Origin of the sequence: Phenylobacterium sp., from assembly GCF_037189685.1 — a bacterium.
Lineage (GTDB): Bacteria > Pseudomonadota > Alphaproteobacteria > Caulobacterales > Caulobacteraceae > Phenylobacterium.
Window position 1 is genome coordinate 1 of record NZ_JBBCIT010000039.1, and the last position, 53,137, is coordinate 53,137.

Here is a 53,137-nt window from a genome sequence, read left to right on the forward strand (position 1 = left end):
GAAGGCGGCCGGACGGTGGGTTCGGGCGTGGTGACGAAGATCATCAAGTAGGCCCTGCGCCAGCCTGACATCCAACGTCGGACATCCAACGTCCGACATCCCAAGCGAAGGGCCGCCGGAAACACCCGGCGGCCCTTTTGCTTACCCCGCCTCGCTCCGCATAGGGTCGCTCGTGACAAAGGGGTCATGACGGCGATTTAAGCTGTCCGGAGCCGGGCAGGGGCCTAGGTTCCCCTCGAAACATCCGGGGAACGCCATGACCATCCGCCTCGCCGCCCTGCTGAGCGCATCCGCCGCCGTCCTCGCCGCCGTTTCGGCCCCCGCTTTGGCCGAGGCTGCGTCGGTGGAGATCAAGGACGCCGTCGCGCGGGTCACGGTCATCCCCGAGGATCGCCGCGACGTGCGCGTCGAGATCGCCAGGCCCAGCTCCAGCCTGCCGCTCAGCGTCCGGACCCTGGGCGGCCAGACCGTCGTCGACGGCGACCTCGGCCGCCGGATCCGCGGATGCCGCGGGTCGGGCCAATCCTCGCAGGTGAACGTCCAGGGTGTCGGCGCCGTGCGCTGGTCCCAGATTCCCGAGGTCGTCATCCGCACCCCGCGCCACGTGGACGTGACCGCCAGCGGCGCCGTCTACGGCGCCGTCGGCCGCTCGGCGGGATTGAAGCTGGCCAATGCCGGCTGTGGCGACTGGACGGTGGCCAATGTCGAAGGCGACGCCGCGATCAGCCAGGCCGGCTCGGGCGGCGCCCGGATGGGATCCAGCGGGACGCTGAAGGTGCGCGTCGCCGGCTCAGGCGACCTGGCGGCGGCCGACGTGCGCGGGGGGCTCGACGTGACCATCGCCGGCTCGGGCTCGGCCGCCGTGCGCTCGGTCTCGGGTCCTCTTGACGTCAACATCGCCGGCTCGGGCGACGTCGACATCGGCGGCGGCCGCGTCACCGCCATGAAGGTGTCGATCGCCGGGTCGGGCGATGTGGCCTTCGACGGCAGCGCCGAGACGCTGCGCGCCCGCATAGCCGGCTCGGGCGACGTATTCGCCGCCGAAGTGAAGGGCGAGGTGACGAAGACCGTCCTGGGCTCCGGCTCGGTCCGCGTGGGACGGTGAGGTCCGCCCAGGAACCCCCCGTGACCCTTGACGCCATCGAGTCGCACGGGTATTAGCGCGCCTCCTGTTGGACCGGCTGTGTGCTTCGGAGCGATCCCAAGCGCAGACGCGGCCCGCGGAACGACCCGGGAATGCTTCTACCAAAGCGCCTCGGGATGAGGCCCTCGCGGGTTTTCGCGCGGGCCTGAATCGTTTGTGCGGACTTTCGCGTACGGGCTCACCTCAAGTGGGTTCGGGCTGGTCTTTGAAATGGTCGAGATCACGCGGGCGCCCGCCGTCTGTAGGGAAACGTAAGAGCGATATGGCTCAAAACATTCGCATCAGGCTCAAAGCCTTCGATCACCGCGTGCTGGACCATTCCACCCGCGAGATCGTGAATACGGCCAAGAGGACCGGAGCCGCCGTGCGCGGGCCCATCCCGCTGCCGACGCGCATCGAGAAGTTCACCGTCAACCGTTCGCCGCACATCGACAAGAAGTCGCGCGAGCAGTTCGAAATCCGCACGCACAAGCGCGTGCTCGACATCGTCGACCCCACCCCGCAGACCGTGGACGCGCTCATGAAGCTCGACCTGTCCGCCGGCGTGGACGTCGAGATCAAGCTCTAAGGGGATCGGTCCGATGCGAACCGGCGTGATCGCCAAGAAGCTGGGCATGGCGCGTTTCTTCGACGACGCGGGCGCCCACGTACCCGTGACGGTCCTGAGCCTTGAAGGCTGCCAGGTCGTCGCTCACCGTACGACCGAGAAGGACGGCTACGTGGCCCTCCAGCTCGGCGCGGGTAGGAAGAAGGCCAAGAACACCACCAAGGCCCTGCGCGGTCACTTCGCCAAGGGCGAGGTCGAGCCCAAGGCCAGGGTCGTCGAGTTCCGGGTGTCCGAGGACAACCTCATCGACGTGGGCGCGGAGATCACCGCCGACCACTTCGTCCCGGGCCAGAAGATCGACGTGACCGGCTCCACGGTGGGCAAGGGCTTCGCCGGCGCCATGAAGCGCTGGAACTTCGGCGGCCTGCGCGCGACGCACGGCGTGTCGGTGTCGCACCGTTCCCACGGTTCGACCGGCAACCGCCAGGACCCGGGCCGGACTTTCCCGGGCAAGAAGATGGCCGGCCACCTCGGCCAGGAAACCGTCACCACCCTGAACCTGACCGTCTGGCGCGTGGACGCCGAGCGCGGCCTGATCCTGGTCAAGGGCGCCGTCCCGGGCTCGGAAGGTTCGTTCGTCAAGATCCGCGATGCGGTGAAGTCGGCCCTGCCGGCCGATGCGCCGAAGCCGGGTGCGTTCAGGACCGCCGGTCAGCCCGCCGCCGCCGAAGAGCCGGCGGTGACGGAAGCGCCGGCCGAAGAGGCCGCGGCCGCCGAAGCTGGGGACCAAGCGTAATGAAACTCGACGTCATCAAGCTCGACGGCGGGAAGGGCGGCTCGATCGAGCTGGCCGACGACATCTTCGGCATCGAAGAGATCCGCGGCGACATCCTCCAGCGCGTCGTGACCTGGCAACTGGCCAAGCGCCGCGCCGGGACCCACAAGATCCAGGTCCGCAACGAGGTCTCCCGCACCTCGAAGAAGATGTACAAGCAGAAGGGCACCGGCGGCGCCCGCCACGGCTCGCGCCGGGCGGCCCAGTTCGTCGGCGGCGCCAAGGCGCACGGCCCCGTGGTCCGCAGTCATGCGTTCGACCTTCCCAAGAAGGTCCGCGCCCTGGCGCTGAAGCACGCCCTGTCGTCGAAGGCCAAGGACGGCGCGCTCGTGGTCCTGGACTCGGTGTCGCTGAAGGAAGCCAAGACGGCGGCCCTGCGCGACCAGCTCGGCAAGCTGGGCGTCACCAACGCCCTGGTCATCGCCGGCGCCGAGGTGGACGGCAACTTCAAGCTCGCCGCCCGCAACATCCCGAACGTGGATGTGCTGCCGAACGCCGGCCTGAACGTCTACGACGTGCTGCGCCGCAAGACCCTGGTCCTGACCAAGGACGCGGTCGATGCGATCCAGGCGCGCTTCCAGCCTGAGGAGGCCGCGTGATGGCCGTCGAGCCCACCGTTCGTCATTACGACACCATCCTGTCGCCGGTGATCACCGAGAAGGCCACCCTGCTCAGCGAGCAGAACAAGGTGGTGTTCCGGGTCGCCGAAGACGCCACGAAGGACGAGATCGCCGCCGCGGTCGAGGCGCTGTTCAAGGTCAACGTCACGAAGGTCAACACGATCAACGTGAAGGGCAAGACCAAGCGGTTCCGCGGCATCATGGGCCGGCGCTCGGACGTCAAGAAAGCGATCGTGACCCTGGCCGACGGCCAGTCGATCGACATCACCACGGGGCTTTGATCCGATGGCTCTGAAGCAGTTCAACCCGACGTCGCCGGGCCGTCGCCAGCTGGTGCTGGTGGACAAGTCCGAGCTCCACAAGGGTCGCCCCGAGAAGTCGCTCGTCGAAGGCCTGACCAAGTCGGGCGGTCGTGGCGGCAACGGCCGCGTCGCCGTCCGCTTCCGTGGCGGCGGGGCCAAGCGCCTGTACCGCATCGTGGACTTCAAGCGCCGCAAGTTCGACGTGCCCGGCACGGTCGAGCGCCTGGAGTACGATCCGAACCGTTCGGCCTTCATCGCCCTGGTGAAGTACGCCGACGGCGAGCTGGCCTACATCCTGGCCCCGCAGCGCCTCAAGGCCGGCGACACCGTGATCGCCGCCGAGAAGGCCGACGTGAAGCCGGGCAACGCCATGCCGCTGCGCGGCATGCCGATCGGCACCATCATCCACAATGTGGAGATGAAGCCCCTGAAGGGTGGCCAGATCGCCCGTTCGGCCGGCGCCTACGCCCAGCTCGTCGGCCGTGACTCGGGCTACGCCCAGATCCGCCTGAACTCGGGCGAACTGCGCATGGTGCCGGACGGCTGCATCGCCACCGTCGGCGCGGTGTCGAACCCGGACCACATGAACGAGAACCTCGGCAAGGCCGGGCGTTCGCGTCACAAGGGCCGCCGGCCGCACGTCCGCGGCGTCGCCATGAACCCGATCGACCACCCGCACGGCGGCGGTGAAGGCCGCACCTCGGGCGGCCGTCACCCGGTCACCCCGTGGGGCCAGCCCACCAAGGGCCGCAAGACCCGCAAGAACAAGGCGACGGACAAGTTCATCATCCGCTCGCGTCATGCTCGGAAGGCTCGCTAAGCCATGACCCGCTCCGTCTGGAAAGGCCCGTTCGTCGACGGGTACCTGCTCAAGAAGGCCGAAGTCGCCGCCGGCTCCGGCCGCAAGGACGTGATCAAGACCTGGTCGCGCCGCTCCACGATCATGCCGCAGTTCGTCGGCCTGACCTTCGGCGTGCATAACGGCCAGAAGCACGTCCCCGTGCTGATCTCGGAAGACATGGTCGGGATGAAGCTGGGTGAGTTCGCGCCCACCCGCTACTTCCCCGGTCACGCGGCCGACAAGAAGGCCAAGAGGAAGTAAGATGAGCAAGCAAGCCAAGGCTCGCCGTTACACGGACGCCGAAGCGGTGGCGAAGGTGCGCACGCTGCGCATCAGCCCCCGCAAGCTCAACCTCGTGGCCCAGTCGATCCGCGGCCTGAAGGTCCAGCGGGCGCTGAACGAGCTGGAGTTCAGCTCCAGGCGCATCGCCATCGACGTGCGCAAGGCGCTCTACTCGGCGATCTCGAACGCCGAGAACAACCACAACCTCGACATCGACTCGCTGGTCGTGGCCGAGGCCTATGTGGGCAAGAACCTGGTCATGAAGCGTTTCCACGCCCGCGCCCGCGGCCGTGCGTCGCGGATCGAAAAGCCGTTCAGCGAGATCACGATCGTGGTCCGCGAAGTGGGTGAGGCCGCCTGATGGGTCAGAAAATCAATCCGGTCGGGCTGCGCCTCGGCATCAACCGCACCTGGGACAGCCGCTGGTTCGCCGACGGCCCCGAGTACGGCCGGCTGCTGCACGAAGACATCAAGGTCCGTCGCGCGCTGAAGAAGCGCCTGTACCAGGCCGGCGTGTCCCGCATCATCATCGAGCGTCCGCACAAGAAGTGCCGCATCACCATCTATGCCGCGCGCCCGGGCGTGATCATCGGCAAGAAGGGCGCGGACATCGAAAAGCTGCGCAAGGACGTCGCCGCCATGACGGACGGCGAGGTTCACCTGAACATCGTCGAGATCCGCAAGCCGGAGACCGACGCCCAGCTGGTGGCCGAGAACATCGCCCAGCAGCTCGAGCGCCGCGTGGCCTTCCGCCGCGCCATGAAGCGTTCGATGCAGTCGGCGATGCGCCTGGGCGCCAAGGGCGTCCGGATCAACGTGTCGGGCCGCCTGGGCGGCGCGGAAATCGCCCGGATGGAGTGGTATCGCGAAGGCCGCGTGCCGCTGCACACCCTGCGCGCCGACGTGGACTACGGCTTCACCGAGGCCAAGACGACCTACGGCATCATCGGCGTGAAGGTCTGGGTCTTCAAGGGCGAGGTCCTCGACCACGACCCGATGGCTCTCGACAAGCGCCTGGCCAGCGAGAGCGGGCCGGCCGGCGAGGGTGGCGGTCGCGACCGTGACCGTCCGGACCGTGGCCCCCGTCGCGATCGCCGCGAACCGGCGAACGCCTAAGGATCCGAAGAGATGCTGTCTCCGAAGAGAACCAAGTACCGCAAGCAGTTCAAGGGCCGCATCCACGGCCTGGCGAAGGGCGGCTTCACCCTCAACTTCGGCTCCTACGGCCTGAAGTCGGTCGAACCCGAGCGCATCACGGCGCGTCAGATCGAGGCGGCCCGCCGCGCGATCACCCGCCAGATGAAGCGTCAGGGCCGCGTCTGGATCCGCATCTACCCCGACGTGCCGGTCACCGGTAAGCCGGCGGAAGTGCGGATGGGCAAGGGCAAGGGCTCGGTCGAGTTCTGGGCCGCCCGGGTCCATCCCGGCCGGATCATGTTCGAGATCGACGGCGTGCCGGACGACATCGCCCGCGAGGCGCTGCGCCTCGGCGCGGCGAAGCTGCCGGTGAAGACGCGCATCGTCACTCGTATCGACGCTGGCGTGGAGCACGCGTGATGAAGATCGAAGACGTCCGGGGCCTCACCCCCGACCAGCTCGCCGAGCAGCTCGTGAGCCTGAAGAAGGAGCAGTTCAACCTGCGCTTCCAGAAGGCGACCGGCCAGCTCGAGAAGACCCACCGCGTGGACGAGGTGCGCAAGGACATCGCGCGCATCAAGACCGTCCTGCGCGGCAAGCAGGCTCAGGCCTGAGGAGATAGGACGAATGCCGAAGCGAATTCTCGAAGGCGTTGTCGTCTCCGACAAGGGCGACAAGACGGTGGTGGTGAAGGTCGAGCGGACCTTCCTGCATCCGGTGCTCAAGAAGACCGTCCGCCGGTCGAAGAAGTACCACGCCCATGACGAGGCGAACGCCTGCAAGGCCGGCGAGATCGTGCGCATCATCGAGTGCGCGCCCAAGTCGAAGACCAAAACCTGGGAAGTGCTGCCTGCCGGCGGCGCGGCCCAGGCCTGACCGTAAGGATCTAAGACCATGATCCAGATGCAGACTAACCTGGACGTCGCCGACAACTCCGGCGCCCGCCGGGTCATGTGCATCAAGGTGCTGGGTGGCGCGAAGCGGCGCTACGCCGGCGTCGGCGACCGCATCGTCGTCTCCGTGAAGGAGGCGATCCCGCGCGGCCGCGTGAAGAAGGGCGACGTCCTTCAGGCGATCGTCGTGCGCACGAGCCAGGGCATCAAGCGCAAGGACGGTTCGGTCATCCGGTTCGACAAGAACGCGGCCGTGATCGTCAACAAGCAAGGCGAGCCGATCGGCACGCGGATCTTCGGACCGGTTCCGCGCGAGCTGCGCGCCAAGAACCACATGAAGGTCATTTCTCTCGCGCCCGAGGTGCTGTGATGGCTGCGAAGATCAGGAAGGGGGACCGCGTCGTGGTCCTCGCCGGCAAGGACAAGGGCCGCCAGGGCGCGGTCCTGAAGGTGCTGCCGAAGGAAGAGCGTGTGGTCGTGGAAGGCCTGAACATGGTTCAGCGCCATACGCGCCCCACCCAGTTCGATCCCCAGGGCGGGATCAAGCACAAGGAAGCGTCGCTCCACCTGTCGAACGTGGCCATCGTCGACTCGAACGGCAAGCCGACCCGCGTCGGTTTCAAGGTCGAGGGCGACAAGAAGGTCCGTATCGCCAAGACGACCGGCGAGGTGATCAATGGCTGATCAGGCTTACGAACCGCGGCTCAAGAGCGAGTACCGCAACCGCATCCGCGGGCAGCTGAAGGAAAAGTTCGGCTACACCAACGAGATGCAGATCCCGAAGCTGGACAAGATCGTGATCAACATGGGCGTGGGCGAAGCTGTCGCCGACTCCAAGAAGATCCAGTCCGCGATGGCCGATCTGGCGCGGATCGCCGGCCAGAAGCCGGTGGCCACCAAGGCCCGGACGTCGATCGCCGGCTTCAAGCTGCGCGAAGGCATGACGGTGGGCTGCAAGGTCACCCTGCGCAAGGATCAGATGTACGAGTTCCTCGACCGTCTGATCACGATCGCCCTGCCGCGCGTGAAGGACTTCCGTGGCCTGAAGCCGACGTCGTTCGACGGCCGCGGCAACTACGCCATGGGCCTCAAGGAGCACATCGTGTTCCCCGAGATCAACTATGACCAGATCGACCAGATCTGGGGCATGGACATCATCGTCACGACCACTGCGAAGACCGACGACGAAGCGCGCGAGCTTCTTCGGGAATTCCAGTTCCCGTTCGTGCAGGCGCAAGCGTAAGCGGCGGGAAGGAACAGGCACATGGCCAAGAAAAGCGCTGTCAACCGCAACGAACGCGTGAAGAAGCTCGTGAAGCAGTACGCTGCCAGGCGCGAGGCTCTGAAGGCGGTCGCCAATGACGAGAGCCTGCCGCTGGAGGAGCGCTTCGATGCGCGCCTCAGGCTGGCTGAACTGCCCCGCAACTCGTCCCAGACCCGCATCCGCAACCGGTGCGAGGTCACGGGCCGTCCGCGCGGCTACTACCGCAAGCTGAAGATGAGCCGGGTCTCCCTGCGCGAACTGGGTTCGCACGGGCTGATCCCCGGCCTCGTCAAGTCGAGCTGGTAAGGGGAGGGTCGAATGGTCAATGACCCCATCGGCGATCTGATCGCCCGCATCAAGAACGCCGCCCTGCGCGGCCGCAACAAGCTCTCGACGCCGGCTTCGAAGATGCGCGCCCGCGTCCTCGACGTGCTGCTCGACGAAGGCTACATCCGGGGCTACCACCTGGTGGAGAAGCCCGGCGCCTTCCCCGAGTTCGAGATCGAGCTGAAGTATTTCGACGGCGCCCCGGTGATCGTCGAGATCAGCCGCGTCTCGAAGCCCGGCCGTCGCGTCTATTCGTCGATCAAGGACCTGAAGCCGGTGAAGAACGGCCTGGGGATCTCGATCCTGTCGACGCCCAAGGGCGTCATGTCGGACGCTGCGGCCCGTGAGGCCAACGTGGGCGGCGAAGTCCTCTGCCGGGTCTACTAAAGATGTCTCGTATCGGAAAGAAGGCGGTCGCCGTCCCGAGCGGCGTCACGGTCACCATCGACGGCCAGACGGTCACGGTGAAAGGCCCCAAGGGGCAACTCGCCTGGACGGTCGCCGAAGAGATCGAGGTGAAGCAGGACGGCGGCGAACTCGTGCTCTCCAAGCGCGAGGACACCACCCGCGCCCAGGCGATGTGGGGGCTGTCGCGCACCCTGGTCAACAACATGGTCGTGGGCGTGACCCAGGGCTACGAGGAGACCCTCGAGCTGGTCGGCGTGGGTTATCGCGCCGCCATGAAGGGCCAGGCGCTCTCGATGCAGCTCGGCTTCAGCCACGACGTCGACATCCCGCCCCCGGCGGGCATCACCTTCGCGACGCCCAAGCAGACCGAGATCAAGATCTCGGGCATCGACAAGCAAGTGGTCGGCGAAACCGCCGCCCGGATCCGCCGCATCCGTCCGCCGGAGCCCTACAAGGGCAAGGGCGTGCGCTATGCGGGCGAGAAGGTCCGGCGCAAGGAAGGCAAGAAGAAGTAAGCCATGGCTCTTACTCCCCGCGAATCCACCCAGCGCCGCGCGCAACGTGTCCGCACCCGTCTCCGGACGGTGGCGAACGGTCGCCCGCGCCTGTCGGTCTTCCGCTCGGCGAAGAACATCTACGCCCAGGTCATCGATGATGAGCGCGGCGTGACCGTGGCCGCCGCCTCGTCGCTGGAAGGCGACAAGAAGGGCAAGGGCTCGGACAAGGACGCCGCCGCCAAGGTGGGCGCCCTCGTGGCCCAGCGCGCGATCGAGAAGGGCGTCACGAACGTCGTCTTCGACCGCGGCGGCTACCTCTACCACGGCCGGGTCAAGGCCCTGGCGGACGCCGCGCGCGAAGCCGGCCTGAACTTCTAAGGATCGATCATGGCTCGCAGAGACGAACAGCGTGGCGATCGCCGCAACCGGGCTCCCGAAGAAGAGCGCGACAGCGAAATCGTCGAGAAGCTGGTCCACATCAACCGCGTCGCCGCCACCGTGAAGGGTGGCCGCCGGTTCTCGTTCGCCGCCCTGATGGTGGTGGGCGACCAGAAGGGCCGCGTGGGCTTCGGTCACGGCAAGGCGCGCGAAGTGCCGGAAGCCATCCGCAAGGCGACCGAAGAAGCCAAGAAGTCGATGGTCCGCGTGCCGCTGCGCGAGAGCCGCACCCTGCACCACGACGGCAATGGCCGCTGGGGCGCGGGCAAGGTGATGGTCCGCGCGGCGCCTCCCGGCACCGGCGTCATCGCCGGCGGCCCGATGCGCGCGGTGCTGGAAACCCTGGGCGTCCAGGACGTGGTCGGCAAGTCGGTCGGCTCGTCCAACCCCTACAACATGGTGCGCGCGACGTTCGAAGCGCTGAAGGCCCAGTCCTCGCCCCGCCAGGTCGCGGCCAAGCGCGGCAAGAAGGTCTCGGACGTGATCGGCCGCCGCGCCGACGGCGCCTCGGCCCAGGTCTCGCAAGAGGCCGCGGCCGCCGACGCGGAAGGTTAAGCTCATGGCCAAAGTCAAAGTTCGCCAGACCGGCAGCCCGATCCGCCGGACCAGTGACCAGCGCGCCACCCTGGTGGGCCTGGGCCTGAACCGCGTGGGCCGCGTCTCCGAGCTCGAGGACACCCCCTCGGTGCGCGGGATGATCGCCAAGGTCGCCCACCTCGTCGAGGTGGTGGAATAGCCAGCCGGTTCGTGCCATAGGCACGCACCGGAACGGGCGGGGCGAGAGCCTCGCCCATCGGCGTTTCTGACGCCGGACACATCTTCAACGCCGAGTCGGAGCCCGCCTCCGGCGCCGTATCTCCGAGGAGAGGCACCAGATGACCAAGCTGAACGAACTCAGCCCCCGTGAAGGTTCGACCAAGGACCGCATGCGCGTCGGCCGCGGCCCGGGCTCGGGCAAGGGCAAGACCGCCGGCCGCGGCGTGAAGGGCCAGAAGGCCCGGAGCGGCGTGTCGATCCACGGTTTCGAAGGCGGCCAGATGCCGCTGCACATGCGCATGCCCAAGCGCGGCTTCAACTCGCGCAACCGCAAGGACTTCGCCGAGGTGAACCTGTGGCGGATCGAGCAGGCGATCGCCGCCGGCAAGCTCGACGCCAAGGCCGCCATCGACGCCGACGCCCTGCTGAAGGCCGGCGTCATCCGTCGCGTGAAGGACGGCGTGAAGCTGCTGGGCGAGGGCGAGCTGAAGTCGAAGCTGAACCTCACCGTCTATTCCGCCACCACCTCGGCCCGCGCGGCCGTGGAGAAGGCCGGCGGCTCGCTCACGACCACCAAGGTCGAAGCCAAGGCCGACGAAGCCTAGGTCGCTGTGACACTCCGGCCCTCGCTAAGCGGGCCGGGGCGCCCTATCTCCCAGCGGCATTACCGAGTCAGGGGATCTGCTGAATGGCTTCGGCCGCCGAACAGCTCGCCGCCAATCTGAACTTCGACGCCTTCCGCAAGGCGACGGAGCTTCACAAGCGCATCTGGTTCACGCTCTGGGCGCTGATCGTCTATCGCCTGGGCACCTACATCCCGATCCCCGGCATCGACCCGGTCGCCTTCCAGCAGGCGTTCCAGGGCCAGGCCCAGGGTATCCTGGGCATGTTCAACATGTTCTCGGGCGGCGCCGTCGAGCGGATGGCCATCTTCGCCCTGAACGTGATGCCCTACATCTCGGCGTCGATCATCGTGCAGCTCCTGGGGGCGGTCTATCCGCCGTGGGAGAAGCTCCGGAAGGAAGGCGGCGAGGCGGGGCGCAAGACGCTCAACCAGTACACCCGCTACCTCACCGTGGTGCTGGCCGTGTTCCAGTCGTTCGGGATCGCCGTCGGCCTGTCCCAGAGCCCGGGACTGGTCGAGAATCCCGGCCTGTTCTTCATCGTCTCCACCGTCGTGACGCTGACGGGCGGCACCATGTTCCTGATGTGGCTGGGCGAGCAGATCACCAGCCGCGGGGTCGGCAACGGCATCTCGCTGCTGATCTTCGCCGGGATCGTGGCCGTGCTGCCGCAGTATCTGTTCCAGGCGTTCGAACTGACGCGCACCGGCTCGATGAGCGCTGGCGCCCTGATCTTCATGATCCTGCTGGTCGTGGCGATCACGGTCGGGATCGTCTTCATGGAGCGCTCGCAGCGCCGTCTGCTCGTGCAGTATCCCAAGCGGCAGGTGGGCAACCGCATGTTCGGCGGCGACACCTCGTTCCTGCCGCTGAAGATCAACGCCTCGGGGGTGATCCCGCCGATCTTCGCCTCGTCGCTGCTTCTGCTGCCGGCGACCGTGATGGGCTTCGCCGCGACCGCCAACCTGCCGCCGTGGCTCGACTGGCTGCCGCTCGCGGTGGGCCAGCTCCAGCACGGCCAGCCGCTGTTCATGCTGCTCTACGGCGCCCTGATCGTCTTCTTCTGTTTCTTCTACACCTCGATCGTCATGAACCCCGAGGACACGGCGGAGAACCTGCGCAAGTACGGCGGCTTCCTCCCCGGCATCCGGCCGGGCAAGCGGACGGCCGAGTACATCGACTTCGTGATGACGCGGCTGACGGTGATCGGCGCGGCCTACATCACCCTTGTCTGCCTCGTGCCCGAGGCTCTGATGAGCTTCTCCGGGACCCAGTTCTACATGGGCGGCACGTCGCTGCTGATCGTGGTGAGCGTGACGATGGACACGGTGGCCCAGATCCAGTCGCACCTGCTGGCGCACCAGTACGAAGGCCTGATCAAGAAGTCGAAGCTGCGGGGCGGCGGTCGGCGCTAGGCCGGCCCGCCTTGGGTGACGTTGCGGGACGGCGCCATCAAGAGCGCCGTTGAGGGGACCTACGATGAACCTGATCCTGTTCGGACCGCCGGCGGCGGGGAAGGGCACACAGGCCAAGCGCCTGGTCGAGACCCGCCAGATGGTCCAGCTGTCCACCGGCGACATGCTGCGCGCCGCCATCGCCTCGGGTTCGGATCTGGGCAAGCGCGTCGAAGGCATCATGCAGCGCGGCGACCTGGTGTCGGACGAGATCGTCATCGAGCTGATCGAAAGCCGTCTGCCCGAGGCCGAGGCGGCGGGCGGGGCCATCTTCGACGGCTTCCCGCGGACCCTGGCCCAGGCCGAGGCGCTGGACGTCATGCTGAAGGGCCGCGGCCGCCAGATCGACCTGGTGATCCGCCTCAAGGTGGACGACGAGGCGCTGAAGCAGCGCATCGCCGGCCGCTTCGCCGAGTCGGGCCGCCCCGACGACAACCCCGAGAGCTTCGGCGTGCGCCTGGGCGCCTACAACGCCCAGACCGCGCCGCTGCTGCCGTACTACCGAGGCCAGGGCAAGCTGGTGGAGGTCGACGGCATGGGCGCCATCGACGCCGTCGCCGCCGGCATCGACGCGGCGATGGACGCCGCGCGCTAACGCCGCCCGCCACCTCCGGCCTCCACCTCCGGCTTGGCCTGCGGCGTGCAGGGCAGGGGGAGGGCTCAGGTGATCCGCGCCCCCCCTGGCCGAAGCCGTGGAGCCGAAGCCGCGAGGTCAGAACAGGTCCAGCGGCGGCCGGGCGATCATCAGCCAGATGATCGCCATCACCGCGGCGAACGCGGGAAAGCCGCACGCGAACCAGAGCCGGAACAGCCGATGATAGCTCGGGGGCAGGGGCTCACCCGCCTCGGCGGCCACCAGGGCGATGCGCCGCATGCGCGTCTGCATCCAGACCACGGGCAGCCACCAGGCGCCGGTCCACAGGTAGAGCGCGATCGACACGACGATCCAGCCGCTGGTCAGCGGGTGGCCGGCTTCCAGCGCCAGCAGCACGCCGGTCACGGGCTGGGCGATGACGGCCGTGGCGGTGAACAGGACGTCGGCGATCACCACGATGCGCGCGACGGCGGCGACGGTGCGCGCATCCCCCGTCCGGTGCGCCATCAGCATGAAGAAGGCGATGCCGGCGCCTGTGCCCAGCAGGACGGCGGCGCCGATCACGTGCAGGAACTTCAGGAGGAAGAACGCGCTCATCGGTCCTCCAGGACGGCCAGCGCCAGGACGGTCAGCATCATGATCGGGACGATCTTCGTGAGCGGGCCCAGCGGCTCGGCCCAGAGATGGGGCGCCAGCGCCGTACCGGCGGCCAGATAGGCGGCCGACAGCGCCAGCGCCGACCAGAGCGCCGGACGCGAGGTCGCGCGGACGGCGATGCCCAGGCCGATCAGGATGTCGGCGAGTCCCCCGCCCAGGGCGAGGGGGGCGGCGAAGGCGCCCGCACCCGCCTCCTGGAGCTGTGTGACGCCGCGGGTCCAGGCCGGTCCCAGCGTGATCAGGCCGGTGACGATCCAGAACAGCGCCAGGATGACGACCGTCGCCGCCTTCGCGAGGTAGAGGTTGGCGAACCAGCGCTCCTGCACCGAGGCGGGCTCGGATTCCAGCGCGTCCGCAAGACTCGTGGGCCGGATGCCGGTGGCGGCGGTCCAGGCGTCGATCCGGGCGGTGGAGCCGGCGCCCAGTTCCCGCAACGCCGTCGTCCGCACGGGCGGACGCCAGCCCAGCCAGCCCGCGAGGTCGCCCAGGCGGAACAGGGCCGGCAGCCACGGCCCGGCCGGAATCTTCGCGGCGGGCGGAAAGCCCAGCCAGCGGCGGTAGGCGTCGATCACCGTATCGAACGCCAGAGCTTCCGGCCCCGCCACGTCCAGGACGATGCGGCTGGGCGCGCCGGGGCGCAGAAGGACCGCCACCGTTCGCGCCAGGTCGTCGAGCTGGACGATCTGCAGCCGGCCCGCCCCGGCCACCCGCGGCCGGACGGGAAGGGCGGCGAGGGCTCTGAACAGCGCGCTGCCGCCATAGGCTGGCCGGCCGACCACGACCGAGGGGCGCAGGACGATCCAGTCCAGATCGCGCGCCATCAGGTCGGCGTCGCCTTCGCCCTTGGTGCGCTGGAAGGCGGTGGCGGCGTCGGGCGCCGCGCCCAGCGCCGAGACCTGGATCACGCGGCGCACGCCTGCGGCCTCGCAGGCGGCGAACAGGGCGGCAGGACCTTGCCGGTGGACCGCCGTGGTCGAGTCCGAGCCGCCGTCCTGCAGCACGCCGGCGCAGTTGACGACCGCGTCCACGCCCCCGAGGTGCGGCCGCCAGTCTTCGGGCCGCACGGCGCGGCCGATGTCGAGGGCGATCCAGTCCGACGCCGGCGCCCGCCGCGCCGCTGCGCCCGGCCGGCGCGTGACCCCGACCACCTGATGGCCTTCGGCCCGCAGGCGCGCCGCGACCGCCGACCCGATGAACCCTGCCGCGCCGGTGAGCAGCACGCGCATCGCACTCTCCCGCCCTGACAGGTCCCTGACCGGTCCCTGACCGCTTTCGGGCGCCCCGGGGCAGCCTCGGGACGCGTGATCGTCCCTTGCGTTGCGCGATTCGGCCTCCCGTGCTTTGCTTGAGCTGCGCCGGAGAACGGCTCCGGCGATCGACGGAGGCTTTGCGCGGGTGAGGGACGCCCTTCTCGCGCGTAGGTTTCTGTTCACTTTTACGCGTTTCCGCCATTGACGGCGATGCGCCGATCCATATAACGAAGCGCTTCCGCGAAAGAGCGCGAGGGACGCGCCGGCCTATGCCTATGGCAGAGAGGGGCCGGGGCGCCGTTTGCGCTTCTGTCGTGAGATCCAGGAGATTACCTCACGTGGCCCGTATCGCTGGCGTCAACATTCCTACGAACAAGCGCGTCGTCATCGCGCTGCAGTACATTCACGGCATCGGTCAGGCGAAAGCCCGGGAGATCGTGCAGAAGGTCGGCATCGAGGACGCCCGGCGCGTCAACCAGCTCACCGACCAGGAAGTCCTGCAGATCCGCGAGGCGATCGACCGCGACTATCTGGTCGAGGGCGACCTGCGCCGCGAGACGGCGGTCAACATCAAGCGTCTGATGGACCTCGCCTGCTATCGGGGGCTGCGCCACCGCAAGGGCCTGCCGGTCCGCGGCCAGCGCACGCACACCAACGCCCGCACCCGCAAGGGCCCGGCCAAGCCGATCGCCGGCAAGAAGAAGTAAGAGAGCTGATCGATGGCCAAGGAACCGGCGCGCGTCAAACGTCGCGAGCGCAAGAACATCACCTCGGGCGTGGCGCACGTGAACGCCTCGTTCAACAACACCATGGTCACCATCACCGACGCCCAGGGGAACACCATCTCCTGGTCCAGCGCCGGCCTGATGGGTTTCAAGGGTTCGCGTAAGTCGACGCCCTACGCCGCACAGATGGCGGCCGAGGACGCCGGCCGGAAAGCCGCCGAACACGGCGTGCGCACGCTGGAAGTCAACGTCTCGGGCCCCGGTTCGGGCCGCGAGTCCGCGCTCCGCGCCCTGCAGGCGGTGGGCATGACGATCACCACCATCCGGGATGTGACACCCATCCCGCACAACGGTTGCCGCCCGCCCAAGCGCCGGCGCGTCTAGCCGTTCGAGCTGTTATTCCCTTACGCCGGCCGTGGATTTGCGGCCGGCGATCCTGCGTTTTCGAGGGACACCCGTGATCGAAAGAAACTGGAACGAGCTTATCCGTCCCGAGAAGCCGCAAATCGAGACCGGCGCCGACGCCGCCCGCAAGGCGCGTCTGGTGGCCGAGCCCCTCGAGCGCGGGTTCGGCGTGACGCTGGGCAACAGCCTGCGCCGCGTTCTTCTCTCCTCCCTGCAAGGCGCGGCGGTGACCGCGGTGCAGATCGACGGCGTCGTCCACGAGTTCTCGTCCCTGGAAGGGGTGCGTGAGGACGTCGTCGACATCGTCCTCAACATCAAGCAGCTCGCGCTGCGGATGCACGCCGAAGGGCCGAAGCGCATGACGCTCCGCGCCACCGGCCCTGGCGCGGTGACCGCCGGCCAGATCGAGGCCCCGTCCGACATCGAGATCCTGAACCCCGACCACGTGCTCTGCACGCTGGACGACGGCGCCACGGTGCGCATGGAGTTCACGGTCAACACCGGCAAGGGCTATGTCGCCGCCGAGATGAACCGTCCCGAGGACGCGCCGATCGGCCTGATCGCCGTCGACGCCCTCTATTCGCCGGTCAAGCGCGTCGCCTTCCGCGTCGAGCCCACCCGCCAGGGCCAGTCGCTCGACTACGACAAGCTCGTGATGGAAGTGGAGACGAACGGCGCCGTGAGCCCGGTCGACGCCGTGGCCTACGCCGCGCGCATCCTCCAGGACCAGCTCCAGATCTTCATCACCTTCGAAGAGCCGAAGAAGAAGGTCGAGGGCGAGGCCAAGCCGGAGCTTCCGTTCAACCCGGCGCTGCTGAAGAAGGTGGACGAGCTGGAGCTTTCCGTCCGTTCGGCCAACTGCCTGAAGAACGACAACATCGTCTACATCGGCGACCTGATCCAGAAGACCGAGGCGGAGATGCTCCGCACCCCGAACTTCGGACGCAAGTCGCTGAACGAGATCAAGGAAGTTCTCGCCGGGATGGGCCTCCACCTCGGCATGGACGTGCCGAACTGGCCGCCGGAGAACATCGAAGAACTGGCGAAGAAGTTCGAAGACCAGATGTAAGAGCCTTCGCGCCGACTCCGGCCGTCCCTCCATCCTGGGGAGACGGTTCGGGCCCGATGAAGCCGCAACAGCGGCGGAGGGCCCCGGCGCTTCGTGTTGACCCGGGCGGGAGCAGGCCGGGACTTGGTTTAGGCGACGCCCAGGCGATCGGGTGTCCGGCGGGCCGATGAGCCCAGGAGATCGAAGAGATGCGTCACGGCAAAGCCCACCGCAAACTGGGTCGTACGACCGCCCACCGCACCGCCATGTTCGCCAACATGTCGGCCAGCCTGATCAAGCACGAGCAGATCGTGACCACCCTGCCGAAGGCCAAGGAACTCCGCCCCTTCGTCGAGAAGCTGGTGACGCTGGCCAAGCGTGGTGACCTGCATGCGCGCCGCCAGGCGATCAGCCAGGTCCGCGACGTGGAGCAGGTCGGCAAGCTGTTCGGCGTGCTGGGTCCCCGCTACGCCGAGCGCAACGGCGGCTACATCCGCGTGCTCAAGGCCGGCTTCCGCCACGGCGACAATGCGCCGATGGCCGTGATCGAGTTCGTCGACCGCGACCCGGCCGAGAAGGGCAAGGACTCCGGCCCCACCGCCGACCAGGGCTTCGCCGCGGACGAGTAGCCCGCGCCTCCGCCGATAGATTTCCGGCAAGGCCCTGGACGTTCCGCGTCCGGGGCCTTTCGCGTTTGTGCGCCTGTCGTATCCCCGAGCTATGCTGCAGGAATGCTCCGCCGGCTCGTCCTCGCAATCGCCTTCCTGTCGCTCGCGGCCTGCGCCACGACGCCCCCGCCGTCCGTCGACCGGCCGCCGCCCGCCCCACTGCCGGTGATCCTGGTCTCCATCGACGGTTTCCGGCCGGATTATCTGGACCGCGGGGTCACGCCCCACCTGTCGCGGCTGGCGGCCGAGGGCGTACGGGGCGTGATCCGCCCGGCGTTCCCGTCGAAGACGTTCCCCAACCACTACACCCTGGTCACCGGCCTGCGGCCCGACCGGCACGGGATCGTGGAGAACACCTTCGAGGATCCGGAGATCCCCGGCGAAACCTTCCGGATGTCGAACCGCAAGGCCGTGGGCGACCGCAAGTGGTGGGACCAGGGCGCGCCGATCTGGGTGACGGCCGAACGCGCGGGCGTCGTCACCGCCCCTGTCTACTGGCCCGGTTCCGAGGCCGAGATCCGGGGTGTGCGCCCCACGCACTGGCGCGCCTTCCAGATGTCGCGGCCGAACGACGCCCGGGTCGACGACCTTCTGGCCCTGCTCGACCTGCCGCCCGCCCGGCGACCCCGGTTCCTCACCCTCTACTTCGACACGGTGGACACTGCGGGCCACCGCTTCGGGCCGGCCGCGCCGGAAACCGTAGCCGCCGTGGCCGAGATCGATACGCAGGTCGGCCGGCTGGCCGCGGGCCTGAAGGCGAGGGGGCTCGCCGCCAACCTCGTCGTCGTCTCCGACCACGGCATGGCGCCGCTCGCGGAAGACCGCCGGATCTTCATGGACGACATCCTGCCGCGGTCGGCATGGCGCACCCTGGCGGCCGGCGCCTTCATGACGATCTATCCCGCCGAAGGACGGACGGCGGAGGTGGAGGCCGCGCTGCTGAAGCCTCACACCCACATGGCCTGCTGGCGCAAGGCGGAGATCCCCGCGCGCTTCCGCTACGGCCGCAATCCCCGCGTCGCGCCGATCTTCTGCCTGCCCGAGACGGGCTGGTCGCTGACGACGCGGGACTACAGGCCGAGCTGGTCGGAAAGGGGAAACCACGGGTTCGACCCGGAAAGCCCCGAGATGGCGGCGGTCTTCGTGGCCGGGGGGCCGGCGTTCCGCCGCGGCGTGGTCCTGCCGGCGTTCGACAATGTCAGCGTCTATCCGCTCCTGGCCCGGCTGCTGGGCGTGACGCCGGAGCCCAACGAGGGGGATATCCGGGACGTGGCGGCCGCCTTGACGAGATGATTTCCATATGAGTTAAATATTGTCGATAAACGCAAGGAGATCGACATGCCCCAGCGCCCTGCCGCCGTCCCGTGCGTCTTCTACCGCGACCCGGTGGCGGCCATGCGATGGCTGGAGGCGGCCTTCGGTTTCGAGACCACGGCCCTGGTCACCGACGCCGACGGCAAGGTGGGGCACGCCGAGATGGAGGCCCTGGGCTCGCCCATCGGCATCGGCGGAGAGTGGGCGGGGCCACAGCTCGGCGGGGCGGCGATGAAATCGCCTGCCAGCCTGGACGGAGCCGGCACCCAGTTCATCCGCATCACGCTGCCGGACGGGCTGGAGGCCCATTGCGAGCGCGCCCGCGCCGCCGGCGCGCGCATCACCGACCCGCCCGCCGACCAGTTCTACGGCGCGCGGACCTATCGGGCGATGGACCCCGAAGGCCACATCTGGAACTTCAGCCAGGAACTGCGCGTCGTCTCCACGGACGAGATGGAGCGGGCCAGCGGCCTGACCTTCCAGACCTCGCTGCCCGAGGAGACGCCCCATGGCTGACTGGCGCCCCGCCCTGATCTCGGCGGTTGTCTACCGCGACCCCAAGGCGGCCCTGACGTTCCTGGAGGCCGCGTTCGGCTTCGAGCTGTTCATGCTGATCGAGGACGGGCAGGGGAACGTGGCCCACTCCGAGATGCGCTATGGCGATGCGGCGATCATGATCGGCTCGGAGTGGAGCGACGACCACAAGAGCCCGGCCTCGATCGGCGGCAAGGTCACCCAGTCGGTCCACATCAAGGCCGACACCGACATCCACGCCCACTGCGCGCGCGCCCGCGCGGCGGGCATGGAGATCCTGGCCGAGCCCGAGATGCAGTTCTACGGCGATGCCACCTACCGCTGCCGCGATCCGGAGGGGCACATCTGGACCGTCTCCCAGGCGGTCCGCGCAGTGAGCCGCGAAGAGGCCGAGGCCGCCAGCGGCCTCAAGATCACGGGCTGGCTCTGATGCCCCGGCTGGATCTGGAGGACACCTATCTCAGCCTGGACGGCCAGGGCCGCCTCCATCGGCACCCCGTCGAGGGGTTCTGGGAGACGGTGGACGACAATCCAGACCTGCTGAGCACCCTGGTCTCGGCCTATGTCAGCGAGGCCGACTGGCCGCAGTGGGAGATGCATCCCGGCGGCGACGAGGTGCTGGTCCTGATCGAGGGGCGCATGACGATGCTCCTCGACGAAGCCGGCGGCGAGCGCCGGGTGGAGATGACCCCCGGCGCGACCTGCATCGTGCCGAAAGGCGTCTGGCATCGCGCCCTCGTGCCCGAGGCGAGCCGATTCATCGGCATCACCTATGGCGCCGGCACGATGCATCGCTCCGCGTGAGCGCGCCCGCTCTCGCACCCGCCGGCGTCGAGCTGGACCGGACTCTGGCCGCCCTGGCCGATCCGCACCGCCGCCGCGTCGTGGACCTCCTGGCCGAGCGGCCGCGCGCGGCGGGCGAGCTGGCGCGCGCGCTGGAGCTGTCGCCGCCGGCCATGAGCCGCCATCTGCGCACCCTGCGCCGGAGCGGCCTGGTGGAGGAGACCCATCCCGAGTTCGATGCGCGCGTGCGCATCTACGCCCTGAGGCCCGAACCCATGGTCCATCTGCTGCGCTGGCTGGAGGAGAGCGAGCGGCTCTGGAGCGCCCAGCTCGCCGCGTTCAAAGCCCACATCGAGGCCTCCGGGGAATCCGGGGAATGACCTCCAAGGTCTATGTCGCCCTGCGCGTGAAGGCGTCTCCGTCCAGGGCCTTCCAGGTGTTCGTGGAGGAGATCGGCGCGTGGTGGCGGCCGAACGGCCTTTTCCAGACCACGCCGCGCGACCCCGGTGTGCTGGCCTTCGAGCCGGGGGAGGGTGGGCGGCTGACCGAGACGCTGGCGAACGGCAGGGTGTTCGAGATCGGCCGTATCCGGGCCTGGGAGCCGCCGGACCGACTGGTCTTCTCCTGGCGCCAGGCCAGCTTCCCGCCCGACCTTCACACCGAGGTCGAGGTGCGCTTCGAGGCGGTGGGCGACGAAACCCGCGTCAGCGTCGAGCACCGCGGCTTCCATCAGGTCCCGGCCGGCAGCGCCGCGCGTCACGGCTTTCCGGACCACGCGCTTCTGGCGCGCCTCGGGGAATGGTGGCAGGGACTGCTGGCGTCCTATCGTGGGCGTACGGCCGGCCCGTGAGGCGACCCGCCGGGAAGATCGGCCAATGAAACGACGCCGAACGGCGCGTGGAGGAGGGGACAGCGTGACCAGTCCGGAGTCCGGCGGGCCGTCTGCCGCGGTCCGAAAGGCCAGTTTCGGCTTCATCTTCGCCCTGGCGCTGATGAATTCGATCTCGTTCGGCATCATGATCCCGGTGCTGCCCAACCTGATCAAGGAATTCACGGGCGGCGACACGGCCGCGGCCTCGGAGTGGAACCTGGTCTTCGCCTCGACCTGGGGCCTGTTGCAGTTCGTCTGCGGACCGATCCTGGGCCTGATGTCCGACCGTTTCGGCCGCCGGCCGGTCCTGCTGATCTCGCTCTTCGGGCTGGCCGTCGACTTCGTCTTCATGGCGCTGGCCCCCGGTCTATGGTGGCTCTACCTGGGCCGGATCCTCAACGGCATGACGGCGGCCAGCTTCTCGACCGCCAACGCCTACCTGGCCGACGTCACCGCTCCGGACCAGCGCGCCAAGGTGTTCGGCTGGATGGGGTCGGCCTTCAGCTTCGGCTTCATCTTCGGCCCGTTCATCGGCGGTCAGCTCGGCGAGATCGACCTGCGCCTGCCGTTCGTGGCCGCGGCCGGCCTGACCTTCGTCAACTGGCTGTACGGCCTGTTCGTCCTGCCCGAGAGCCTGGCGCCCGAGCGGCGGACGAAATCCTTCGACTGGAAGAAGGCCAATCCGGTGGGCTCCCTGGTTCTGCTGCGTTCGCGGCCCGGCCTGCTGCGCCTGGCCAGCGTCGGCTTCCTGTTCCAGCTCGCCCATGTGGTCCTGCCGACGATCTTCGTGCTCTACATGGGCTACCGCTACGATTGGGGCCTCGCGGTCCTCGGCTGGACGTTCCTGGCCACGGGCGTTTCGGGCGTCGTGGTGCAGGTCTTCCTGGTGGGGCCGATCGTGAAGCGGTTCGGGGAGAAGACCGCGGTCATCCTGGGGGCGACCGCGGGGTGCTTGGGCTTCGCCTGGTACGCCTGGGCGCCGACCGGAGCGCTGTATCTGCTGGCCGTGCCCGTCTTCGCCTTCACCAGCCTGATGATGCCCGGTCTCCAGGGCCTGATGACCCGCAAGGTCGAGCCCAGCGAGCAGGGCCAGCTCCAGGGCGCCAATCAGGCGCTGATGGGCCTGTCGTCCATCTTCGGACCCGTGATCTTCGGGGAGGCGTTCGCCTGGTCTATCCGCCACGAAGGATTCCATCTGCCGGGCCTGGCGATCTATCTGGCGGCGGCGATGATGGGCCTGGCGCTCCTGCTCATCCTGGGCGCCGCACGGCCGCCGCCCCGCGAACCGGACGCCTGACCTCGGGCCTCCCGATCCCGCGTGGCTTCATCCCGGGCGACCTGATACCGAGTGGGCCTCACCCGCACAGGGCTTGACGCCCCGGCGTCCGGCTTCGCCATGATTGCGCCGAAATGGGGCGTAGCGTTCCGCCGACCTCTTCTGCCTGGAGACTCCATGCGCGCGTCCCGCGTTCCCGTCCTCGCCCTGGTCCTGCTGCTGGGCGCCTGCTCTCCCCGTGACGGCCAGGCCCAGCCCAATCCATCTGGAGCAAGTGGGTCTGCGGCCAACCTGCCCGCGGCGAACCGCGCGCCGCCGGCCAACGCCGCGACGATGAAGGTGTCGTTCGCGCCCGTCGTGCAGCGCGCGGCGCCGGCGGTGGTCAACATCTCCGCGCGCCGGCTGGTGCGCCAGCAGACCGACCCCTTCTGGTCCCTCTTCGGCCTGGGTGTGCCCCAGGCGCGGCTGGCCGCCTCCCTGGGTTCGGGCGTGATCGTCCGCGAGGACGGCATCGTGGTGACCAACAACCACGTGGTCGAGAACGGCCAGGAGATCACCATCGGCCTCAACGACCGGCGCGAGTTCCCCGCGCGCATCCTGCTGGCCGATCCGAGGACCGACCTGGCGGTGCTGAAGGTCGAGCTGCCGGCGGGCGAGCGCCTGCCCGTGCTGGCCATCGACGATTCCGCTGACACCCAGGTGGGCGACCTGGTGCTGGCCATCGGCAACCCCTTCGGCGTCGGCCAGACGGTGACCAACGGCATCGTCTCGGCGCTCAACCGCGCCACCGACCCCACGGGCGAGGCGGGCGCGGCCTACATCCAGACCGACGCGGCCATCAATCCCGGCAACTCCGGCGGCGCCCTGGTCGACATGGACGGCGACCTGATCGGCGTGAACAGCTTCATCCTCTCGCGGTCGGGCACGTCGTCGGGCGTGGGCTTCGCCGTGCCGGCCGAGGTGGTGCGCCGGGTGGTCGAGACCGCCGTGGGTGGCGGCCGGGCCGTGGTGCGGCCCTGGCTGGGCGCGCGGACCCAGAGCGTCAACGCCGACCTGGCCCGCAGCCTCGACCTGCCGACGCCTCAGGGCGCCCTGATCGCCGACATCTATCCGGGTGGCCCCGCCGCGCGCGCGGGCTTGCGGACCGGCGACGTGGTGTTGCAGGCCGAGGGGCGGTCGATCGTGGACGCGTCCAGCCTCAACTATGTGGTGCGCAACGCCCGGCCGGGCGAGACCATTCCGCTCACCGTCCGTCGCGCCGACGGACGCGACCAGCAGCTCACCCTGCGCGCCGACCCGCCGCCGGCGACCCCGGCGCGCGACGAGCGCACCCTGGCGGGCCGGCATCCCTTCGACGGGGCCACGGTGGTGAACCTGTCGCCGGCGGTGGCCGACGAGCTGGGCCTGGACCCGTTCGTGGGCCAGGGTGTGCTGGTGGCCCGTGTCGAGCGGGGTGTCGCCATGAACATCGGCCTGCGCCGCGGCGACATCATCCGCGAGGTCAACGGCGCCAAGATCGCTTCGGTGCGCGATCTGGCGGCGGCGGTGGGCCAGCCGGCGCGCACCTGGCGCCTGGCCATCGAGCGCGACGGGCGGATCGTCACCGCCACCTTCTCGGGCTGATCCGGCGCGCTATGGTGGCCGGCGCCGCGACCACGGCGGCCGGATCCTGGCCGGTTTTGGGGGAGTTCGAGCTTGAGTGACGAGACCACGGGCGCGGCCCCGCAGCGGACGCGCGGCTTCCTGGGCGCGGTGGAGCGGCTGGGCAACCTGTTGCCCGACCCCATCATGATCTTCGTCTGGCTGATCGCGGCGCTGATGGTGCTGTCCGCGATCGGTGCGGCCCTGGGCTGGTCCGCCTCGCTGGCCTATGCCGGCTCGGAGGCCCCCCAGTACGGCACGCTGGCGAACGGGAGGCTGACCTTCACGGCGACGTCGCTGTTCTCGGAGGAGAACATCGGCAGGCTTCTGACCGAGATGGGGCGCACGCTCACGGGCTTCGCGCCGCTGGGCCAGGTCCTGGTCATCATCTTCGGCGCCGCGGTGGCCGAGCGCGTCGGCCTGCTCAGCGCCCTGATCCGGGCCAGCCTGCGCAATGCGCCGAGGGTCATCCTGACGCCGGTGGTGGCGATCATCGGGATGGTCTCGCATCACGCCTCGGACGCGGCCTATGTGGTCTTCATCCCGCTGGCGGCGCTGCTCTACGCCGCCGTGGGCCGCCATCCGCTGGCGGGCCTGGCCGCGGCGTTCGCGGCCGTTTCGGGCGGATTCGCCGGCAACGTCACGCCGGGCCAGCTCGACGTGCTGCTGTTCGGCTTCACCCAGGAGGCGGCGCGCATCATCGACCCGGCCTGGACCATGAACCCTCTGGGCAACTGGTGGTTCATCCTGGCCATCGTCGTCGTCTTCACGCCGATCGTCTGGTTCGTGACCGATCGGATCATCGAGCCGCGGCTCGGCCCCTGGGGCGGCGAGGCCGACGACGAGCTGAAGGCCGACCTGGCCAAGTCGGAGCTGACGCCGGCCGAATGGCGCGGCCTGAAGTTCGCGGGGCTGGCCGCCCTGCTGGTGGTGGTGGTGTTCGCCGCGCTCTCGCTATGGCCGGGCTATACGCCCCTGATCGACGAGAGCCGCGAGGGGCCGTCCCGGCTGCAACCGTTCTACAGCGCCCTCATCGCTGGTTTCATGCTGCTGTTCCTGCTGGGCGGCATCGCCTTCGGGATCGGGACCGGCGTCGTCAAGGGCGCGTCCGACGTGCTGGAGAAGATGATCGACGGGGTGCGGATGATGGCGCCCTACATCACCTTCGTCTTCTTCGCGGCGCACTTCGTGGCGATGTTCAACTGGTCGCGCCTGGGACCCATCGCGGCGATCCGGGGCGCCGAGCTGCTCCAGGAGCTCAGCCTGCCGGCGCCGTTCCTGCTGGTGAGCGTGCTGGCCTTCTCCTCGGTGCTGGACCTGTTCATCGGCTCGGCCTCGGCCAAGTGGAGCGCGCTGGCCCCCGTCGTGGTGCCGATGTTCATGCTGCTGGGCATCTCGCCCGAGATGACGACGGCCGCCTACCGGATGGGCGACAGCTACACCAACATCATGACGCCCCTGATGTCGTACTTCCCGCTGGTCCTGGCGTTCTGCCGGCGATGGGACACGAGCATCGGCGTGGGTTCGCTGCTGGCGATGATGCTGCCCTATGCGCTGGCGTTCATGGGCGCGGGGGTGCTCATGACGGTGGCCTGGGTCTTCTTCGACCTGCCGCTGGGGCCGGGCGCGACGGTTCACTACGCCCTGCCGGGCGCGTCCTGATGGCGTCGACGGCGGCGCGGGGCGTGCTAAACCCCTGCGCATGGCCGACCTCTTCGAAGCCGCGGGCCTGACGCCGGCCCAGCCCACGCCGCTGGCCGACCGGCTGCGCCCCCAGTCGCTGGACGAGGTGGTGGGCCAGGACCACCTGCTGGGGCCCGAGGGGCCGATCGGGCGCATGGCCGCGGCGCGGCGGCTGTCGTCCATGATCCTGTGGGGGCCGCCCGGCACCGGCAAGACCACCATCGCCCGCCTGCTGGCCAAGGCGGCGGGCTACGAGTTCCAGCAGCTCTCGGCCGTCTTCTCGGGCGTCGCCGACCTGAAGAAGGCGTTCGAGGCGGCGCGCACGCGGCGGCGGGCCGGCCAGGCCACCCTGCTGTTCGTGGACGAGATCCACCGATTCAACCGCGCCCAGCAGGACGGCTTCCTGCCGTTCGTGGAGGAGGGGATCGTCACCCTCGTGGGCGCCACCACCGAGAACCCGTCGTTCGAACTGAACGGCGCGCTGCTTTCGCGCTGCCAGGTCTATGTGCTGAAGCGCCTGGACGACGCGGCGCTGGAGGGCCTGCTGGCCAAGGCCGAGGCGCACGAGGATCGCTCGCTCCCCCTGGAGGCCGACGCGCGCCAGGCGCTGGTCAACATGGCCGACGGGGACGGCCGCTACCTGCTGACGCTGGCCGAGACCCTGTTCAACATCGCGTCGGCGAAGCCGCTCACCATCGCCGAACTGGGCCAGGTGCTCCAGAAGCGCAGCCCCGCCTACGACAAGGACCGGGAGGAGCACTACAATCTCATCTCGGCGCTGCATAAGTCGATCCGCGGCTCCGATCCCGACGCGGCGCTCTACTGGCTGGCGCGGATGCTGGCGGGGGGCGAAGACCCGATGTTCGTCGCGCGCCGGCTGATCCGGGCGGCGGCCGAGGACATCGGCGCGGCCGACCCCATGAGCCTGATCCTCGCCAACGCCGCCAAGGAGACCTACGATTTCCTGGGCAGTCCCGAGGGCGAGATCGCCCTGGCCCAGGTGGTGGTGCATCTGGCCGCCGCGCCCAAGTCGAACGCGGTCTACAAGGCGTTCGGCGCGGCCATGAAGGCGGCGAAGGAGACCGGCTCGCTGATGCCGCCCGCCCACATCCGCAACGCGCCGACGCGGCTGATGAAGGACCTGGGCTACGGCAAGGGCTACGCCTACGACCACGATACGGCCGAGGGCTTCTCGGGCCAGAACTACTTCCCCGACGAGATGCCGCGCCGGACGTTCTACCAGCCCCGCGGCGAAGGCGCCGAGGCCCGCATCAAGGAACGCCTCGACCGATGGGCCGCGCTCCGGCGCGAGAAGGGCGGGTAGCTCAGGTCACAAGGCGACCAGGGCTGCGCCGAACAGGATCGCGAAGCTGAGGCTTCCGTACGAGACATGGAGCTGGCGGCCCGCCCGACCGGGGAGGATGCGCGCGAGCAGGCCCAGGCCGACCGCCAGGACGAGCGGGTTGACCAAGGCCAGGAGGCGCAGCGGCGGCGTCACCGCTGCGATCCAGATCAGGACGCCCGAGCACAGCAGGAGCGAAGCGAAGGATATCCGCCGGAGGAGCGCCAGCGGCCGGAGCAGGGGGGAGGCGTCGCCGCCCGCGCCGGCAGGCGGCAAGCCGAGACCGCCCAGCAGGGCGTGGAACACCGCGCTGACGGCGATCGTGTAGATCAGGAGGGCTGTCGCCACGCCGGAGAGAACCGCAGGCGCCGCCGCCAGCCGGGCCGCCAAGCCGACCGCGCCGGCGATGCACAGGGGGAACGCCACCGCGCCCAGCCACAGGCCGAGGGAGGTTCGCCCCGGCCCCGCCGCCTGCATGGCGGCGATCGCATCGTAGCGGCGTGCAGAGCCCGCGGCGCCCAGCATGATGAGGTCGGAAACCGCCGTCGCCAAGGCGGCGGCGACGCCGACGCTCAGGAGGGCGGTGACCAGCGTATCGGACATGCGGCTTCCCACGGATTGATAATGCGAATTGATCGCAAATTTGCAGGCGCGGCAAGGGCGCCGCGATCCGGCCGACACAGGCGCTGGCGCCCGCGCGAAGACGCGGGAGAACATTGTTTTCCTACGCCATCGCGCCTAGCCTCGCCCCGGGGCGCGGGAGGAACTTCTCATGACCGAGGCGACGGACACCCCGCGCGGGGTCGCCCCCTGGCATCTGTGGCTGGTGGGGGCCGTGGCGGTGCTGTGGAACGGCTATGGCGCGTTCGGCTATCTGATGACCCACTTCCGGGGCGAGGCCTTCATGCGCAGCGCCGGCATGACCGAGGCGCAGGTCGCCTTCGCCGCTGGCGCGCCCGCCTGGATGACGGCGGCCTGGGCCATCGGCGTCTGGGCCGCGCTGGCCGGGTCGCTCCTCCTGCTCCTCCGCTCGAAGTGGGCGCTGCACGCCTTTGTCGTGTCGATCGCGGGGTTCCTGGCAAGCATGGCCTACACGCACCTGCTGTCCGACGGCGGCGTGGTGATGGGGGCCTCGGGCCTCGCCATCAATGTGGCCGTCGGCGTGAGCCTGGCCCTCTTCGCCGTGTACGCCTGGCGGATGACGAAGCGGGGCGTTCTCCGCTAAGCCCGGCGGGTGAAGCCTGATCCGAAACCCGTTCTCCTGAGTCCCGAAGAGATCGCCTTCGTCCGCGGCCTGGTGCTGTACGAGGACGCCGAGATCTTGGCGCTGGACAAGCCGGCGGGCCTGTCCAGCCAGGGCGGGCGGGGGCAGGTCCATACGCTGGACGAGCTGCTCTGGGCCTTCGCGAAGCCGGGCAAGGCGCGGCCGCGCCTGATCCACCGCCTGGACCGTGACACCTCGGGCGTGATCCTGACCGCGAAGACCAAGCCCGCGGCCGGCTTCCTGGGCAAGGCGCTGATGGCGCGCAAGGTGGCCAAGCAATACCTCGCCATCGTGACGCCCGGCGCGCCCGAGCCGCGGTCCGGGATCATCGACCAGCCCCTGCGCCGCGACGAGCAGGGCCGCGAGGCGTTCATGCGGCCCTGCGACGCCGGCCATCCCGACGCCGAGCAGGCGCGTTCCCGCTATCGCACCCGCGCGGCCGGCGACGGGGCGGCCCTCCTTGAGCTGTCGCCCGAGACGGGGCGGATGCACCAGCTCCGGGTCCACCTGGCCTCCATCGGCCGGCCCATCGCGGGCGACGCGCGTTATGGCGGCGCGCTGGTGGTCGGCGGCCATCCGGTCCCGCGCCTGATGCTGCACGCGACGGCGCTGGACGTTCCGCACCCGGCCGGCGGGCGCAGGCGGCTGGAGGCGCCGCCCCCCGCCGATATGACGGCCCTCGTGTCCGCCCTCGGACTCGCCTGACGCCCGTGTCCGGGGCGGCCGTGTCCGGGGCGGCCGTGCGGAACAGCCGCGCCAGATGCGCCGTTTCGGTCTAGAAGGGCTGCGAGGGACGCCTGCCACGCTTGGATCGCCATATGCTTCGCCCCATCCTCGTTCTCCTCGCGGCGCTGAGCCTCGCCGCCTGCGCCACGGCGCCGACGCTCTACCAGCCGGCCGCCGGGCCGGACGCCGTGGGCTACCGCGAGTACCGCATCGAACCGGGCCGCTACCGTGTCACGTTCCGGGGCGGCCCCGGGGCGCCTCCGGCCCAGGTGCAGGACTACGCCCTGCTGCGGGCCGCCGACCTGGCGATCGCCGAAGGCTACGACTGGTTCCGCGTCGCCGACCGCTTCATGGAGGGCCGCCCCGACAACAGCCCGCGGGTCGGCGTCGGCGTGGGCGGCGGAAACTACGGCTGGCGCAGTGGCGTCGGCGTCGGGGTCGGCACGAGCTTCAACCTGGGCGGCGGCCCGGCCGTCGCGTCGACCGTCGAGGTCGTCATGGGCCGCGGCGCGCCGCCGCGCGACGCCGACGTCTATGACGCCCGCGCGCTCCGCGGCACGCTGGGCGCGCGTATCTGAAGAGAGAAGGCCGGGGCCCTTACGCCCCCTCCGTCCCCCGGATCAAGTCCGGGGGCCACCTCCCCCGAAGTGTGCCCTTCGGGGGAGGAGCGGATGCGTCTCGCTCCTCCCCCGCCTCAGCGGGGGAGGTGGCAGCGAAGCTGACGGAGGGAGGCGCTGAGTCTAGGCCACGTCGCGCCGGGTGACCGTGTTGGGTGCGGCGCGGATCGCCGCGTGGGTGAAGCCGGCGTCGTCGGCCATCTCGAAATGGAGGCGTTCGGCCAGGCCCTGGGCGATCAGGGCGGGCGCCTTCCCACGCATCTGGAGCGCCATCGCCCGCATGAAGGCCTCCAGCTGCGGGTCCGGCAGGCCCAGGTCGGCGAAGTCGGCGACGAGGCCGTTGAAGCGCGCGCCGCTGACGGGGCCCAGCGCCTCGCGGTTGGGCTGAAGGCGGGCCAGGACGCCCCGGGTGATCCCGCCCACCAGGCTGACCACCTCGACCAGGCGGCCCGAGGGCGTGCCCCGCTCGACGTCGATGAACTCCAGCATCGCCCCCTGGCGCACCTGTTCGTTCGATGCGCCGGGCACATTCAGCAGAAGGTGCCGACCCTTGCGCCCGCCCATGGTCCGGAACGAGACGGGCAGGATGACGGGCGGCTGCTTGCGCGCGTCCTCGGGCAGGAACAGCCCGCCGAAGGCCACGGTGGCGCGGTCGATGGCCAGCATGTCCTCGTCGGCCAGCCGGCCGAACTTGCGGACGGGGATCACCTCGCCGGTGTCGCGGAAGGTGACGGTGGGTTCGATCCTCAGCACCGCCGTGACGCCGTGGCGCAGGCTGACCACGTGCTCCAGCGAAAAGTCGATCTGGATCGCCTGGCCATTGAAGGCCACGAACGAGACGGGGTTCCTCTCGCGCTCGCGCTCGGCGCTGACCCGGTTCCGGTAGGGCGAGAACGCCGGCGCGGATTCGGTCGGTCCGGGGGTGGCCCGGGCGGTGGCTCGGGCGGTGGCGATCGCATCCGGGTCGACGTCGGCGCAACTCAGGTAGTCGCCGTCGATCTTCGTCACCGCCTTGATGCGGATGTCGCGGCGGTCGACCGATCCCAGGAAGAACTCCAGCACCTCTTCCAGCACCCGCATGCCCACGGCCTGGGCGGCGACGCCGTCCTCGGTGGTCATGGCGACCAGGACGTCGGTGTCGCTCAGTTGCTGATGGATGTCCTGGTAGGACAGGTACTCGTTCAGCTTTCGGGCCGTGTAGCCCCAGACGTCGTCCCGCTTCCTGTCCCAGCGGTCGCCCGAGCGTTCGCGGATGGCCTCGACGCTGATCACGAACACGCCGCCCCGTTCCAGGCGGTCGGAACCGGCCAGCCGCTCCAGCACCGTGGAGGCGGTCTTGGCGCTGATGCGCGTGATCGGCGTGTCGAAGGGGGGACTCGACATGGGGCCACCTTCGCCGACGTTGGCAAAGGAACTGTTGCCGCGCATAACCGCGGGCGAATGCAGACTCTCCTTCTCGTGGCCGCCGGCGGCGCGGTGGGGTCGGCGGCGCGGTACCTCGTGGGGGTGCAGGCGCTGCGGGCCCTCGGGCCGGGCTGGCCCTACGGCACCTTGGCCGTCAACGTCGTCGGCGGCTTCCTGATGGGCGTCCTGGTGGGCGTCCTGGCGCTCCGCGGCGGCGCCGACCAGGAGAAGTGGCGGGTCCTGCTGGGCGTCGGCGTGCTGGGCGGCTTCACCACCTTCTCGGCCTTCTCGCTGGAGGTGGCGCTGATGATCGAGCGGCGCGCCTGGGGCGCGGCCTTCGCCTACAGCCTGATGTCGGTGGTGCTCTCGGTGGCGGCGCTGTTCGCCGGCCTCATCCTCATGCGCCGGTGGCTGGCGTGAGGGAGGTCCGCACCCTCTATGTCGACAAGGGCGAGGAGGGCGTTCGCCTGGACCGCTGGTTCAAGCGCCGCTGGCCGCACCTGAACCACATCCAGATCCAGAAGCTGACCCGCTCGGGCCAGATCCGCGTGGACGGCGCCCGCGCCAGGCCCGACACGCGGCTCTCGGCCGGAAGCCAGGTCCGCGTGCCGCCGCTGCCCGACACGCCGCCGCCGCAGGAGAAGGGCCGGCTTCCCGACCGGGACATCGCCTTCGCCCGCAGCCTGGTGATCTACGAGGACGAGGAGGTCCTGGCCCTGAACAAGCCCTCGGGCCTGGCGGTGCAGGGCGGCACCAAGACCAGCCGGCATGTCGACCGCCTGCTGTCGGCCTGGGGCGAGGGCCTGGAGCGGCCCCGGCTGGTCCACCGGCTGGACCGCGACACCTCGGGCGTGCTGGTCCTGGGCAAGACCCCGGCCGCGGCGGCGAAGCTGGCCGGCGCCTTCGCGCGGCGGCGGGCGCAGAAGGTCTACTGGGCCATCGTCGCGGGCTTTCCCAAGCCGGGCGAGGGCGTCCTCGACCTGCCGCTGGCCAAGCGCGGCGTGGGCGACCGCGAGATGATGGTCCCGGCCGATCCCCGGGACGAGCGCGCCGAGACGGCCGAGACCGAGTTCGTCACCCTGGCCCGCGCCGGCCCGCGCGCCGCCTGGATGGCGCTCTGGCCGCACACCGGGCGCACGCACCAGCTCCGCGCCCACATGCTGGCCCTGGGCCATCCGATCCTGGGCGACCCGAAATACAACGACGAGGCCTCGGTCGCGCTGTCCGAGGGGCTCAGGCTCCAGCTCCACGCCCGGCGCCTGGTCCTGCCGCACCCGTCCCGCGGGACCCTGATGCTGGAGGCCCCGATCAGCCCCGAGCTGAAGGCCGGCTTCGAACGCTTCGGCTTCGACGAGCACGAGGCCGACCCCGAGCCGTTCGGCCGGCGGCGGTAGCGCCAGTTTCTCCAACCGCGAACGAACGCGAAGAGACGCGCCGCAGGCGCGGTAAGATGACCGCCAAGACGCCAAGAGCGCCAAGGCGACCGGCGCCGGTTCGCGGGCCTCTTGGCGGCCTTGGCGTCTTGGCGGTTGAATAGGGCGCTGGCGCGCCCGGACGCCAGTATCCCCGCGCGCTACGCCGTTCCCTTTCGCGTTCGTTCGCGGTTCCTTCGCGTCGCCGCTTGCCGGCCGCGCGTTTCCTCGCCATTTCAGCGCGCGATCCCGGGCAGTCGAAAGGACAGGCATGGACCTGCGCAAAGGCTTCCATGAGCCGGTCGAGAAGCCCCGGCGCTTTTATGAGGCCGTGAGCCTCGTCGACGCCGAGGGCGGGGTCCAGGTGCTGCTGGACGGCCGCAACCTGCGCACGCCCAGGGCGATGCGGATGATCCTGCCGACCCGCGCCGTCGCCGAGCAGGTGGCCGAGGAGTGGGCGGGGCAGGGCGAGACGATCGAGATGGCCGCCATGCCGGCCACCAGGCTCGCCAACACGGCCATCGAGTCGATCCCCGCCGCCCGCGAAGGCGTCGCCGACCAGGTGGCGCAATATGCGGGCTCGGACCTCGTCTGCTACTTCGCCGAGGCGCCCGAGGCGCTGGTGGCGCGCCAGCGGGCCGGTTGGGAGCCGGTGCTGGCCCGGGCGGAATCCGAGGCCGGCCTGCGTTTCGAGCGTTGTGCGGGGATCGTCCACCGCGACCAGCCGCCGGAGACCCTGGCCGAGGTGCGTCGCCTGGCCCTGACCCTGGGCGATTTCGAACTGGCCGGGCTGGCCTTCGGCACGCCGCTGTTCGGCTCGGCGGTCTTGGCGCTGGCGCTTCACCGCGGCTGGCTGTCGCCGGACGAGGCGTTCGATCTTTCCCGGGTGGACGAGGCCTTTCAGGAAGAGAAATGGGGTGTCGACGACGAGGCCGCCGAGCGCGCCCGGCGCCTGCGCGCGGAGGCGCGGATGCTCGGACGCTGGTTCCGGAGCCTCGCTGGGTGACGTTCGGGCGAAGGCGAACCGCCGTCCGGCCGGCGCACGAATCCGTCGGGCGGCTCGCGCCAGCGCCCGCGAGCCCCTAAATGGGCGGCATGGTCCCGCTCTCCGTCCTCGATCTGTCCCCCATCGTCCAGGGCGGCGGCCCCGGCCAGTCGCTGCGGGCGAGCCGCGAACTGGCGCATGCGGCCGAGCGCCTGGGTTACCGGCGCTACTGGCTGGCCGAGCACCACAACATGACCGGCATCGCCAGCGCCGCGACGGCCGTGGCCCTGGCCTATGCGGGCGAGGGCACGTCCACGATCCGCCTGGGTGCGGGCGGGGTGATGCTGCCCAACCATGCGCCGCTGGTCATCGCCGAGCAGTTCGGGACGCTGGAGGCCATATTCCCCGGGCGGGTCGACCTGGGCGTGGGCCGGGCGCCGGGCACCGACCAGCTCACCGCGCGGGCGTTGCGCCGGACGCTGGTCGGCGGCGTCGACCGTTTTCCCGAGGACGTGCTGGAGCTGATGGCCTTCCTGGCCGACCCGCAGCCGAACCAGGCCATCCGCGCGGTGCCGGGCGCGGGCTCGAACGTCCCGGTGTGGATCCTGGGCTCCAGCCTGTTCGGCGCCCAGCTCGCCGCGGCGCTGGGGTTGCCCTTCGCCTTCGCTTCCCACTTCGCGCCGCAGATGCTGGACGAGGCGGTGGAGATCTATCGCCGCGAGTTCACGCCCTCGTCCGAGGGGGCGAAGCCGCACCTGATGCTGGGCCTGAACGTGGTGGCGGGCGAGACCGACGCCGAGGCGCGGTTCCTGTTCACCTCGATACAGCAGGCGTTCCTCAACCTGCACCGCGGCCAGCCCGGGCCCCTGCCGCCGCCGCGGGAGGATCCGGACGGCCTGTTGGCGGGCGCCACCCTCCAGCCGGGCTCGCCGCTCTCCAAGGCGGTGGTCGGGGGACCGGACACGGTGCGCCAGGGCCTGCGGGCCTTCATCGAACGCCATCGCCCGGACGAGATCATCGTGACCGCCCAGATCTTCGACCAGGCCCGGCGTATCCGCTCGCTGGAGCTGGTCGCCCAGGCCCGCGACGCGCTCGCGCCGGCGGCCTGATCGGGCAGGGGCGCGAAGGTCGCTTCCGGTCGATCTCCGACAAGCTCCGGCAAGCTCCAATGTGTCACCGCGGCCGCAGGCCCGCGGGCCGTCCGGGAGGACATGGAAAGGGAACTCGAAGTCACTCGCCGCCCGGCTGGCGTGGCCGTTAGGGCTTGACTTTCCCGTCGATCTATGTTCTTGTTTTGTTCTAATGTCGCCGACCCCGGACCCCCACGACGCCGATCCTGCCGAGGCCATGCTCGCCCAACTGGCCGGCCTCGACCTGTCCCTCGCCCGGCACGTCCATGCCTGCGCCCTGGCGACCGAGGAGCCCAAGGAGGTCGCCGACCTGGCCAGGGCTTATCAGCGCATCGCCCGCTCCATGCGCCAGAGCCTGGCCTTGCTTGCCAGGCTCAAGCGCGACCGCGAGGCCGCCGAGCGCGCCAATCCCCCGCCGCCGCCCCGGCTCGACCGGGTCCGCGCCGCCCGGCGCAGGGCCGAGGTCCAGCATGCCGTCTGCCGCGTCATCTGGGACGAGACCGAGAGCGAAAGCGAAGACGAGGAGGCCCTGCTGGCCGTCCTCGACAATTGCCTGAACATCCGCGCCCGCGACCCCGGGTTCTACGAGACCGGCCTCGACCACCAGGTCCTCGACGCCTGCGCCACCCTGGGCCTGCCCCTCGACAAGGCCGACCGCTGGCGCGACCTCCCCGACCTCTCGCACCAGCGCAACAGCGACCACGATCCGTTCGGCTTCGACGCCTTCGACGACGAGGGCGACGAGGAGCTCGACCCCGAGCCCGCCCTCCACAGCTCCGCCTGAGCCTCTCCCGGCGAAGCCGCAGCGGCGCGAAGCGCCCCTCGTTCGAACCCCGAAAGACACGAAAAGGCACGAAAGCGCCCCGGGTCCCCCGACGGGCGGCGCCTCCACATGCCTTTTCGTGCCCTTTCGTGCTTTTCGTGGTTCCTGATCTTCAAGACCGTGGAGCCCGCAGAGATACGCAGAGGCGCCCCTCCGCGCCCCTCCGCGATCTCTGCGGTTTCCCGGCATCCGCGCCTGCGGCGCGCCGCAGGCGGCTCCCCCGGCGTGAACTTGCCTCGGCGGTTGTGCGGCTCTACGCCTGCGCTGCCGTGAAGGAAGAGCGCCCGTGAAGCATATCCTGGAAGAACTCGAGAAGCGCCGCGCCGAGGCCCGCCTGGGGGGCGGCGAGAAGCGCATCGCCAGCCAGCACGCCAAGGGCAAGCTGACGGCGCGCGAGCGCATCGACCTGCTGCTCGACGAAGGGTCGTTCGAGGAGTTCGACATGTTCGTCGAGCACCGCGTGGCCGAGTTCGGCATGGAGAAACAGCGCATCCCCGGCGACGGCGTCGTCACCGGCTGGGGCCGCATCAACGGTCGGGTGGTGTTCGTCTTCTCCAAGGATTTCACGGTCTTCGGCGGCTCGCTGTCCTCGGCCCACGCCGAGAAGATCCTGAAGGTCCAGCGCCAGGCCATGAAGGTCGGCGCTCCCGTCATCGGCCTGTTCGACGCCGGCGGCGCGCGCATCCAGGAGGGCGTCGCGGCCCTGGGCGGCTATGCCGACATCTTCCTGGAGAACACCCTGGCCTCGGGCGTGATCCCGCAGATCAGCGTGATCATGGGCCCCTGCGCCGGCGGCGACGTCTATTCGCCGGCGATCACCGACTTCATCTTCATGGTGAAGGACACCTCCTACATGTACGTGACCGGCCCCGACGTGGTGAAGACGGTCACCCACGAGGACGTCAGCCACGAGGACCTGGGCGGCTACCGCGTCCACGCGCTGAAGTCCGGCGTGGCCGACGGCGCGTTCGAGAACGACCTGGAGGCCCTGACCCAGGTGCGCCGGCTGGTCGACTTCCTGCCGCTCAACAACCGCGAGAAGCCGCCGGTCCGCGAGGCCTACGACGAGCCCGGCCGGGCGGAGATGAGCCTGGACACCCTGGTCCCGGCCAACCCCAACAAGCCCTACGACATGAAGGAGCTGATCCTGAAGGTCGTGGACGAGGCCGACTTCTTCGAGATCAGCCCCGACTTCGCCAAGAACATCGTGGTGGGCTTCGCCCGCATGGACGGCCAGCCGGTGGGCATCGTCGCCAACCAGCCGCAGACCCTGGCCGGGGTGCTGGACATCGATTCCAGCCGCAAGGGCGCGCGCTTCGTGCGCTTCTGCGACGCCTTCGAGATCCCGATCATCACCTTCGTGGACGTGCCGGGCTTCATGCCGGGCACCAAGCAGGAGCAGGGCGGCCTGATCCGCCACGGCGCCAAGCTGCTGTTCGCCTACGCCGAGGCCACGGTGCCCAAGATCACCCTCATCACCCGCAAGGCCTATGGCGGCGCCTACGACGTGATGAGCTCCAAGCACATCCGCGGCGACATCAACTACGCCTGGCCCACGGCCGAGATCGCGGTGATGGGCTCGAAGGGGGCGGTGGAGATCATCTTCCGCTCCGAGATCGGCGACCCCGAGGCGATCGCCGCGCGCGAGGCGGAATACAAGGCCAGGTTCGCCAATCCGTTCGTCGCCGCCTCGCGCGGCTACATCGACGACGTGATCATGCCGCACTCCACGCGCAAGCGGATCGTCAACGCGCTGAAGAACCTCAAGGGGAAGCAGCTCACCAACCCGTGGAAGAAGCACGACAATATCCCGCTCTGATCGCGACGAACTTTCGGGGAACCCCTTCGCGGCGGACTTGTTCTGACAGCCAGGCGGGCATGGCCCGCGCCTGAAACCCGGAACAGAGGAGAACGCCATGGCGGGACGCTGGAACGACGAATGGGACTGGCGCGCCGAGCGCGACTGGCGCGACGACGAGCGCTACGAGACCTATGAGGCCGAGAGCGGCGGCCGGGCGCGCTGGCCGCGGTCGGAAGGCCGTTCCTTCGAAGGCGACCGGGTGTTCGGCGAACGCGACAGCGGCGTCGGCTACAATCGCGGTCGCGACGAACGGCCCGACTGGCAGCGCGCCGACTATCGCGGCGTCTCCCCCGCGATGCGCCGGGGCGACTACGAAACCGGCTATCGCGCCCGCTCGGGACAGGACGCCCGGCGCTACGACACCCATACCAATGCCTACGGCGCCAACGACTGGCGCAACGAACAGCCGGGTCCCTACGGCTATGCTCCGGAAGGCCGCCGGTTCGGGACGGCCGACGCCGACCGCCGGTGGTCGCGCGAGATGCGGCGGCCCGTGTACGGCGACGCGCGCACCGCCTATGGCGCGCCCGACAGCTTCGACTCCGCGCGCAGCTACCGCGACTCGGACGATGGCCGGGACTTCGAGGATCGGGCGCGTGAGGCGGGAGACTTCTTCCGACGGGCGGGCCGGCGGATCTCCAACTGGTTCAGCGACGCCACGGACTTCGACGACGACCGCGAGCGCTATGAAGCCTATCGCGGCCATCGCGGCGTCGGGCCCAAGGGCTATCAGCGTTCGGACGACCGGATCGGGGACGAGGTGAACCAGCGGCTCACCGACGACGCCTGGCTGGACGCCAGCGAGGTGAGTTGCTCGGTCTCGGGCGGCGAGGTGACACTGTCGGGCACGGTGCGCAGCCGCGAGGCCAAGCACCGCGCCGAACGCCTGGTCGAGGACGTCTCGGGCGTGAAGCACGTGCAGAACAATCTGCGCATCGACCCCGGCTCGTACTTCACGCGCTCGGGCCGCGGGTTCGATTACAGCGCCGACGAAGCCGGCATGGCCTCGTCCGAGACGCTGAAGGACGTGACCGACGGCCACAACGGCCCGCCGGCGCAGAAGAAGAACTAGCCGAGACACGCGCCGCCCGGCCTCGCTAGGCTGGGCGGCGTGATGCTGTCCGCCTTTCAGCCCTGGCTGGCCCGTTGGGGCCTGGAGCCCGACGGCGAACCGTTCGTCACCCCCTATGCGGGCAGCCGCCTGCTTCCGGTCCGCCAGGTGGGCGTACAGGGTAGCGTCGCGGCCATGCTCAAGCTGGCGTCGTCGCCGGATGAGCGTCGTGGCGCGCGTCTGATGGCCTGGTGGGCGGGGCAGGGCGCGGCGCCCGTGCTGGCCCATGACGATGACGCGCTTCTGATGCTTCGGGCCGATGGCGACGGCGATCTGGTCCAGTCGCCCGACGAGGCGGCGTTTCCTCGACTGTGCGCGGCGGTGGCGGCCCTTCATCGTCCCCGGCCCGATCCGCCGGACATGCCGCCGCTATCGCGCCTGTTCCGAGCGCTGCTGGACTCCGCAGAGCCACGATTGGCGGCGCCATGCGCGGTGGCGAAGGCCTTGCTCGACGATCCGCGCGATGAGGTTCTGCTGCACGGCGACGTCCACCACGGCAACGTCCTGGACTTCGCGGCGCGCGGCTGGTTGGCGATCGACCCGTGGGGCTATACGGGCGAACGCGCCTATGACTACGCGAACATCCTGCGCAATCCCGACCTGGAGCGCGTCCGGCGGCCAGGGCGGTTCGACCGCGGACTCTCGGAGATCGCGAGCTTAGCGAGCCTGGACCCGGTGCGGCTGTTGCGCTGGACCTATGCGCACGCCGGGCTGGCCGCCGCCTGGGAACTGGCGGACGGGCACGATCCGGCCCGCTCCTGGGCGGTGATGGAGTTGGCGGAAGCGAGGCTTCACATCTAGAGCGCGGGCGCGGCTGGGGCCAGGCCGGCCCTGGGCGCGACGGGCGTATCGCCCGGAAACTGGGGGCAGCGGTCCCAGTTGAAGGCGCGCACGCCGAAGACCTCGACACAGGCCGGGACCCCGCTGCGCCCGATTCGGCCTTGCCGTTGCAGCCATGTGCATTGGGCCACCGCTCCGATCAGGTAGCTGGCCACAGGGGAGTCTGGGTCGCGCCGGTTCGCGATGCCGCGGTCGCCGGCGCGGGTGTCGGTGAAGGCCATGCCGTACCCCATCGGCGTGAGAACGATGGTGTGCGCGTACTCGTGCGCGGCCACGTTGACGGCGCAGGACCGGGCGACGACGTCCGGATGCGCGAAGGCGGCGAGGACCGGGCGGCCGATCAGCATGTCGGCATAGCGGCCGGCGACCGCGCCTTCGCCCGCCGCGGCGAGGATGGGACCGCCGCCGTCGACCACCGCCACCTGGGTCGGCGCGAAACGGGCTCCGAAGGGCTTCAGGCCGACGATATCGGCGATGCGGGCGATGGTGGCGCCCTGTTCGGACGGGCGGGCGTAGACTCCCGGGTAGCGGCCTTCGAGAGCCAGCAGGTTGCGGCGGAAGTCGTCGGAGACCAGCACCGCGTGGGCCTGCTCCAGGAGGCGTGTGAGGGCGGCTGTCTCGGCGTCGTTCGCGGTGTGGAGACTGTCGTAGGGTGCGCGCCCCGGCGCGGTGTCCTCCATACGGTTGCCCCAGGCGATCCAGCCCACCATCCCAGCCGCGGCCAGGGCCGCCCACAGGCCATTGGTCCAGAGGCTGCTGGCCCTAAGCGTCGGCCGACCCCCGTCGGACATCAGCCGGCGGGAATGAGGTGGGCGTTGTCGCCGCGCTTCAGCGGGTCGCGCAGAGGGGCGCCTGTGGGCGTGAACTCCAGCGAGACCGAGTTGATGCAGTACCGCAGCCCGGTCGGCGGCGGGCCGTCGGGGAAGACGTGGCCCTGGTGGCTGTCGCAGCGGGCGCAACGGGTCTCGATCCGGACCATGCCCCACGATGTGTCGCGAACGCCCTTCACATGGGCCTCGTCGATGGGCGCCCAGAACGAGGGCCAGCCGGTGCCGCTCTCGAACTTGGTCCGATGGCGGAACAGCGGCAGGCCGCAGAGGCGGCAGCCATAGACGCCGTCGTCCTTCTGATCGAGCAGGCCGCCGCAGAAGGGCGCCTCGGTGCCGTGGTGGAGGAGGACGTCGGCCTCCTCGCGCGTGAGGCCCGCTTCCAGGCGCTTGCGTTCCTCAGCGTCAGGCGGCGAGAGGGAGAAACCGGAGGGGGAGACCGCTGGCGTGCTCATGGGCGTCAATTTAGGGTCGCGTTTTCCGCTGCGGAAGACCGGAGTTGATGCGCCATGATCATCTCGACCACGCCCGAGGTCGCCGAAGGGCGGGTCGTCAGGACGCTGGGCGTCGTGACGGGCGAGGCCATTATCGGCGCGCATATCTTCCGCGACTTCTTCGCCGGGGTGACCAACATCATCGGCGGCCGCGCCGGAGGCTATGAGAAGGCGCTGAGAGAGGCCCGCGACATCGCCCTTCAGGAGATGGAACTCGAGGCCCGTTCGCTGGGCGCCGACGCCATCGTGGGCGTCGACCTGGATTACGAGAATCTCGGCGTCCAGAACGGAATGCTCATGGTCGCCGTCTCGGGCACGGCCGTGAAGCTGAGTGCATAAGGACTGGAATGTTCTCGAAAATCCTGATCGCGAACCGCGGCGAGATCGCCGTCCGGATCATCAAGACCTGCCGCCGGCTGGGGATCAAGACGGTGGTCGTCTACTCCGAAGCCGACGCCGATTCGATGGCGGTGGAGATGGCCGACGAGGCGGTCTTCATCGGTGGCGCTCCGGCGGCGGAGAGCTATCTGGTGGCCGACAAGATCGTGGACGCGGTGCGCCAGACCGGCGCCGAGGCGGTCCATCCGGGTTTCGGTTTCCTGTCCGAGAACGCCGGGTTCGCGCGTCGGCTGGCCAAGGAGGGGATCGTCTTCATCGGGCCCAATCCCAAGGCCATCGAGGCCATGGGCGACAAGATCGAATCCAAGAAGTTCGCCGCCAAGGCGGGGGTCTCCACCGTGCCCGGTCACGTGGGCGAGATCGACGACACCGATCACGCCATCAAGATCGCCGAGGAGATCGGCTATCCGGTGATGATCAAGGCTTCGGCCGGCGGCGGCGGGAAGGGCATCCGGGTGGCCTGGAACCGCAAGGACGTGGAGGAGGGCTTTCCCGCTGTGCGCGCCGAGGCCAAGGCCAGTTTCGGCGACGACCGCATCTTCATCGAGAAGTTCATCGAGAGCCCGCGCCACGTCGAGATCCAGGTGCTGGGGGACAAGCACGGCAATGTCGTCCACCTGTTCGAGCGCGAGTGCTCGATCCAGCGTCGCAACCAGAAGGTCATCGAAGAGGCGCCCAGCCCGCTGCTGGACGAGAAGACGCGCCGGGCGATGGGGGAACAGGCCGTCGCGCTGTCCAAGGCCGTCGGCTACGACAGCGCCGGTACGGTGGAGTTCGTGGCCGGGCAGGATCGCAGCTTCTTCTTCCTGGAGATGAACACCCGCCTGCAGGTCGAGCATCCTGTCACCGAGATGATCACCGGCGTGGACCTGGTCGAGCAGATGATCCGTTCGGCCGCCGGCGAGAAGCTGCCGTTCGCCCAGAAGGACCTGAAGATCAACGGCTGGGCGATGGAGAGCCGGATCTACGCCGAGGACCCGTACCGCGGCTTCCTGCCCTCGATCGGCCGGCTCGTCCGCTACTCGCCGCCTCAGGAGGGCGAGACGCCCTACGGCTTCGTCCGCAACGATGCGGGCGTGCGAGAGGGCGACGAGATCTCGATGTTCTACGACCCGATGATCTCCAAGCTGTCGACCTGGGGAAAGACCCGTGAGGCGGCCATCGACGTGATGGGCCGGGCGCTGGAGGACTTCCACATCGAGGGCCTGGGTCAGAACATTCCGTTCCTGGCCGGTGTCATGGACCAGGCGCGATTCCGCTCGGGCAAGCTGTCGACCAACTACATCAAGGACGAGTTCCCCGACGGCTTCCACGGCCTGCCGCCGACGGACGCGCAGCGCGACCTCATGAGCGCCGTGGCCGTGGCTATGCATCGGCGTTTGCAGGCGCGCGCCGCGCCGGGCTCGGTGCGCGACGAATGGATCGTCGTGGCCGGGCCGAAGAAGATGTCCGTCTTGGCGCGGGCCGTGGACGGCGGCCTGACCCTCGAGGCCGATGGGCGCAAGCTGCGGCTGGAGGACATCGCCTGGCGGCCTGGCGAGCCGCTGTTCCGGGGCAATCTGGATGGCCGCGACTTCACGGTCTCGGTGAAGCCGGCGGCCGAAGGCTTCGTCATCCGCCATCGGGCGACCACCCTGCATGTCCTCGTGCTGACCCCGCGTTCGGCCGAACTGCATGACAAGCTGCCGCCCAAGAAGGCGGCCGACACCTCCAAGATGGTCCTGTCGCCGATGCCGGGCCTGGTCGTCTCGATCGACGTGGCGGCGGGGCAGGAGGTCAAGACCGGCGAGGTCGTGGCCGTTCTCGAGGCCATGAAGATGCAGAACATCCTGCGGGCCGAGCGGGACGGGACGATCAAGGCCGTGAACGTCAAGGGCGGCGACAGCGTGGCCGCCGACGAGGTTCTGGTCGAGTTCGCTTAGGGACGCTTCGAAGCTCCGGTCCTCGGAGCTTCGAGAGGCGCCGTTGCGGGCCGTTGGATCGGTGCTTCCGCGTCCTCCACAGGGCCGAACGTCCGCCGGAAGCTCGCTTTCAGCGCCGCGTCGGCTTCGGCCATCGTCACGGGCAGGCCGCGGTCGACGAGGCTGGTGACCCCGTGGTCGGTGACCCCGCAGGGGATGATGCCGTCGAAGTGGGAAAGATCGGGCTCGACGTTCAACGACACGCCGTGGAACGAGACCCACCGGCGCAGCTTCACGCCGATGGCGGCGATCTTGTCTTCGCGTGGGAGAACGCCGGGCGTGCGCCGCTCGACCCAGACGCCCACCCGACCCTCGCGCACCTCGCCACGGACGTTGAAGGCGTCGAGCGCGCCGATCACCCAGGCCTCCAGCGCCGCGACGAACGCGCGCACGTCGCGCCGGCGCTTCGAGAGGTCGAGCATGACATAGGCCACGCGCTGCCCAGGCCCGTGATAGGTGAACTGGCCGCCGCGCCCGCTCTGGAAGACCGGGAAGCGGTCCGGATCGATCAGGTCGGCGGCCTTGGCCGAGACGCCCGCGGTGTAGAGCGGCGGATGCTCCAGGAGCCAGACCAGCTCGCCGGCCCGTCCCTCGGCGATGGCGGCGGCGCGGGCCTCCATGAAGGCGACGGCCTCGGGGTAGGGGATCTGGGCCGTCGAGACGGCCCACTCGCAGGCGGCCCCATCGGTGCGACCGAAGGGCGCTGGCGGGACCGTGTCCGAAGTCTCCGGATTTAACGCGCGATCAAGCATGTTCACCCAATGTGGGGCGGTGCGCGCCTTGCGCAAAGGATTTGAGGTGTTCGGGCGTGAGCCAGGTCAAGGCGGTCAATGTCGAGATCCAGGTGGTGCTGGGCCGCGCCACCCTGCCGATGGCGCAACTCCTGCGCATGGGCCGTGGCGCGGTCATCCCGCTGGACACGACGGTGAACGAGGAAGTCTGGATCCTGGCCAACAACCACCCGGTGGCGCGTGGCGAGATCCAGATCAATGACGAGCGCATCGCCATTGCGGTGACCCGCGAGGCCAACGTCTATGACTACATGGCCGGCGGCGTCTGAGCAGGCTCCAAGCCGACGAAAGGGGCGCTTCACAAAGCGGGCGGGGTTTGCTACCTGCCGCGCCTCACCACGAGCGGTCGTGGCGGAATTGGTAGACGCGCAGCGTTGAGGTCGCTGTGGGGCAACCCGTGGAAGTTCGAGTCTTCTCGACCGCACCAGTGAATTTAGGGCCATCATCCCGGACCCTCCGACGGCCGGGGTTGAAACCCGTCTCTGCACGACGAATGGTCTAGACTCACACGAAGCGGCGCGAGCGGGCGGCGCGCCTTCGGGGAACAAGCAGAGCCGCTCATATACAGATCGGGAGGTCCGCATGAGCCGCGAAACGGACGACCTCGCCGACGTGGCCGACGCCGAGGAAGACCTCGAAGACCTGGCCCTCGAAGACGACTACGCCCTCAATCCCGAGTTCGTGTCCGACGTGGCCGACGCGCTGGACCGCGGGGACGCCGAGCGGCTGCGCGAACTCCTGGCCGCGCTGCATCCGGCCGACGTGGCCGATCTCATGGGCTTCCTGGCGGCCGATGCGCGCGCGGAACTGATTCCCCACCTCGATCCGGAAACCCTGGCCGAGATCCTGTCCGAGCTGGACAGCGAGATCCGCGAGGCGGTGCTGGAGCACGTGCCGTCCGCCACCCTGGCCAAGGCCATCGGCGAGATGGAGTCGGACGACGCGGCCGACGTCGTCGACGACCTGGAGGCCGACAAGCGCGCCGAGGTCATGGCGGCGATCCCCGAATCGGAACGGGCCGCCATCGAGACCAGCCTGGCCTACGAGGACGAGACCGCCGGCCGCCTGATGCAGCGCGAGGTGGTGGCCGCGCCGCAGTTCTGGACCGTCGGCCAGGCCATCGACCACTTCCGCCGGGACGCCGACGAGCTGCCCGAGCTGTTCTTCGACATCTATGTGGTGGACCCGGCCTACAAGCCGGTCGGGGCGGTGCCCGTCTCGCTGCTGCTGCGCCACAGCCGCCAGACGCCGCTGGCCCAGATCATGGAGGCGGTGACCGAGATCACCGTCGACCTGGACCAGGAGGAGGTCGCCTACATCTTCGACAAGTACCACCTGATCTCGGCGCCGGTGGTGGACACGGCCGGGCGGCTGGTGGGCCAGATCACCGTCGACGACATCGTCAGCATCGTCCAGGAAGAGGGCGAGGAGGATATCCTGGCCCTCGCCGGGGTGTCGGATGCGGGTCGCGACGCCGACGTGCTGGGCATCGTGAAGTCCCGCCTGCCGTGGCTGCTGATCAATACGCTCACCGCCGCCTTGGCCGTCAGCGTGATCGGCGTGTTCGAGGGCGAGATCGAGAAACTCGCCACCCTCGCCGTACTGATGCCCGTCGTGGCCTCGCTGGGCGGCAACGCCGGCACCCAGACACTGACCGTCGCCGTCCGGGCCCTGGCCAGCCGCGAGTTGTCGGCGTTCAACGCTGCGCGGACCGTGGCGCGCGAGATGGTGGTGGGCGTGGCCAACGGGGCGGTCCTGGCGGTTCTCACCGGCGTGGTGATCCTCGGCCTCTTCCACGACGTCCGGCTGTCGGCGGCTTTCGCCCTGTCGATGGTCATCACATTGTTCGTCGCGGGCCTGGCGGGCGCGCTGATCCCGCTCGCGCTGGACCGCATGGGTCGGGATCCGGCCGTTTCCTCATCTGTCTTCGTGACGTTCGTGACCGACTTCACAGGGTTCTTCGCCTTCCTGGGCCTTGCCGCGATAATCCTGCTGTAATTCTCGCGGGACCATCTGGCGTCAGGTTTGCGCTGGAGGTCCCAGGGCGCCCGCCGCCTGTGCCGAATTGAGACGACTGGGGAGCTATTAGGGAGCCATGCTCTCGCGCCACCGCGTTTCCCGGGCGGCCATCGAACTGATCAAGCGGTTCGAAGGCTACCGCCGACACGCCGCCCAGCTGCCCGACGGCCGCTGGACGATCGGTTATGGGCATACGCTGACCGCGCGCGCGGGGGCCGAGGTCTCGGAGCCGGACGCCGAGGCGCTGCTGGTCTACGACCTGATCGCCGTGCAGCACGCGGTGAACGAAAGCCTCTACGCACCCATCGGCCAGAACCAGTTCGACGCGCTCTGCAGCTTCGCCTTCAACATCGGCCTGGACAATTTCCGGCGCAGCCAGGTGCTGAAGCGCCTGAACGCCGGCGCCATGGTCCAGGCCGGCTGCGCCATGGAGCTGTGGCGCAAGACCGATTTCGAGGGCGAGCGGATCGTGCTGGACGCCCTGGTCCGCCGGCGCGCCCAGGAGAAGGCGCTGTTCCTGACGCCGGACGACGGCGCATGGGCCGCCGCGCCCTCGTCGGTGCTGCGCCCGGCCATCGACCTGGACGCCCTTGATCTCGTGCCCGTGCGCCGACCGGTGACCGTCGAGGCCAGTTTCCAGGGCGATACGGTCTCGCTGCGCCGTGAGGGCGCCGTGACGGACGAGCCCGGGATCCCGGCCGAGCCGCCGCCGGACCTGGTCTCCGAACCTGTGGCGGCCGTCACGGCCGCCGCCGAGGCGGTGACATCGCGCCTGGAGAGCATTTTCGCCGATCCCGGGCGTGAGCCCGAAGCCGTCGCGGGTGCGGTCGCATCGGATTCCGCGAGCGATCCCGCGCCGGCTGAGCCTCCGGAACCCGGCCCGCGCCCTCAGGCCGACTTCGCGCCGCCGTTCATCACGTTGCCCGATCGTGGGCCCGACCCTGGGCCAGAACCTCGACCTGATCTCGAGCTTGATCGCGGCCCGCCCAGGTTCGAGACGGCCGCCGACGCCGAGCTGGACATCCCCCGGGCTCCGCAGGGTTCGGCGTTCCCGGACGTCCTGGATGCGCCCCTGGTCAATCTGGAGGTCGGGCCGTCCGAGTTCATCCCCGCGCGGACGCGGCCTGCGGCGCGCCCGAAGGAGCCCTCCCTGGTCCCGGACCTGCTTCTGGCCCTTCTGGGGCTGGCCTTCTTCGGCTTCGGCCTGTTCTGGGGCCTGAACTGGCGGGGCGATGTGGGCGGGATCGTCACGCCGCGGATGGTCGCCTGGTCCGCGGGCCTGGCGGGGGTCGGCTTCGTGGCGGTGGCGGTCTTCCGCCTGTTGCAGCGGCTGGGGCGCGAGGCCGAACGGGACTGACGTCGCGGCGCGACGCGCGGCGTGCTAACCAGCCCGCATGATCCCGAACCACGGACCTGCGATGGATTTCGGCCTGGGCGAGGCCGCTGACGCCATCCGCGACACCACGGCGCGTTTTTCGGCGGATCGCATCGCGCCGCTGGCGGCCGAGATCGACGCCACCAACACCTTTCCCCGCGCCCTGTGGCCGCAGATGGGCGAACTTGGCCTGCACGGGATCACGGTGGAGGAAGCGTTTGGCGGCCTGGGCCTGGGCTATCTCGAGCATGTGGTGGCGATGGAGGAGGTGTCCCGCGCCTCGGCCTCGGTGGGCCTGAGCTACGGCGCCCATTCCAACCTGTGCGTGAACCAGATCCGCCGCTGGGGCACGCCCGGGCAGAAGGCGCGCTACCTGCCCAAGCTGATCTCGGGCGAACATGTCGGCTCCCTGGCCATGAGCGAGGCGGGCGCGGGCTCGGACGTGGTCTCCATGCGCCTGCGGGCGGACAGGAAGGGCGACCGCTACGTCCTGAACGGGACCAAATTCTGGATCACCAACGCACCGCACGCCGACACCCTGGTGGTCTACGCCAAGACCGATCCGGAAGGCGCCTCTCGCGGGATCACGACCTTCCTCGTCGAGAAGGGCATGAAGGGGTTCAGCGTCTCGAACAAGCTGGACAAGATGGGCATGCGCGGGTCCGACACCGCCGAGCTCGTGTTCGAGGACTGCGAGGTGCCGGAAGAGAACGTGATGGGGCCGGTCGGCGGCGGGGCCGGGGTGCTGATGAGCGGCCTGGACTACGAGCGCACGGTGCTGGCGGCGGGCCCGCTGGGCATCATGCAGGCGTGCCTGGACGTGGTCCTGCCCTACGTGCGCGAGCGGAAGCAGTTCGGAAAGCCGATCGGCAGTTTCCAGCTCATGCAGGGCAAGGTGGCCGACATGTATGTGGCCCTGAACTCGGCGCGGGCCTACGTCTACGCCGTCGCGCGGGCCTGCGACGCCGGCCGCACGACGCGGTTCGATGCGGCCGGGGCGATCCTGATGGCCTCCGAGAACGCGGTGAAGGTGGCGCTGGAGGCGATCCAGGCGCTGGGCGGGGCCGGCTACACCCGCGAGTATCCGGCCGAGCGGCTGCTGCGCGACGCCCAGCTCTACGACATCGGGGCCGGCACCAACGAGATTCGCCGCTTCCTCATCGGCCGGGAGCTCGTGGGCGGATGAGGATCGTGCTGGCCATGCTGGCGATCGCGGCGGTGGTGGGGTGCGCCAGTCCCCGCGCCGTGGCGCCGCTGTCCGCGTGCCCCGACGGACAGTCCCAGCTCCGCACGGCCCAGGTCTTCCTGGCCGTGAAGCCGCCGGCCCGGGTGGGCGAGGCCGATCTGCAACGCTTCGTGGACGATGAGGTCCGGCCGCGCTTTCCGGACGGGGTGACGGTCGTCAAGGGCGGTGGCCAGTGGACCGGGACCGAGGACCGCCTGATGCGCGAGGCGCGCAAGGTCGTGCTGATCGCCCTGCCGTCGCGCGGCGATCCGACGGCCGAGGTCGAGGCCGTCCGGACGGCCTACAAGGCCCGGTTCCGGCAGGAAGCCGCCGTCGTGCTGCCGCCCCCGACTTGCGTCACGCTGTAGGGGCTATGCGGCCGAGAGCCGCGCGTCGTGCGCCGCGCGCAGGGCGTCCGCCGTCGCGGCGTCGGCGGGGAAGAAGGTCTCCAGCGTCAGTTCCGACAGGGTGATGTCCACGGGCGTGCCGAACACCGTCGTGGTTCCGAGGAACGACAGCAGGGTGTCGCCGGCCAGGAGCTGGAACGGGATCGCCACGTTCCCGTAGTCCTCGGGCCGGCGGTCGGGGGCCGGCGGCTGGGGATAGCCCCGGATTTCCTCGATCAGGTCCGCGAGGCCGGGATCGGCGGTCAGCTCCACCTGCCGCCGGAGCCGCTCCAGGGCGTGGGCGCGCCATTCGCCGAGGTTGGCGATGCGCGGCGCCAGACCGTCGGGGTGCAGCGACAGGCGCATGACGTTGGGCTGGCCGGCCAGGAGTTCGGGCGCCACGCCCGCCAGCAGCGGTTCGATCGCCGCGTTCGCCGCCACCAGATTCCAGCGCAGGTCCACCACCAGGGCCGGGTAGGGCTCGTGCGCCTTCAGGATGACGTCCACCGCGCGGCGGGCGGCCGCCAGGTGCGGATCGTCGAGGCGACGCTCGGGGAACATGGGCGCAAAACCCGCGGCGACGAGGACGACGTTCCGCTCGCGCAGCGGGATGTCGAGCTGTTCGGCGAGGTGGAGCAGCATCTCCCGGCTGGGCTGGGCGCGGCCGGTCTCCACGAAACTGAGATGGCGGGTCGAGATGTCGGCCTCGAGGGCCAGGTCCATCTGGCTCATCCGCCGGCGGGTCCGCCAGGCGCGCAGGTGTTCGCCGACGTGCTTGAGGGCTGGGGTCATGCGCTCGACCTTAGCGGCGGCGCGATGCGGGTCCATGACCTGTCAGGTAAAGCGATGTCCGGATCAAAGACCGGCGTTGCCTGAGACGATGCCCCTCACGCCACAGCCCAGGCGTGCGTTGGGCCTTGGGGAGCGCGGGTTCAGTTCTGACGGATTCGCCTCACCGCCTCGGGCACGTCGGGCCAGGCGGGTTTGCCCGAAGCCTGGGTCCGGCGGATGTAGGTCACCAGCTCGGTGAGCTGGGCGTCGTTCAACTGCCGCTCGAAGGCCGGCATGGCGCCGCGTACGCCCTTCGCCGGGTCGTCGACCCCCTGCAGGATCGTGCGGATCAGGTTGTCGGGGCGATCCGCATGGACGGTGCTCGAAAGGGCCAGCGAGACCTGGCCGCCGAACATGGCGGGATCGTCGTTGGCGTGACAGACGGTGCAGGCGCCGTCGAAGATGCGGGCGCCCAGGCTGTCCACCGGCTGGAGATGGGTGCGGGCGAGGCTGGTCAGCGCCTGAGCGCGGGCGGCGGCCCCCGCATCCCCGATCGCGGTCGGTGCGCGCGAGGCGAGGTAGTGCGCCATCGCGCGGATGTCGCTGTCGGGAAGCGCGCCCAGTTCGGCCACGACCGCCAGCATGGGGCCGGCGGTCGCACCGTGGTGATGCGACGCTCCGGTGCGCAGATAGCGGAAAAGGTCTTCCTCGGTCCACGGGACCGGCGCCGGCGAGAGGGGGCCGAGGGCGGGCGCGTCCCAGCCGTCTACCACGCCGCCCGCCAGATGCCGCTCGCCGGCCGCTTCGGCGCCCAGGGCGTTGCGTGGGCTGTGGCAGGCCGAACAGTGGCCGGGGCCTTCCACGAGATAGGCGCCGCGATTCCAGAGTTCCGAGCGCGCGGGGTCGGGCGTGAACGCCTCGGCCTTGTGGAACATGGCGTTCCAGGCCGCCATCAGGGGCCTTGCGTTCATGGGGAAGGCCAGCCGGGTCTGAGGCGCCGGAGCGCTGACCGCCGGCTGCGCCATGAGGTAGGCGTAGAGCGCCTGGAGGTCGGCGTCGGTCATCTTCGCGAACGATGTGTAGGGGAAGGCCGGGTAGAGGTGGCGCCCGTCGCGGGAGACGCCGTGGCGCATGGCGCGCTCGAACGCGGGATAGGACCAGGCGCCGATACCGGTGGGGATGTCGGGTGTGATGTTCGTCGAATACACCACGCCGAACGGGGTTTCGAGCGCGTGCCCGCCGGCGTTCGCTTCGCCGTCGGGTGCGGTGTGGCAGCCGATGCAGTTCCCCGCCGCCGCGACCAGGCGGCCGCGCTCGATCGTCTCGGGCGAGAAGACGCCGGCGCCGGGCGGAGTCACCGCCGGGATGGCGGGCTTGAAGGGGGTCAGGAGAGCGACGGCTGCGGCGCTCAGGGCGCCTGCGGCGACCAACCAGGGCGCGGCCTTGGCCGGCGTGTTGCGGGCCGGCGTCCCCGAGGGCGCCGTGGCAGCCTGCCCGGCGGCCGCCAGGCCTGCGCGGACGCGCTCGGGCGTCAGCGGCAGTTCGCGGAAGCGCACGCCGGTGGCGTCGTAGACGGCGTTGGCGATCGCCGCCGCGCTGGGCACCGACGCGCTTTCCCCGACACCCAGGGGCGGGTCGTCGGGCCGGGGAACGAGGTGGGTCTCCACCACGGGAACTTCGGTGAACCGCAGGATCGGATAGGTGGACCAGTCGCGGCTGGTCACCGCCGTCTCGTCGAACGTCACCCGCTCCTTCAGCGCGCGGCTCGTCGACTGGATGACGTTGCCCTCGATCTGGTGGCGCACGCCGTCCGGATTGATGACCATGCCGGAATCCTGGGCCACGGTGACCTTCGTCACCGCCACGTCCCCGGTGGCCTTGTTGACCTCGACGTCCACGACCCAGGCCGCCGCGGCCGCCGCCTTGCCGGGGAAGGGGCCGTGGACATAGACCGCGTAGGCGAAGCCGCGCCCCCGGGCGACGTCAGGGCCGAGGGTTTCCTTCTGGGCCCCGATCCGCGACGTCCAGCCGGCGCGCTCGGCGACGTAGCTGACGAGGTCCTTGGCGCGCGGGTCGTCCATGTGGCGCAGGCGGAAATCCACCGGGTCCGCGCCGGCCGCCTCGGCCATCTCGTCCATGAAGGACTCGTGGGCGAAGACGTTGGGCATGGCCGAGACGCCGCGGAAGAAGGCCGCGCGCACGATGGCGGCCTGGTCGTGCGCCACCACGCGCATCGCCGGATAGCGGTAGGGCGGTATGGCCGTGCGGTCGCCGCCGGGCGAGACCTCGGGGATCGGCTCCACCTTGCGGGTGAGCAGCAGCGCCAGCATGGGCGACAGGTTCGACGGGTAGCGCGAGGCGAAGTCGTAGGCGGCGAGTTCGCCGGCGGCGTCCAGGCCTCCGTCCACCTCCATGAGCTGCGCGGCGCCCTTGGGTTCCCAGGCGTGTTCCTGGTCGCGGGAGAGCTGCACGCGGACCGGCGCGCCCACGGCGCGCGCCAGCAGGGCGGCGTCGGCGCCCACGTCGTCCATGCCGCTGCGGCCATACGAGCCGGCGGTCTCCAGGCGGACGATCTCGATGTCCTCGACGCCCATGTCGAGGAGGGTGGCAAGGTCCGAGCGGAGGAGCCGTTGGGTCTGGGTGCCCGACCACACTGTGAGGCGACCGGCCTCGTCGAACGCCGCCACGGAACAGCAAGGACCGATCGAGCCGTGCATCTGGTAGGGCCAGACATAGGTGTAGGACCGGCGGGTGGCGGCCGCCGCCAGCGCGTCGTCGACGTCGCCCGTGTCCTTCAGGGTCCGCGGCTTGCTGGGGTTGGCCCGCACCGCCTGGAGGGGGGACTCCAGGTCGGGCAGGGGCTCGACCTGCGCCCAGGTGACCCGGAGGGCGCGGGCGGCGGCCTCGGCGTCCTCTTCGCGCGCGGCCACGACGCCGACGAAATCGTGGATGACCACCAGCGTGACGCCGGGAATGTGCGCGATCGACGTCTCGTCCACGCCTCGGAGGCTGCGCCCCACGAACGCGCCGCCGTCCCGCCCGGCGTAGGGTGGCCGGATGACCCGGCCGTGCATCATGCCGGGCAGCCGCATATCATGGACATAGGTCCACTGGCCCGTGGCCTTGCCGGGGATGTCGACCCGCGGCGTCGAGCGGCCCACGATGCGATAGCGCGCCGGGTCCTTGAGCGGCGCAGCGTCGTCGAGGTCGAGCACGATCGTCTCGCCTTCGATCAGCTCGCCGAAGCCCAGGGATCGATTGCCGCCGTCACGGGGCGAGATCACGCCGTCGACGACGTCGAGATCGTCGACGGGGACGTCGAGCAGGCGCGCGGCTTTGGCCATCAGCCATTGCCGGGCCTGGGCGGCCGCGCGGCGCAGCGGAACGGCGGTGAACTGGATCGTTTCGCTCGCGGTGGTATGGCCCTGGTCCGGCGTCCACAGCGTGTCGCCGAGGATCATCGAGACCTTGTCGAGGGGCAGGTCCAGTTCCTCGGCGATGATCTGGGCCAGCGAGGTGCGGATGCCGGTGCCCAGGTCGACGTGGCCGTTCAGCC

Annotated in this window: 65 protein-coding genes and 1 tRNA gene (1 of these 66 cut by a window edge); 57 read left to right on the forward strand and 9 right to left on the reverse strand. The window is 69.9% G+C overall.

The genetic code is table 11. The features are described from left to right. Nucleotides 1-256: 256 nt before the first annotated feature. The 24 genes from WG212_RS20230 (at nucleotide 257) to WG212_RS20345 (ending at nucleotide 12,963) form a co-directional block, all read left to right on the forward strand. The gene (locus WG212_RS20230; protein ID WP_337188929.1) at nucleotides 257-1,105 is read left to right on the forward strand and encodes a DUF2807 domain-containing protein; all 849 of its coding nucleotides are present in this window, start codon (nucleotides 257-259) and stop codon (nucleotides 1,103-1,105) included. 301 nt (nucleotides 1,106-1,406) lie between these two features. Beyond that, nucleotides 1,407-1,712, forward strand: a complete 306-nt coding sequence (gene rpsJ / locus WG212_RS20235; protein WP_068876686.1) for a 30S ribosomal protein S10 — start codon at nucleotides 1,407-1,409, stop codon at nucleotides 1,710-1,712. Between the two features lie 13 nt (nucleotides 1,713-1,725). Further along, nucleotides 1,726-2,487, forward strand: coding sequence for a 50S ribosomal protein L3 (rplC, locus tag WG212_RS20240; protein ID WP_337188930.1), 762 nt, complete (start codon nucleotides 1,726-1,728; stop codon nucleotides 2,485-2,487). Then, the gene (gene rplD, locus WG212_RS20245; RefSeq protein WP_337188931.1) at nucleotides 2,487-3,125 is read left to right on the forward strand and encodes a 50S ribosomal protein L4; all 639 of its coding nucleotides are present in this window, start codon (nucleotides 2,487-2,489) and stop codon (nucleotides 3,123-3,125) included. The genes rplC and rplD overlap by 1 nt, the downstream gene beginning before the upstream one ends. After that, on the forward strand, nucleotides 3,125-3,427 hold the full coding sequence (locus tag WG212_RS20250) for a 50S ribosomal protein L23 (RefSeq protein ID WP_293384220.1): 303 nt from the start codon (nucleotides 3,125-3,127) through the stop codon (nucleotides 3,425-3,427). Before rplD ends, WG212_RS20250 begins: the two co-directional genes overlap by 1 nt. Before the next feature lie 4 nt (nucleotides 3,428-3,431). Beyond that, entirely contained in the window at nucleotides 3,432-4,268 is an 837-nt protein-coding gene (gene rplB, locus WG212_RS20255; RefSeq protein WP_337188932.1) for a 50S ribosomal protein L2, read from the forward strand. A gap of 3 nt (nucleotides 4,269-4,271) precedes the next feature. Beyond that, nucleotides 4,272-4,550 (forward strand): 30S ribosomal protein S19, encoded by a 279-nt coding sequence (gene rpsS / locus WG212_RS20260; protein ID WP_337188933.1) that lies wholly within the window; start codon nucleotides 4,272-4,274, stop codon nucleotides 4,548-4,550. Nucleotide 4,551: 1 nt separating this feature from the next. Continuing rightward, the gene (gene rplV, locus WG212_RS20265; RefSeq protein ID WP_293384212.1) at nucleotides 4,552-4,932 is read left to right on the forward strand and encodes a 50S ribosomal protein L22; all 381 of its coding nucleotides are present in this window, start codon (nucleotides 4,552-4,554) and stop codon (nucleotides 4,930-4,932) included. Continuing rightward, entirely contained in the window at nucleotides 4,932-5,687 is a 756-nt protein-coding gene (rpsC, locus tag WG212_RS20270; protein WP_293384209.1) for a 30S ribosomal protein S3, read from the forward strand. The genes rplV and rpsC overlap by 1 nt, the downstream gene beginning before the upstream one ends. A gap of 12 nt (nucleotides 5,688-5,699) precedes the next feature. Beyond that, nucleotides 5,700-6,128 carry a 50S ribosomal protein L16 gene (rplP, locus tag WG212_RS20275; RefSeq protein ID WP_337188934.1) on the forward strand — a complete coding sequence of 143 codons (429 nt, stop codon included), beginning with the start codon at nucleotides 5,700-5,702 and terminating at the stop codon, nucleotides 6,126-6,128. Continuing rightward, nucleotides 6,128-6,322: a 50S ribosomal protein L29 gene (gene rpmC, locus WG212_RS20280; protein ID WP_293384202.1), complete on the forward strand. Its 195-nt coding sequence runs from the start codon at nucleotides 6,128-6,130 to the stop codon at nucleotides 6,320-6,322. Before rplP ends, rpmC begins: the two co-directional genes overlap by 1 nt. Nucleotides 6,323-6,335: 13 nt before the next feature. After that, nucleotides 6,336-6,584: a 30S ribosomal protein S17 gene (rpsQ, locus tag WG212_RS20285; protein WP_293364418.1), complete on the forward strand. Its 249-nt coding sequence runs from the start codon at nucleotides 6,336-6,338 to the stop codon at nucleotides 6,582-6,584. Between the two features lie 18 nt (nucleotides 6,585-6,602). Then, nucleotides 6,603-6,971, forward strand: coding sequence for a 50S ribosomal protein L14 (rplN, locus tag WG212_RS20290; protein ID WP_293384196.1), 369 nt, complete (start codon nucleotides 6,603-6,605; stop codon nucleotides 6,969-6,971). After that, nucleotides 6,971-7,285 (forward strand): 50S ribosomal protein L24, encoded by a 315-nt coding sequence (gene rplX, locus WG212_RS20295; protein WP_337188935.1) that lies wholly within the window; start codon nucleotides 6,971-6,973, stop codon nucleotides 7,283-7,285. Before rplN ends, rplX begins: the two co-directional genes overlap by 1 nt. Further along, nucleotides 7,278-7,844 carry a 50S ribosomal protein L5 gene (gene rplE, locus WG212_RS20300; protein ID WP_293384190.1) on the forward strand — a complete coding sequence of 189 codons (567 nt, stop codon included), beginning with the start codon at nucleotides 7,278-7,280 and terminating at the stop codon, nucleotides 7,842-7,844. Before rplX ends, rplE begins: the two co-directional genes overlap by 8 nt. Nucleotides 7,845-7,865: 21 nt before the next feature. Next, on the forward strand, nucleotides 7,866-8,171 hold the full coding sequence (gene rpsN / locus WG212_RS20305) for a 30S ribosomal protein S14 (RefSeq protein ID WP_337188936.1): 306 nt from the start codon (nucleotides 7,866-7,868) through the stop codon (nucleotides 8,169-8,171). Nucleotides 8,172-8,183: 12 nt separating this feature from the next. After that, nucleotides 8,184-8,579, forward strand: coding sequence for a 30S ribosomal protein S8 (gene rpsH, locus WG212_RS20310; RefSeq protein ID WP_293384184.1), 396 nt, complete (start codon nucleotides 8,184-8,186; stop codon nucleotides 8,577-8,579). A 2-nt stretch (nucleotides 8,580-8,581) separates the two neighbouring features. Further along, nucleotides 8,582-9,115: a 50S ribosomal protein L6 gene (rplF, locus tag WG212_RS20315; protein WP_293384181.1), complete on the forward strand. Its 534-nt coding sequence runs from the start codon at nucleotides 8,582-8,584 to the stop codon at nucleotides 9,113-9,115. A 3-nt stretch (nucleotides 9,116-9,118) separates the two neighbouring features. Continuing rightward, nucleotides 9,119-9,475 carry a 50S ribosomal protein L18 gene (gene rplR, locus WG212_RS20320; RefSeq protein ID WP_337188937.1) on the forward strand — a complete coding sequence of 119 codons (357 nt, stop codon included), beginning with the start codon at nucleotides 9,119-9,121 and terminating at the stop codon, nucleotides 9,473-9,475. 9 nt (nucleotides 9,476-9,484) lie between these two features. After that, nucleotides 9,485-10,090, forward strand: coding sequence for a 30S ribosomal protein S5 (rpsE, locus tag WG212_RS20325; protein WP_337188938.1), 606 nt, complete (start codon nucleotides 9,485-9,487; stop codon nucleotides 10,088-10,090). Nucleotides 10,091-10,094: 4 nt separating this feature from the next. Continuing rightward, on the forward strand, nucleotides 10,095-10,271 hold the full coding sequence (gene rpmD / locus WG212_RS20330; protein ID WP_337188939.1) for a 50S ribosomal protein L30: 177 nt from the start codon (nucleotides 10,095-10,097) through the stop codon (nucleotides 10,269-10,271). A gap of 139 nt (nucleotides 10,272-10,410) precedes the next feature. After that, a complete protein-coding gene (gene rplO, locus WG212_RS20335; protein WP_337188940.1) occupies nucleotides 10,411-10,896 on the forward strand; it encodes a 50S ribosomal protein L15 in 486 nt (161 codons plus the stop codon). Nucleotides 10,897-10,979: 83 nt separating this feature from the next. Then, complete coding sequence (gene secY / locus WG212_RS20340; protein WP_337188941.1) at nucleotides 10,980-12,329, forward strand: preprotein translocase subunit SecY; 1,350 nt, start codon at nucleotides 10,980-10,982, stop codon at nucleotides 12,327-12,329. Nucleotides 12,330-12,393: 64 nt separating this feature from the next. Next, nucleotides 12,394-12,963 (forward strand): adenylate kinase, encoded by a 570-nt coding sequence (locus WG212_RS20345; RefSeq protein ID WP_337188942.1) that lies wholly within the window; start codon nucleotides 12,394-12,396, stop codon nucleotides 12,961-12,963. A 117-nt stretch (nucleotides 12,964-13,080) separates the two neighbouring features. On the opposite strand, the gene WG212_RS20350 is transcribed toward WG212_RS20345, so the two are convergent. Together WG212_RS20350 and WG212_RS20355 are read right to left on the reverse strand one after the other, a co-directional pair. Further along, nucleotides 13,081-13,560 carry a DUF2269 domain-containing protein gene (locus WG212_RS20350; RefSeq protein ID WP_337188943.1) on the reverse strand — a complete coding sequence of 160 codons (480 nt, stop codon included), beginning with the start codon at nucleotides 13,558-13,560 and terminating at the stop codon, nucleotides 13,081-13,083. Continuing rightward, nucleotides 13,557-14,846: an SDR family oxidoreductase gene (locus tag WG212_RS20355; protein WP_337188944.1), complete on the reverse strand. Its 1,290-nt coding sequence runs from the start codon at nucleotides 14,844-14,846 to the stop codon at nucleotides 13,557-13,559. Before WG212_RS20355 ends, WG212_RS20350 begins: the two co-directional genes overlap by 4 nt. A gap of 362 nt (nucleotides 14,847-15,208) precedes the next feature. On the opposite strand from WG212_RS20355, the gene rpsM reads away from it, so the two are divergent. From rpsM to WG212_RS20425, 14 genes are all read left to right on the forward strand, one after another. Beyond that, nucleotides 15,209-15,577, forward strand: a complete 369-nt coding sequence (rpsM, locus tag WG212_RS20360; RefSeq protein WP_293384155.1) for a 30S ribosomal protein S13 — start codon at nucleotides 15,209-15,211, stop codon at nucleotides 15,575-15,577. 12 nt (nucleotides 15,578-15,589) lie between these two features. Next, complete coding sequence (gene rpsK, locus WG212_RS20365) at nucleotides 15,590-15,979, forward strand: 30S ribosomal protein S11 (RefSeq protein WP_012521811.1); 390 nt, start codon at nucleotides 15,590-15,592, stop codon at nucleotides 15,977-15,979. A 73-nt stretch (nucleotides 15,980-16,052) separates the two neighbouring features. Next, entirely contained in the window at nucleotides 16,053-17,069 is a 1,017-nt protein-coding gene (locus WG212_RS20370) for a DNA-directed RNA polymerase subunit alpha (protein WP_293384152.1), read from the forward strand. Between the two features lie 188 nt (nucleotides 17,070-17,257). Further along, nucleotides 17,258-17,677, forward strand: coding sequence for a 50S ribosomal protein L17 (gene rplQ / locus WG212_RS20375; protein ID WP_337188945.1), 420 nt, complete (start codon nucleotides 17,258-17,260; stop codon nucleotides 17,675-17,677). A 102-nt stretch (nucleotides 17,678-17,779) separates the two neighbouring features. After that, nucleotides 17,780-19,009, forward strand: a complete 1,230-nt coding sequence (locus tag WG212_RS20380; RefSeq protein WP_337188946.1) for an ectonucleotide pyrophosphatase/phosphodiesterase — start codon at nucleotides 17,780-17,782, stop codon at nucleotides 19,007-19,009. 45 nt (nucleotides 19,010-19,054) lie between these two features. Continuing rightward, nucleotides 19,055-19,546, forward strand: coding sequence for a VOC family protein (locus WG212_RS20385; protein WP_337188947.1), 492 nt, complete (start codon nucleotides 19,055-19,057; stop codon nucleotides 19,544-19,546). Continuing rightward, on the forward strand, nucleotides 19,539-19,994 hold the full coding sequence (locus WG212_RS20390) for a VOC family protein (protein ID WP_337188948.1): 456 nt from the start codon (nucleotides 19,539-19,541) through the stop codon (nucleotides 19,992-19,994). The genes WG212_RS20385 and WG212_RS20390 overlap by 8 nt, the downstream gene beginning before the upstream one ends. Further along, nucleotides 19,994-20,368 (forward strand): cupin domain-containing protein, encoded by a 375-nt coding sequence (locus WG212_RS20395; RefSeq protein WP_337188949.1) that lies wholly within the window; start codon nucleotides 19,994-19,996, stop codon nucleotides 20,366-20,368. The genes WG212_RS20390 and WG212_RS20395 overlap by 1 nt, the downstream gene beginning before the upstream one ends. Beyond that, entirely contained in the window at nucleotides 20,365-20,727 is a 363-nt protein-coding gene (locus tag WG212_RS20400; RefSeq protein ID WP_337188950.1) for a metalloregulator ArsR/SmtB family transcription factor, read from the forward strand. Before WG212_RS20395 ends, WG212_RS20400 begins: the two co-directional genes overlap by 4 nt. Further along, nucleotides 20,724-21,197, forward strand: a complete 474-nt coding sequence (locus WG212_RS20405; protein WP_337188951.1) for an SRPBCC family protein — start codon at nucleotides 20,724-20,726, stop codon at nucleotides 21,195-21,197. The genes WG212_RS20400 and WG212_RS20405 overlap by 4 nt, the downstream gene beginning before the upstream one ends. A gap of 64 nt (nucleotides 21,198-21,261) precedes the next feature. After that, nucleotides 21,262-22,515, forward strand: a complete 1,254-nt coding sequence (locus tag WG212_RS20410; protein ID WP_337188952.1) for a TCR/Tet family MFS transporter — start codon at nucleotides 21,262-21,264, stop codon at nucleotides 22,513-22,515. A 156-nt stretch (nucleotides 22,516-22,671) separates the two neighbouring features. Further along, nucleotides 22,672-24,117 (forward strand): Do family serine endopeptidase, encoded by a 1,446-nt coding sequence (locus WG212_RS20415; RefSeq protein ID WP_337188953.1) that lies wholly within the window; start codon nucleotides 22,672-22,674, stop codon nucleotides 24,115-24,117. Between the two features lie 72 nt (nucleotides 24,118-24,189). Further along, entirely contained in the window at nucleotides 24,190-25,797 is a 1,608-nt protein-coding gene (locus tag WG212_RS20420; protein ID WP_337188954.1) for an AbgT family transporter, read from the forward strand. A gap of 40 nt (nucleotides 25,798-25,837) precedes the next feature. Then, nucleotides 25,838-27,142, forward strand: a complete 1,305-nt coding sequence (locus tag WG212_RS20425) for a replication-associated recombination protein A (protein WP_337188955.1) — start codon at nucleotides 25,838-25,840, stop codon at nucleotides 27,140-27,142. A gap of 6 nt (nucleotides 27,143-27,148) precedes the next feature. Here WG212_RS20425 and WG212_RS20430 read toward each other — a convergent pair whose 3' ends face one another. After that, a complete protein-coding gene (locus tag WG212_RS20430) occupies nucleotides 27,149-27,763 on the reverse strand; it encodes a hypothetical protein (protein ID WP_337188956.1) in 615 nt (204 codons plus the stop codon). Nucleotides 27,764-27,932: 169 nt separating this feature from the next. Between WG212_RS20430 and WG212_RS20435 the strand changes: the two genes are divergently transcribed. The 3 genes from WG212_RS20435 (at nucleotide 27,933) to WG212_RS20445 (ending at nucleotide 29,728) form a co-directional block, all read left to right on the forward strand. Continuing rightward, entirely contained in the window at nucleotides 27,933-28,385 is a 453-nt protein-coding gene (locus tag WG212_RS20435; RefSeq protein ID WP_337188957.1) for a hypothetical protein, read from the forward strand. Between the two features lie 9 nt (nucleotides 28,386-28,394). Next, complete coding sequence (locus tag WG212_RS20440) at nucleotides 28,395-29,129, forward strand: RluA family pseudouridine synthase (RefSeq protein WP_337188958.1); 735 nt, start codon at nucleotides 28,395-28,397, stop codon at nucleotides 29,127-29,129. A gap of 113 nt (nucleotides 29,130-29,242) precedes the next feature. Continuing rightward, nucleotides 29,243-29,728, forward strand: a complete 486-nt coding sequence (locus WG212_RS20445; protein WP_337188959.1) for a hypothetical protein — start codon at nucleotides 29,243-29,245, stop codon at nucleotides 29,726-29,728. A 162-nt stretch (nucleotides 29,729-29,890) separates the two neighbouring features. Here WG212_RS20445 and WG212_RS20450 read toward each other — a convergent pair whose 3' ends face one another. Beyond that, nucleotides 29,891-31,150, reverse strand: a complete 1,260-nt coding sequence (locus WG212_RS20450; RefSeq protein WP_337188960.1) for a hypothetical protein — start codon at nucleotides 31,148-31,150, stop codon at nucleotides 29,891-29,893. Nucleotides 31,151-31,207: 57 nt separating this feature from the next. Between WG212_RS20450 and crcB the strand changes: the two genes are divergently transcribed. The 8 genes from crcB to WG212_RS20490 all read left to right on the forward strand — a co-directional run bounded on the left by crcB (nucleotide 31,208) and on the right by WG212_RS20490 (nucleotide 39,294). Beyond that, complete coding sequence (gene crcB / locus WG212_RS20455) at nucleotides 31,208-31,591, forward strand: fluoride efflux transporter CrcB (RefSeq protein WP_337188961.1); 384 nt, start codon at nucleotides 31,208-31,210, stop codon at nucleotides 31,589-31,591. Continuing rightward, entirely contained in the window at nucleotides 31,588-32,565 is a 978-nt protein-coding gene (locus WG212_RS20460; RefSeq protein WP_337188962.1) for an RluA family pseudouridine synthase, read from the forward strand. The genes crcB and WG212_RS20460 overlap by 4 nt, the downstream gene beginning before the upstream one ends. 289 nt (nucleotides 32,566-32,854) lie before the next feature. Next, entirely contained in the window at nucleotides 32,855-33,589 is a 735-nt protein-coding gene (locus tag WG212_RS20465) for an ATP12 family protein (RefSeq protein ID WP_337188963.1), read from the forward strand. 89 nt (nucleotides 33,590-33,678) lie between these two features. Then, nucleotides 33,679-34,677, forward strand: a complete 999-nt coding sequence (locus WG212_RS20470; protein WP_337188964.1) for an LLM class flavin-dependent oxidoreductase — start codon at nucleotides 33,679-33,681, stop codon at nucleotides 34,675-34,677. Nucleotides 34,678-34,870: 193 nt separating this feature from the next. After that, entirely contained in the window at nucleotides 34,871-35,482 is a 612-nt protein-coding gene (locus WG212_RS20475) for a hypothetical protein (RefSeq protein ID WP_337188965.1), read from the forward strand. A 325-nt stretch (nucleotides 35,483-35,807) separates the two neighbouring features. Further along, nucleotides 35,808-37,340: an acyl-CoA carboxylase subunit beta gene (locus WG212_RS20480; protein WP_337188966.1), complete on the forward strand. Its 1,533-nt coding sequence runs from the start codon at nucleotides 35,808-35,810 to the stop codon at nucleotides 37,338-37,340. Between the two features lie 97 nt (nucleotides 37,341-37,437). Then, a complete protein-coding gene (locus tag WG212_RS20485) occupies nucleotides 37,438-38,454 on the forward strand; it encodes a BON domain-containing protein (protein ID WP_337188967.1) in 1,017 nt (338 codons plus the stop codon). Between the two features lie 42 nt (nucleotides 38,455-38,496). Further along, the gene (locus tag WG212_RS20490) at nucleotides 38,497-39,294 is read left to right on the forward strand and encodes an aminoglycoside phosphotransferase family protein (protein WP_337188968.1); all 798 of its coding nucleotides are present in this window, start codon (nucleotides 38,497-38,499) and stop codon (nucleotides 39,292-39,294) included. Here the strand turns inward: WG212_RS20490 and WG212_RS20495 are convergent. Together WG212_RS20495 and msrB are read right to left on the reverse strand one after the other, a co-directional pair. Continuing rightward, on the reverse strand, nucleotides 39,291-40,124 hold the full coding sequence (locus WG212_RS20495; RefSeq protein WP_337188969.1) for a hypothetical protein: 834 nt from the start codon (nucleotides 40,122-40,124) through the stop codon (nucleotides 39,291-39,293). The genes WG212_RS20490 and WG212_RS20495 overlap by 4 nt on opposite strands. Then, entirely contained in the window at nucleotides 40,124-40,624 is a 501-nt protein-coding gene (gene msrB, locus WG212_RS20500; RefSeq protein ID WP_337188970.1) for a peptide-methionine (R)-S-oxide reductase MsrB, read from the reverse strand. The genes WG212_RS20495 and msrB overlap by 1 nt, the downstream gene beginning before the upstream one ends. Before the next feature lie 45 nt (nucleotides 40,625-40,669). On the opposite strand from msrB, the gene WG212_RS20505 reads away from it, so the two are divergent. Continuing rightward, nucleotides 40,670-40,993, forward strand: a complete 324-nt coding sequence (locus tag WG212_RS20505; RefSeq protein ID WP_337188971.1) for a heavy metal-binding domain-containing protein — start codon at nucleotides 40,670-40,672, stop codon at nucleotides 40,991-40,993. A gap of 8 nt (nucleotides 40,994-41,001) precedes the next feature. Beyond that, complete coding sequence (locus WG212_RS20510; protein ID WP_337188972.1) at nucleotides 41,002-42,975, forward strand: acetyl/propionyl/methylcrotonyl-CoA carboxylase subunit alpha; 1,974 nt, start codon at nucleotides 41,002-41,004, stop codon at nucleotides 42,973-42,975. On the opposite strand, the gene lipB is transcribed toward WG212_RS20510, so the two are convergent. Beyond that, entirely contained in the window at nucleotides 42,972-43,766 is a 795-nt protein-coding gene (gene lipB / locus WG212_RS20515; RefSeq protein ID WP_337188973.1) for a lipoyl(octanoyl) transferase LipB, read from the reverse strand. The two genes, WG212_RS20510 and lipB, sit on opposite strands and share 4 nt — an antisense overlap. An 11-nt stretch (nucleotides 43,767-43,777) precedes the next feature. Here lipB and WG212_RS20520 point away from each other — a divergent pair, with 11 nt between their 5' ends. From WG212_RS20520 to WG212_RS20545, 6 genes are all read left to right on the forward strand, one after another. Further along, the gene (locus WG212_RS20520) at nucleotides 43,778-44,074 is read left to right on the forward strand and encodes a FliM/FliN family flagellar motor switch protein (protein WP_337188974.1); all 297 of its coding nucleotides are present in this window, start codon (nucleotides 43,778-43,780) and stop codon (nucleotides 44,072-44,074) included. A 73-nt stretch (nucleotides 44,075-44,147) separates the two neighbouring features. Continuing rightward, a tRNA-Leu gene (locus WG212_RS20525) sits at nucleotides 44,148-44,232 on the forward strand. A gap of 155 nt (nucleotides 44,233-44,387) precedes the next feature. After that, complete coding sequence (mgtE, locus tag WG212_RS20530; protein ID WP_337188975.1) at nucleotides 44,388-45,803, forward strand: magnesium transporter; 1,416 nt, start codon at nucleotides 44,388-44,390, stop codon at nucleotides 45,801-45,803. Between the two features lie 97 nt (nucleotides 45,804-45,900). Beyond that, nucleotides 45,901-47,181: a lysozyme gene (locus WG212_RS20535; protein ID WP_337188976.1), complete on the forward strand. Its 1,281-nt coding sequence runs from the start codon at nucleotides 45,901-45,903 to the stop codon at nucleotides 47,179-47,181. A gap of 37 nt (nucleotides 47,182-47,218) precedes the next feature. After that, nucleotides 47,219-48,385, forward strand: coding sequence for an isovaleryl-CoA dehydrogenase (locus tag WG212_RS20540; RefSeq protein WP_337188977.1), 1,167 nt, complete (start codon nucleotides 47,219-47,221; stop codon nucleotides 48,383-48,385). Continuing rightward, nucleotides 48,382-48,792, forward strand: coding sequence for a DUF3574 domain-containing protein (locus tag WG212_RS20545; protein ID WP_337188978.1), 411 nt, complete (start codon nucleotides 48,382-48,384; stop codon nucleotides 48,790-48,792). Before WG212_RS20540 ends, WG212_RS20545 begins: the two co-directional genes overlap by 4 nt. A 3-nt stretch (nucleotides 48,793-48,795) precedes the next feature. On the opposite strand, the gene WG212_RS20550 is transcribed toward WG212_RS20545, so the two are convergent. Beyond that, nucleotides 48,796-49,602 (reverse strand): helix-turn-helix transcriptional regulator, encoded by an 807-nt coding sequence (locus WG212_RS20550; protein WP_337188979.1) that lies wholly within the window; start codon nucleotides 49,600-49,602, stop codon nucleotides 48,796-48,798. A gap of 140 nt (nucleotides 49,603-49,742) precedes the next feature. Next, on the reverse strand, nucleotides 49,743-53,137 hold the 3' portion of the coding sequence (locus tag WG212_RS20555) for a molybdopterin cofactor-binding domain-containing protein (protein WP_337188980.1). The gene runs 133 nt beyond the window's last position; only the last 3,395 of its 3,528 coding nucleotides appear in the window; its start codon lies off the right edge, out of view; the stop codon is at nucleotides 49,743-49,745.

Excerpts from the sequence above, each read along its gene's own strand:
- WG212_RS20465 (WP_337188963.1), top strand. The coding sequence starts at position 32,855 with ATGGACCTGCGCAAAGGCTTCCATGAGCCGGTCGAGAAGCCCCGGCGC.
- WG212_RS20445 (WP_337188959.1), top strand. The coding sequence starts at position 29,243 with ATGCTTCGCCCCATCCTCGTTCTCCTCGCGGCGCTGAGCCTCGCCGCC.
- mgtE (WP_337188975.1), top strand. The coding sequence starts at position 44,388 with ATGAGCCGCGAAACGGACGACCTCGCCGACGTGGCCGACGCCGAGGAA.
- rplX (WP_337188935.1), top strand. The coding sequence starts at position 6,971 with ATGGCTGCGAAGATCAGGAAGGGGGACCGCGTCGTGGTCCTCGCCGGC.
- WG212_RS20470 (WP_337188964.1), top strand. The coding sequence starts at position 33,679 with ATGGTCCCGCTCTCCGTCCTCGATCTGTCCCCCATCGTCCAGGGCGGC.
- WG212_RS20345 (WP_337188942.1), top strand. The coding sequence starts at position 12,394 with ATGAACCTGATCCTGTTCGGACCGCCGGCGGCGGGGAAGGGCACACAG.
- WG212_RS20350 (WP_337188943.1), bottom strand. The coding sequence starts at position 13,560 with ATGAGCGCGTTCTTCCTCCTGAAGTTCCTGCACGTGATCGGCGCCGCC.
- WG212_RS20415 (WP_337188953.1), top strand. The coding sequence starts at position 22,672 with ATGCGCGCGTCCCGCGTTCCCGTCCTCGCCCTGGTCCTGCTGCTGGGC.
- WG212_RS20495 (WP_337188969.1), bottom strand. The coding sequence starts at position 40,124 with ATGTCCGACGGGGGTCGGCCGACGCTTAGGGCCAGCAGCCTCTGGACC.
- WG212_RS20395 (WP_337188949.1), top strand. The coding sequence starts at position 19,994 with ATGCCCCGGCTGGATCTGGAGGACACCTATCTCAGCCTGGACGGCCAG.
- rpsC (WP_293384209.1), top strand. The coding sequence starts at position 4,932 with ATGGGTCAGAAAATCAATCCGGTCGGGCTGCGCCTCGGCATCAACCGC.
- rpsK (WP_012521811.1), top strand. The coding sequence starts at position 15,590 with ATGGCCAAGGAACCGGCGCGCGTCAAACGTCGCGAGCGCAAGAACATC.
- rplR (WP_337188937.1), top strand. The coding sequence starts at position 9,119 with ATGGCTCTTACTCCCCGCGAATCCACCCAGCGCCGCGCGCAACGTGTC.
- secY (WP_337188941.1), top strand. The coding sequence starts at position 10,980 with ATGGCTTCGGCCGCCGAACAGCTCGCCGCCAATCTGAACTTCGACGCC.
- rplB (WP_337188932.1), top strand. The coding sequence starts at position 3,432 with ATGGCTCTGAAGCAGTTCAACCCGACGTCGCCGGGCCGTCGCCAGCTG.
- rpsN (WP_337188936.1), top strand. The coding sequence starts at position 7,866 with ATGGCCAAGAAAAGCGCTGTCAACCGCAACGAACGCGTGAAGAAGCTC.
- rplN (WP_293384196.1), top strand. The coding sequence starts at position 6,603 with ATGATCCAGATGCAGACTAACCTGGACGTCGCCGACAACTCCGGCGCC.
- rpmC (WP_293384202.1), top strand. The coding sequence starts at position 6,128 with ATGAAGATCGAAGACGTCCGGGGCCTCACCCCCGACCAGCTCGCCGAG.
- WG212_RS20535 (WP_337188976.1), top strand. The coding sequence starts at position 45,901 with ATGCTCTCGCGCCACCGCGTTTCCCGGGCGGCCATCGAACTGATCAAG.
- WG212_RS20540 (WP_337188977.1), top strand. The coding sequence starts at position 47,219 with ATGATCCCGAACCACGGACCTGCGATGGATTTCGGCCTGGGCGAGGCC.
- rpsH (WP_293384184.1), top strand. The coding sequence starts at position 8,184 with ATGGTCAATGACCCCATCGGCGATCTGATCGCCCGCATCAAGAACGCC.
- rplE (WP_293384190.1), top strand. The coding sequence starts at position 7,278 with ATGGCTGATCAGGCTTACGAACCGCGGCTCAAGAGCGAGTACCGCAAC.
- lipB (WP_337188973.1), bottom strand. The coding sequence starts at position 43,766 with ATGCTTGATCGCGCGTTAAATCCGGAGACTTCGGACACGGTCCCGCCA.
- WG212_RS20450 (WP_337188960.1), bottom strand. The coding sequence starts at position 31,150 with ATGTCGAGTCCCCCCTTCGACACGCCGATCACGCGCATCAGCGCCAAG.
- rplC (WP_337188930.1), top strand. The coding sequence starts at position 1,726 with ATGCGAACCGGCGTGATCGCCAAGAAGCTGGGCATGGCGCGTTTCTTC.
- crcB (WP_337188961.1), top strand. The coding sequence starts at position 31,208 with ATGCAGACTCTCCTTCTCGTGGCCGCCGGCGGCGCGGTGGGGTCGGCG.
- rplD (WP_337188931.1), top strand. The coding sequence starts at position 2,487 with ATGAAACTCGACGTCATCAAGCTCGACGGCGGGAAGGGCGGCTCGATC.
- WG212_RS20250 (WP_293384220.1), top strand. The coding sequence starts at position 3,125 with ATGGCCGTCGAGCCCACCGTTCGTCATTACGACACCATCCTGTCGCCG.
- WG212_RS20435 (WP_337188957.1), top strand. The coding sequence starts at position 27,933 with ATGACCGAGGCGACGGACACCCCGCGCGGGGTCGCCCCCTGGCATCTG.
- WG212_RS20550 (WP_337188979.1), bottom strand. The coding sequence starts at position 49,602 with ATGACCCCAGCCCTCAAGCACGTCGGCGAACACCTGCGCGCCTGGCGG.
- WG212_RS20430 (WP_337188956.1), bottom strand. The coding sequence starts at position 27,763 with ATGTCCGATACGCTGGTCACCGCCCTCCTGAGCGTCGGCGTCGCCGCC.
- WG212_RS20485 (WP_337188967.1), top strand. The coding sequence starts at position 37,438 with ATGGCGGGACGCTGGAACGACGAATGGGACTGGCGCGCCGAGCGCGAC.
- rpsQ (WP_293364418.1), top strand. The coding sequence starts at position 6,336 with ATGCCGAAGCGAATTCTCGAAGGCGTTGTCGTCTCCGACAAGGGCGAC.
- rplF (WP_293384181.1), top strand. The coding sequence starts at position 8,582 with ATGTCTCGTATCGGAAAGAAGGCGGTCGCCGTCCCGAGCGGCGTCACG.
- WG212_RS20385 (WP_337188947.1), top strand. The coding sequence starts at position 19,055 with ATGCCCCAGCGCCCTGCCGCCGTCCCGTGCGTCTTCTACCGCGACCCG.
- WG212_RS20545 (WP_337188978.1), top strand. The coding sequence starts at position 48,382 with ATGAGGATCGTGCTGGCCATGCTGGCGATCGCGGCGGTGGTGGGGTGC.
- WG212_RS20380 (WP_337188946.1), top strand. The coding sequence starts at position 17,780 with ATGCTCCGCCGGCTCGTCCTCGCAATCGCCTTCCTGTCGCTCGCGGCC.
- rpmD (WP_337188939.1), top strand. The coding sequence starts at position 10,095 with ATGGCCAAAGTCAAAGTTCGCCAGACCGGCAGCCCGATCCGCCGGACC.
- rplP (WP_337188934.1), top strand. The coding sequence starts at position 5,700 with ATGCTGTCTCCGAAGAGAACCAAGTACCGCAAGCAGTTCAAGGGCCGC.
- WG212_RS20390 (WP_337188948.1), top strand. The coding sequence starts at position 19,539 with ATGGCTGACTGGCGCCCCGCCCTGATCTCGGCGGTTGTCTACCGCGAC.
- rpsS (WP_337188933.1), top strand. The coding sequence starts at position 4,272 with ATGACCCGCTCCGTCTGGAAAGGCCCGTTCGTCGACGGGTACCTGCTC.
- WG212_RS20505 (WP_337188971.1), top strand. The coding sequence starts at position 40,670 with ATGATCATCTCGACCACGCCCGAGGTCGCCGAAGGGCGGGTCGTCAGG.
- WG212_RS20510 (WP_337188972.1), top strand. The coding sequence starts at position 41,002 with ATGTTCTCGAAAATCCTGATCGCGAACCGCGGCGAGATCGCCGTCCGG.
- rplO (WP_337188940.1), top strand. The coding sequence starts at position 10,411 with ATGACCAAGCTGAACGAACTCAGCCCCCGTGAAGGTTCGACCAAGGAC.
- WG212_RS20475 (WP_337188965.1), top strand. The coding sequence starts at position 34,871 with ATGTCGCCGACCCCGGACCCCCACGACGCCGATCCTGCCGAGGCCATG.
- WG212_RS20490 (WP_337188968.1), top strand. The coding sequence starts at position 38,497 with ATGCTGTCCGCCTTTCAGCCCTGGCTGGCCCGTTGGGGCCTGGAGCCC.
- rplQ (WP_337188945.1), top strand. The coding sequence starts at position 17,258 with ATGCGTCACGGCAAAGCCCACCGCAAACTGGGTCGTACGACCGCCCAC.
- WG212_RS20405 (WP_337188951.1), top strand. The coding sequence starts at position 20,724 with ATGACCTCCAAGGTCTATGTCGCCCTGCGCGTGAAGGCGTCTCCGTCC.
- WG212_RS20355 (WP_337188944.1), bottom strand. The coding sequence starts at position 14,846 with ATGCGCGTGCTGCTCACCGGCGCGGCAGGGTTCATCGGGTCGGCGGTC.
- rplV (WP_293384212.1), top strand. The coding sequence starts at position 4,552 with ATGAGCAAGCAAGCCAAGGCTCGCCGTTACACGGACGCCGAAGCGGTG.
- WG212_RS20230 (WP_337188929.1), top strand. The coding sequence starts at position 257 with ATGACCATCCGCCTCGCCGCCCTGCTGAGCGCATCCGCCGCCGTCCTC.
- rpsE (WP_337188938.1), top strand. The coding sequence starts at position 9,485 with ATGGCTCGCAGAGACGAACAGCGTGGCGATCGCCGCAACCGGGCTCCC.
- WG212_RS20425 (WP_337188955.1), top strand. The coding sequence starts at position 25,838 with ATGGCCGACCTCTTCGAAGCCGCGGGCCTGACGCCGGCCCAGCCCACG.
- rpsJ (WP_068876686.1), top strand. The coding sequence starts at position 1,407 with ATGGCTCAAAACATTCGCATCAGGCTCAAAGCCTTCGATCACCGCGTG.